59 protein-coding genes are annotated in these 54,869 nt (G+C 60.0%); 41 read left to right on the forward strand and 18 right to left on the reverse strand.

All coding sequences use genetic code 11. The features are described from left to right. Positions 1 to 466: 466 nt before the first annotated feature. On the reverse strand, positions 467 to 901 hold the full coding sequence (locus Q8K08_RS09045) for a DUF305 domain-containing protein (protein WP_305249843.1): 435 nt from the start codon (positions 899 to 901) through the stop codon (positions 467 to 469). Positions 902 to 921: 20 nt separating this feature from the next. Next, positions 922 to 1,110: a heavy-metal-associated domain-containing protein gene (locus Q8K08_RS09050; RefSeq protein WP_305249844.1), complete on the reverse strand. Its 189-nt coding sequence runs from the start codon at positions 1,108 to 1,110 to the stop codon at positions 922 to 924. Positions 1,111 to 1,270: 160 nt separating this feature from the next. Here Q8K08_RS09050 and Q8K08_RS09055 point away from each other — a divergent pair, with 160 nt between their 5' ends. The 3 genes from Q8K08_RS09055 (at position 1,271) to Q8K08_RS09065 (ending at position 4,747) form a co-directional block, all read left to right on the forward strand. Further along, positions 1,271 to 3,757, forward strand: a complete 2,487-nt coding sequence (locus Q8K08_RS09055; RefSeq protein WP_305249845.1) for a heavy metal translocating P-type ATPase — start codon at positions 1,271 to 1,273, stop codon at positions 3,755 to 3,757. Then, a complete protein-coding gene (gene cueR, locus Q8K08_RS09060; protein WP_305249846.1) occupies positions 3,754 to 4,191 on the forward strand; it encodes a Cu(I)-responsive transcriptional regulator in 438 nt (145 codons plus the stop codon). Before Q8K08_RS09055 ends, cueR begins: the two co-directional genes overlap by 4 nt. An 82-nt stretch (positions 4,192 to 4,273) precedes the next feature. After that, a complete protein-coding gene (locus tag Q8K08_RS09065) occupies positions 4,274 to 4,747 on the forward strand; it encodes a DUF411 domain-containing protein (RefSeq protein WP_305249847.1) in 474 nt (157 codons plus the stop codon). Between the two features lie 112 nt (positions 4,748 to 4,859). Here the strand turns inward: Q8K08_RS09065 and Q8K08_RS09070 are convergent, their stop codons facing one another. The 7 genes from Q8K08_RS09070 to Q8K08_RS09100 form a co-directional block, all read right to left on the reverse strand. Then, positions 4,860 to 4,982, reverse strand: a complete 123-nt coding sequence (locus Q8K08_RS09070) for a hypothetical protein (RefSeq protein WP_305249848.1) — start codon at positions 4,980 to 4,982, stop codon at positions 4,860 to 4,862. Between the two features lie 39 nt (positions 4,983 to 5,021). Continuing rightward, positions 5,022 to 5,342, reverse strand: coding sequence for a hypothetical protein (locus Q8K08_RS09075; RefSeq protein ID WP_305249849.1), 321 nt, complete (start codon positions 5,340 to 5,342; stop codon positions 5,022 to 5,024). A gap of 229 nt (positions 5,343 to 5,571) precedes the next feature. Continuing rightward, a complete protein-coding gene (locus Q8K08_RS09080; RefSeq protein WP_305249850.1) occupies positions 5,572 to 6,381 on the reverse strand; it encodes a nucleoside phosphorylase in 810 nt (269 codons plus the stop codon). Continuing rightward, a complete protein-coding gene (locus Q8K08_RS09085; protein WP_305249851.1) occupies positions 6,368 to 6,832 on the reverse strand; it encodes a MerC domain-containing protein in 465 nt (154 codons plus the stop codon). Before Q8K08_RS09085 ends, Q8K08_RS09080 begins: the two co-directional genes overlap by 14 nt. A 146-nt stretch (positions 6,833 to 6,978) precedes the next feature. Beyond that, positions 6,979 to 7,332 carry a DsrE/DsrF/TusD sulfur relay family protein gene (locus Q8K08_RS09090; protein ID WP_305249853.1) on the reverse strand — a complete coding sequence of 118 codons (354 nt, stop codon included), beginning with the start codon at positions 7,330 to 7,332 and terminating at the stop codon, positions 6,979 to 6,981. Beyond that, positions 7,329 to 8,657 (reverse strand): MFS transporter, encoded by a 1,329-nt coding sequence (locus Q8K08_RS09095; protein ID WP_305249854.1) that lies wholly within the window; start codon positions 8,655 to 8,657, stop codon positions 7,329 to 7,331. Before Q8K08_RS09095 ends, Q8K08_RS09090 begins: the two co-directional genes overlap by 4 nt. Continuing rightward, positions 8,654 to 9,394, reverse strand: a complete 741-nt coding sequence (locus Q8K08_RS09100; protein ID WP_305249855.1) for an MBL fold metallo-hydrolase — start codon at positions 9,392 to 9,394, stop codon at positions 8,654 to 8,656. The genes Q8K08_RS09095 and Q8K08_RS09100 overlap by 4 nt, the downstream gene beginning before the upstream one ends. 109 nt (positions 9,395 to 9,503) lie before the next feature. On the opposite strand from Q8K08_RS09100, the gene Q8K08_RS09105 reads away from it, so the two are divergent. Continuing rightward, positions 9,504 to 10,160, forward strand: a complete 657-nt coding sequence (locus tag Q8K08_RS09105; protein ID WP_305249856.1) for a metalloregulator ArsR/SmtB family transcription factor — start codon at positions 9,504 to 9,506, stop codon at positions 10,158 to 10,160. Positions 10,161 to 10,495: 335 nt separating this feature from the next. On the opposite strand, the gene Q8K08_RS09110 is transcribed toward Q8K08_RS09105, so the two are convergent. Next, on the reverse strand, positions 10,496 to 11,524 hold the full coding sequence (locus Q8K08_RS09110; RefSeq protein WP_305249857.1) for a LacI family DNA-binding transcriptional regulator: 1,029 nt from the start codon (positions 11,522 to 11,524) through the stop codon (positions 10,496 to 10,498). A 324-nt stretch (positions 11,525 to 11,848) separates the two neighbouring features. Between Q8K08_RS09110 and Q8K08_RS09115 the strand changes: the two genes are divergently transcribed. The 7 genes from Q8K08_RS09115 to iolG all read left to right on the forward strand — a co-directional run bounded on the left by Q8K08_RS09115 (position 11,849) and on the right by iolG (position 18,631). Further along, complete coding sequence (locus Q8K08_RS09115; protein WP_305249858.1) at positions 11,849 to 12,808, forward strand: substrate-binding domain-containing protein; 960 nt, start codon at positions 11,849 to 11,851, stop codon at positions 12,806 to 12,808. Between the two features lie 55 nt (positions 12,809 to 12,863). Next, complete coding sequence (locus tag Q8K08_RS09120; RefSeq protein WP_305249860.1) at positions 12,864 to 13,955, forward strand: ABC transporter permease; 1,092 nt, start codon at positions 12,864 to 12,866, stop codon at positions 13,953 to 13,955. A 10-nt stretch (positions 13,956 to 13,965) separates the two neighbouring features. Continuing rightward, a complete protein-coding gene (locus Q8K08_RS09125; RefSeq protein ID WP_305249861.1) occupies positions 13,966 to 14,790 on the forward strand; it encodes an ATP-binding cassette domain-containing protein in 825 nt (274 codons plus the stop codon). 69 nt (positions 14,791 to 14,859) lie between these two features. Next, positions 14,860 to 15,882 carry a Gfo/Idh/MocA family oxidoreductase gene (locus Q8K08_RS09130; protein ID WP_305249862.1) on the forward strand — a complete coding sequence of 341 codons (1,023 nt, stop codon included), beginning with the start codon at positions 14,860 to 14,862 and terminating at the stop codon, positions 15,880 to 15,882. After that, a complete protein-coding gene (locus Q8K08_RS09135; RefSeq protein WP_305249863.1) occupies positions 15,879 to 16,838 on the forward strand; it encodes a sugar phosphate isomerase/epimerase in 960 nt (319 codons plus the stop codon). Before Q8K08_RS09130 ends, Q8K08_RS09135 begins: the two co-directional genes overlap by 4 nt. A 1-nt stretch (position 16,839) precedes the next feature. Next, positions 16,840 to 17,613 carry a TIM barrel protein gene (locus tag Q8K08_RS09140; RefSeq protein ID WP_305249865.1) on the forward strand — a complete coding sequence of 258 codons (774 nt, stop codon included), beginning with the start codon at positions 16,840 to 16,842 and terminating at the stop codon, positions 17,611 to 17,613. Between the two features lie 16 nt (positions 17,614 to 17,629). Next, positions 17,630 to 18,631, forward strand: coding sequence for an inositol 2-dehydrogenase (gene iolG / locus Q8K08_RS09145; RefSeq protein ID WP_305249866.1), 1,002 nt, complete (start codon positions 17,630 to 17,632; stop codon positions 18,629 to 18,631). A gap of 90 nt (positions 18,632 to 18,721) precedes the next feature. Here iolG and Q8K08_RS09150 read toward each other — a convergent pair whose 3' ends face one another. The 3 genes from Q8K08_RS09150 to Q8K08_RS09160 form a co-directional block, all read right to left on the reverse strand. Further along, positions 18,722 to 19,330 (reverse strand): 3-methyl-2-oxobutanoate hydroxymethyltransferase, encoded by a 609-nt coding sequence (locus Q8K08_RS09150; RefSeq protein WP_305249867.1) that lies wholly within the window; start codon positions 19,328 to 19,330, stop codon positions 18,722 to 18,724. 220 nt (positions 19,331 to 19,550) lie between these two features. Continuing rightward, positions 19,551 to 19,859 (reverse strand): MocE family 2Fe-2S type ferredoxin, encoded by a 309-nt coding sequence (locus Q8K08_RS09155; protein WP_305249868.1) that lies wholly within the window; start codon positions 19,857 to 19,859, stop codon positions 19,551 to 19,553. Positions 19,860 to 19,944: 85 nt separating this feature from the next. Next, on the reverse strand, positions 19,945 to 20,964 hold the full coding sequence (locus Q8K08_RS09160; RefSeq protein WP_305249869.1) for a sterol desaturase family protein: 1,020 nt from the start codon (positions 20,962 to 20,964) through the stop codon (positions 19,945 to 19,947). A 174-nt stretch (positions 20,965 to 21,138) separates the two neighbouring features. Here Q8K08_RS09160 and Q8K08_RS09165 point away from each other — a divergent pair, with 174 nt between their 5' ends. Continuing rightward, positions 21,139 to 22,161: a LacI family DNA-binding transcriptional regulator gene (locus Q8K08_RS09165; protein WP_305249870.1), complete on the forward strand. Its 1,023-nt coding sequence runs from the start codon at positions 21,139 to 21,141 to the stop codon at positions 22,159 to 22,161. Between the two features lie 291 nt (positions 22,162 to 22,452). Here Q8K08_RS09165 and Q8K08_RS09170 read toward each other — a convergent pair whose 3' ends face one another. The 3 genes from Q8K08_RS09170 to Q8K08_RS09180 form a co-directional block, all read right to left on the reverse strand. Continuing rightward, complete coding sequence (locus tag Q8K08_RS09170) at positions 22,453 to 23,298, reverse strand: hypothetical protein (RefSeq protein WP_305249871.1); 846 nt, start codon at positions 23,296 to 23,298, stop codon at positions 22,453 to 22,455. A gap of 204 nt (positions 23,299 to 23,502) precedes the next feature. Further along, on the reverse strand, positions 23,503 to 24,144 hold the full coding sequence (locus tag Q8K08_RS09175; RefSeq protein ID WP_305249872.1) for a hypothetical protein: 642 nt from the start codon (positions 24,142 to 24,144) through the stop codon (positions 23,503 to 23,505). Beyond that, positions 24,141 to 24,401, reverse strand: a complete 261-nt coding sequence (locus tag Q8K08_RS09180) for a hypothetical protein (RefSeq protein ID WP_305249873.1) — start codon at positions 24,399 to 24,401, stop codon at positions 24,141 to 24,143. The genes Q8K08_RS09175 and Q8K08_RS09180 overlap by 4 nt, the downstream gene beginning before the upstream one ends. A 339-nt stretch (positions 24,402 to 24,740) precedes the next feature. Between Q8K08_RS09180 and Q8K08_RS09185 the strand changes: the two genes are divergently transcribed. The 28 genes from Q8K08_RS09185 (at position 24,741) to Q8K08_RS09320 (ending at position 51,796) form a co-directional block, all read left to right on the forward strand. Continuing rightward, on the forward strand, positions 24,741 to 25,079 hold the full coding sequence (locus Q8K08_RS09185; RefSeq protein ID WP_305249874.1) for a hypothetical protein: 339 nt from the start codon (positions 24,741 to 24,743) through the stop codon (positions 25,077 to 25,079). A 130-nt stretch (positions 25,080 to 25,209) separates the two neighbouring features. Beyond that, positions 25,210 to 25,686: a lytic transglycosylase domain-containing protein gene (locus Q8K08_RS09190; RefSeq protein WP_305249875.1), complete on the forward strand. Its 477-nt coding sequence runs from the start codon at positions 25,210 to 25,212 to the stop codon at positions 25,684 to 25,686. Between the two features lie 22 nt (positions 25,687 to 25,708). After that, on the forward strand, positions 25,709 to 26,008 hold the full coding sequence (locus Q8K08_RS09195) for a TrbC/VirB2 family protein (RefSeq protein WP_050521812.1): 300 nt from the start codon (positions 25,709 to 25,711) through the stop codon (positions 26,006 to 26,008). Between the two features lie 15 nt (positions 26,009 to 26,023). Next, the gene (locus Q8K08_RS09200) at positions 26,024 to 26,290 is read left to right on the forward strand and encodes a VirB3 family type IV secretion system protein (RefSeq protein WP_008030690.1); all 267 of its coding nucleotides are present in this window, start codon (positions 26,024 to 26,026) and stop codon (positions 26,288 to 26,290) included. After that, positions 26,280 to 28,622: a type IV secretion system DNA-binding domain-containing protein gene (locus Q8K08_RS09205; RefSeq protein WP_305249876.1), complete on the forward strand. Its 2,343-nt coding sequence runs from the start codon at positions 26,280 to 26,282 to the stop codon at positions 28,620 to 28,622. Before Q8K08_RS09200 ends, Q8K08_RS09205 begins: the two co-directional genes overlap by 11 nt. A 61-nt stretch (positions 28,623 to 28,683) precedes the next feature. Further along, entirely contained in the window at positions 28,684 to 28,857 is a 174-nt protein-coding gene (locus Q8K08_RS09210) for a hypothetical protein (protein WP_301460152.1), read from the forward strand. A 34-nt stretch (positions 28,858 to 28,891) separates the two neighbouring features. Further along, the gene (locus Q8K08_RS09215) at positions 28,892 to 29,980 is read left to right on the forward strand and encodes a lytic transglycosylase domain-containing protein (RefSeq protein ID WP_305249877.1); all 1,089 of its coding nucleotides are present in this window, start codon (positions 28,892 to 28,894) and stop codon (positions 29,978 to 29,980) included. After that, positions 29,977 to 30,774 (forward strand): type IV secretion system protein, encoded by a 798-nt coding sequence (locus Q8K08_RS09220; protein WP_305249878.1) that lies wholly within the window; start codon positions 29,977 to 29,979, stop codon positions 30,772 to 30,774. The genes Q8K08_RS09215 and Q8K08_RS09220 overlap by 4 nt, the downstream gene beginning before the upstream one ends. 26 nt (positions 30,775 to 30,800) lie before the next feature. Next, positions 30,801 to 31,259 carry a hypothetical protein gene (locus Q8K08_RS09225; protein WP_305249879.1) on the forward strand — a complete coding sequence of 153 codons (459 nt, stop codon included), beginning with the start codon at positions 30,801 to 30,803 and terminating at the stop codon, positions 31,257 to 31,259. Next, positions 31,259 to 32,257, forward strand: a complete 999-nt coding sequence (locus tag Q8K08_RS09230; RefSeq protein WP_305249880.1) for a type IV secretion system protein — start codon at positions 31,259 to 31,261, stop codon at positions 32,255 to 32,257. Before Q8K08_RS09225 ends, Q8K08_RS09230 begins: the two co-directional genes overlap by 1 nt. 66 nt (positions 32,258 to 32,323) lie before the next feature. Next, positions 32,324 to 33,004, forward strand: coding sequence for a virB8 family protein (locus Q8K08_RS09235; RefSeq protein WP_008030710.1), 681 nt, complete (start codon positions 32,324 to 32,326; stop codon positions 33,002 to 33,004). A 1-nt stretch (position 33,005) separates the two neighbouring features. Then, positions 33,006 to 33,722 (forward strand): TrbG/VirB9 family P-type conjugative transfer protein, encoded by a 717-nt coding sequence (locus Q8K08_RS09240; protein ID WP_305249883.1) that lies wholly within the window; start codon positions 33,006 to 33,008, stop codon positions 33,720 to 33,722. Next, complete coding sequence (locus Q8K08_RS09245) at positions 33,719 to 35,038, forward strand: TrbI/VirB10 family protein (protein ID WP_305249884.1); 1,320 nt, start codon at positions 33,719 to 33,721, stop codon at positions 35,036 to 35,038. Before Q8K08_RS09240 ends, Q8K08_RS09245 begins: the two co-directional genes overlap by 4 nt. Continuing rightward, entirely contained in the window at positions 35,038 to 36,024 is a 987-nt protein-coding gene (locus tag Q8K08_RS09250) for an ATPase, T2SS/T4P/T4SS family (protein ID WP_305249885.1), read from the forward strand. The genes Q8K08_RS09245 and Q8K08_RS09250 overlap by 1 nt, the downstream gene beginning before the upstream one ends. Positions 36,025 to 36,095: 71 nt before the next feature. Next, positions 36,096 to 38,273, forward strand: coding sequence for a hypothetical protein (locus tag Q8K08_RS09255; RefSeq protein ID WP_305249887.1), 2,178 nt, complete (start codon positions 36,096 to 36,098; stop codon positions 38,271 to 38,273). Positions 38,274 to 38,275: 2 nt separating this feature from the next. Continuing rightward, positions 38,276 to 40,267 carry a type IV secretory system conjugative DNA transfer family protein gene (locus Q8K08_RS09260; protein WP_305249888.1) on the forward strand — a complete coding sequence of 664 codons (1,992 nt, stop codon included), beginning with the start codon at positions 38,276 to 38,278 and terminating at the stop codon, positions 40,265 to 40,267. Positions 40,268 to 40,463: 196 nt separating this feature from the next. Then, positions 40,464 to 41,060, forward strand: a complete 597-nt coding sequence (locus Q8K08_RS09265) for a WYL domain-containing protein (RefSeq protein ID WP_305249889.1) — start codon at positions 40,464 to 40,466, stop codon at positions 41,058 to 41,060. 469 nt (positions 41,061 to 41,529) lie between these two features. After that, positions 41,530 to 43,536 (forward strand): ATP-binding protein, encoded by a 2,007-nt coding sequence (locus Q8K08_RS09270; RefSeq protein WP_305249890.1) that lies wholly within the window; start codon positions 41,530 to 41,532, stop codon positions 43,534 to 43,536. Between the two features lie 103 nt (positions 43,537 to 43,639). Next, on the forward strand, positions 43,640 to 44,521 hold the full coding sequence (locus tag Q8K08_RS09275; RefSeq protein ID WP_305249891.1) for an AbiJ-NTD4 domain-containing protein: 882 nt from the start codon (positions 43,640 to 43,642) through the stop codon (positions 44,519 to 44,521). Further along, positions 44,511 to 45,833 (forward strand): hypothetical protein, encoded by a 1,323-nt coding sequence (locus tag Q8K08_RS09280; RefSeq protein WP_305249892.1) that lies wholly within the window; start codon positions 44,511 to 44,513, stop codon positions 45,831 to 45,833. The genes Q8K08_RS09275 and Q8K08_RS09280 overlap by 11 nt, the downstream gene beginning before the upstream one ends. Next, positions 45,830 to 46,117: a hypothetical protein gene (locus tag Q8K08_RS09285; protein ID WP_305249893.1), complete on the forward strand. Its 288-nt coding sequence runs from the start codon at positions 45,830 to 45,832 to the stop codon at positions 46,115 to 46,117. The genes Q8K08_RS09280 and Q8K08_RS09285 overlap by 4 nt, the downstream gene beginning before the upstream one ends. 269 nt (positions 46,118 to 46,386) lie before the next feature. Further along, positions 46,387 to 46,986 (forward strand): hypothetical protein, encoded by a 600-nt coding sequence (locus Q8K08_RS09290; RefSeq protein WP_305249894.1) that lies wholly within the window; start codon positions 46,387 to 46,389, stop codon positions 46,984 to 46,986. Positions 46,987 to 47,035: 49 nt separating this feature from the next. Then, on the forward strand, positions 47,036 to 47,461 hold the full coding sequence (locus Q8K08_RS09295; protein ID WP_305249895.1) for a transposase: 426 nt from the start codon (positions 47,036 to 47,038) through the stop codon (positions 47,459 to 47,461). Then, positions 47,458 to 47,811 carry an IS66 family insertion sequence element accessory protein TnpB gene (tnpB, locus tag Q8K08_RS09300; protein WP_305249896.1) on the forward strand — a complete coding sequence of 118 codons (354 nt, stop codon included), beginning with the start codon at positions 47,458 to 47,460 and terminating at the stop codon, positions 47,809 to 47,811. The genes Q8K08_RS09295 and tnpB overlap by 4 nt, the downstream gene beginning before the upstream one ends. 54 nt (positions 47,812 to 47,865) lie before the next feature. Continuing rightward, positions 47,866 to 49,434 (forward strand): IS66 family transposase, encoded by a 1,569-nt coding sequence (locus Q8K08_RS09305; protein ID WP_305249897.1) that lies wholly within the window; start codon positions 47,866 to 47,868, stop codon positions 49,432 to 49,434. A 111-nt stretch (positions 49,435 to 49,545) separates the two neighbouring features. Then, entirely contained in the window at positions 49,546 to 50,322 is a 777-nt protein-coding gene (locus Q8K08_RS09310; RefSeq protein WP_305249898.1) for an AAA family ATPase, read from the forward strand. After that, on the forward strand, positions 50,319 to 51,200 hold the full coding sequence (locus Q8K08_RS09315; protein WP_305249899.1) for a hypothetical protein: 882 nt from the start codon (positions 50,319 to 50,321) through the stop codon (positions 51,198 to 51,200). The genes Q8K08_RS09310 and Q8K08_RS09315 overlap by 4 nt, the downstream gene beginning before the upstream one ends. A 104-nt stretch (positions 51,201 to 51,304) precedes the next feature. Beyond that, the gene (locus Q8K08_RS09320; protein WP_305249900.1) at positions 51,305 to 51,796 is read left to right on the forward strand and encodes a thermonuclease family protein; all 492 of its coding nucleotides are present in this window, start codon (positions 51,305 to 51,307) and stop codon (positions 51,794 to 51,796) included. Between the two features lie 37 nt (positions 51,797 to 51,833). Here Q8K08_RS09320 and Q8K08_RS09325 read toward each other — a convergent pair whose 3' ends face one another. Both Q8K08_RS09325 and mobC read right to left on the reverse strand, forming a co-directional pair. Further along, positions 51,834 to 53,657, reverse strand: coding sequence for a relaxase/mobilization nuclease domain-containing protein (locus tag Q8K08_RS09325; protein ID WP_305249901.1), 1,824 nt, complete (start codon positions 53,655 to 53,657; stop codon positions 51,834 to 51,836). Continuing rightward, a complete protein-coding gene (gene mobC / locus Q8K08_RS09330) occupies positions 53,650 to 54,036 on the reverse strand; it encodes a plasmid mobilization relaxosome protein MobC (protein WP_305249902.1) in 387 nt (128 codons plus the stop codon). The genes Q8K08_RS09325 and mobC overlap by 8 nt, the downstream gene beginning before the upstream one ends. 738 nt (positions 54,037 to 54,774) lie before the next feature. Between mobC and Q8K08_RS21975 the strand changes: the two genes are divergently transcribed. Next, positions 54,775 to 54,869 (forward strand): division plane positioning ATPase MipZ (locus Q8K08_RS21975; RefSeq protein WP_370870536.1); only part of this gene is annotated, 95 nt, incomplete at its 3' end.

A 54,869-nucleotide genomic window follows, 5' to 3' on the forward strand; every position in this document is an offset into this window, starting at 1 on the left:
TTTCCTGCGTTATGACCTGCCACCGCTGCCCTATGGACAGCGCTATGCGATCGTTGACGACCGGATCGTGGTGATCGAAGCTGAAAGCTACAAGATCCTGCAGTTGATCCAGATTTTCACTTCCCTCGACAACTGAGGCGTGCTGGAACTTTCGTCAATCGAAGGGCATCCCTTGGGTCCGTTCGGTCTTCGCCCGATCGGACGACGTCTGTGTTTCCGTCTTTTTCGGAAGCCTGATTGGAGCTTTAGCGTCTGGCCAGAGCCGGAAGTTGTTCAGGCGTCACTTAACAGCATCACGCGCTGCGTTCGATCAGGCGATACATGCAGAGACGGTTGAAGGAACTGCACGTCACCTTTTCAGACGATCAGTGATAACCGCGATGGCGAGGTGCACTCGCCTCAATAAAAGGCGAGCATCCGAGCAGAGGCAGGGGACCATCGAAGTGAGCCCCCTGCGCTCGATCCCTCACTGGCCGCGTTCAGCCAGCCAGGCTTTCATCTGTGCAATCTCGCGCTCCTGAGCCACGATGACCTCTTCGGCCAAAGCGCGCACTTCGGGATCGGTGCCATGTTCCAGAGCGATCCGCGCCATCGCAACGGCAGCTTCGTGGTGCGGGATCATCCCCACCATGAAATCCACATCCGGATCGCCGGTATAGGGCACCATCATGTCGGCCATCATCTTATCCATGGCGTCGGCATAGGCGTTCGTGGCCGGGTCATTTGCAAACTCGGGCGGGATAAGCGCGGAATGGTCCATCATGGCCATGCCGTCCATCGAACCGGCGGCCATGTTGCCGTGGTCCATGTTTGAATGATCCATGCCCTCCATCTGGGCAAAGGCAATGCCGCCTGCGACAACGAGGGTGGCAGCGGTCAGGGCAAGTACTGTCTTCTTCATTTTCTTCTCCTTTGGGTCGGTCACGCGGGCGCAAAGCCCGCTTCGGTCAGGGCGGCAACGATCCGGTCCCGCGGCGCCGTGGTGGTCACATCCACACGGCGGTTGGGCGGATCGGCCTGCACGGTTGCGGCGGCGTCGACGCCCTGGATCGCCTTGGTCACACCCCGGGCACAGCCGCCGCAGGTCATCGTTTCGATATGGAACTGCATTGCATCCTCAATCGGTTGAACTTCGATGCACAGGACATGGGGCTTCCAAGCGTTGGAAGGTCAAGTGCACGTTTTTGTGTAATTTGCTGCTTGACCTTCCAATGATGGGAAGGCCTATCTGTGAGTGCGACCCGACCCATATCTGATCAGGACAGTCGCCATGAACGCTCCGTTTACCCCAAAGTCCCCCGTCACCCTGAGCCTGCCAGTTGAGGGTATGACCTGCGCCTCCTGCGTGGTGCGGGTGGAACGTGCGCTGGCGGCGGTGCCGGGCGTCACGTCTGCGACGGTCAATCTGGCCACCGAACGGGCCGAGGTGTCGTCAGCAGCACCGATTGACCGAGCGGCACTGATCGCCGCAGTGGACAGAGTGGGCTATACCGTGCCTTCGCAGACGGTGGACATCGCCATCGAGGGCATGACCTGCGCCTCTTGCGTGGCGCGGGTGGAACGGGCCCTGACCGCCGTGCCGGGCGTTGCTTCGGCCAGCGTCAATCTGGCCACCGAACGGGCCACCGTGACCGGGACGGCAGATGCCACCCTGTTGCAACAGGCGATCGAGGGCGTCGGTTATGGTGCGCGGCTGGTTCAAGCCTCGGCCACGAGCGATGCAGAAGGGGTGGCGCGCAAAGAGGCTGAAGAAGCATTGCTCCGTCGCGACCTGATGATCGCTGCAGCGCTGACCCTGCCGGTGTTCGCGCTGGAGATGGGCTCGCATCTCTTCGCGCCACTGCACCATCTGATCATGACTACCATCGGTATGCAGACAAGCTGGGTGCTGCAGTTCGTGCTGACCTCGCTGGTCCTTCTTGGACCAGGGCGGCGGTTTTACCTCAAGGGCTATCCCGCGCTGTGGCGGCTGACGCCCGACATGAACAGTCTTGTCGCGGTGGGCACGACGGCGGCCTTTGCCTATTCGGTGGTGGCGACGTTCCTGCCAGGCCTGCTGCCGTCCGGAACCGTGAACGTTTATTTCGAGGCGGCGGCGGTGATCGTCACGCTGATCCTGCTGGGCCGGTTTCTGGAGGCGCGGGCCAAGGGCCGCACCTCACAAGCGATCAGCCGCTTGGTCGGCTTGCAGCCGCGCATGGCCCGTGTCCATCGCGGTGCTATGGTGGTCGAGGTGCCGATTGCCGAGGTGCGGACGGGCGATCTCCTTGACCTACGTCCCGGCGAGCGGGTGCCGGTCGATGGCGAAGTGACAGCGGGCGACAGCTGGATCGACGAGTCCATGATCACCGGCGAACCCGCCCCCGTTGCCAAGGGCGCCGGGACTGCTGTCACCGGGGGCACGGTCAACCAGACCGGCGCGCTGACCTTCCGCGCGACGGCGGTGGGCGAGGCGACGATGCTGGCGCAGATCATCCGCATGGTCGAGGCGGCGCAGGGCGGCAAGCTGCCAATCCAGGGCCTCGTGGACCGGATCACCCTGTGGTTCGTGCCGGTGGTGATGGGGCTGGCCGCGCTGATCTTTGCGGTCTGGCTGATCCTTGGCCCTGACCCGGCGCTGACCTTCGGTCTGGTAAACGCTGTGGCGGTCCTCATCATTGCTTGCCCCTGTGCGATGGGGCTGGCAACGCCCACCTCCATTATGGTGGGCACCGGGCGTGGGGCCGAACTTGGGGTGCTGTTCCGCAAGGGCGAGGCGTTGCAGGCGCTGCAATCCGTCCGTGTCGTGGCGCTGGACAAGACCGGAACGCTGACGGCGGGCAAGCCTGCGCTGACCGACCTGATCCTTGCCCCCGGGTTTGACCGGGCAAAAGTGCTGGCGTTGGTGGCATCAGTCGAGGCCAGATCGGAACACCCCATCGCCCGCGCCATCGTGTCAGCAGCCGAGGCCGAGGGGTTGCAGCTTCCCGCCGTGACTGGCTTTGCGTCGGAAACCGGGTTTGGCGTCAAGGCCATGGCCGGCGACGTTCAAGTGCAGATCGGCGCAGACCGCTATATGGCCCAACTGGGTCTGGACGTTGCCGGTTTTGCGCAGGACGCCGCCCGCTTGGGGGCCGAAGGCAAATCCCCGCTTTACGCGGCCATCGGGGGGCGGTTGGCCGCGATGATGGCCGTGGCCGATCCTATCAAGCCCACGACCCCGGCGGCGATCACGGCGTTGCATGATCTTGGCCTGAAGGTCGCGATGATCACTGGCGACAACGCCCGCACCGCACAGGCCATCGCCCGCCAACTGGGCATTGATGCCGTGGTGGCCGAGGTCCTGCCGGGCGGCAAGGTCGAAGCGATCAAGCGCCTGCGCGCAGACCATGGACCGCTGGCCTTTGTCGGGGACGGCATCAACGACGCCCCGGCCCTGGCCGAGGCGGATGTGGGCCTTGCCATCGGCACTGGCACCGACATTGCCATCGAGGCGGCGGATGTGGTGCTGATGTCGGGCCGATTGACCGGCGTGCCTGATGCCATCGCGCTCAGCCGGGCCACGATGGGCAATATCCGGCAGAACCTGTTCTGGGCGTTTGTCTACAATGCGGCCCTGATCCCGGTGGCGGCGGGGGTGCTCTATCCAGCCTTCGGCATTCTGCTGTCGCCCGTGTTTGCGGCGGGGGCCATGGCGCTGTCCAGCGTGTTCGTGCTGGGCAATGCCCTGCGCCTGCGCCGCTTCCAGCCAACGCAAACCAAAGGAGAACTGGCATGAACATCGGAGAAGCCGCAAAAAACTCAGGCGTATCGGCCAAGATGATCCGCTACTATGAGCAGACGGGCTTGATCCCCTCTGCCGGGCGCTCCGCATCGGGCTATCGCACCTACACCGGCACTGATGTCCAGATGCTGCGCTTCATCCGTCGCGCCCGAGATCTCGGGTTTCAGGTTGAGGCGATCGGCGAACTGCTTGCCCTTTGGCGGGACCGCAGCCGTCAGAGTGCGGATGTGAAGCGGCTGGCACAGGCGCAGATCGCCGGTCTGCGCCGCAAGATCATCGAGATGGAAAGCATGGTCGCCACGCTTGATCATCTGGCGCAAGGCTGTTCGGGCGATCATCGGCCCGATTGCCCGATCCTTGCTGATCTGGAGGGGGAGGCATCGCTCGTTGCTCCCGCCTGCCACAGCGGGCCGGGCTTCAATCGGTAACCGCGACGTCCCGACCACTTGCGTTTCAGTGATAGCGAGCCAAACGTTCGCTCAACCTCAATAAATCTGCTGGAGAAACCCAATGACCCTACATCGTCGCCATTTCCTGTCCGGTTCCACCAGTTTGATCAGCCTCGCTATTCTGCCTGGCCAGACATTCGCTCAAGACTTGGAGACTATAGAAGTCTTCAAGACAGCCACCTGTGGATGCTGTCAGGACTGGATCGCGCATCTGCAGAACTCAGGCTTTACCGTCGCGGCACAGGATCTCGAGTATGACGCGCTCGCCGACCTGAAGCAGACGTCGGGGGTGCCAAACGCCCTTGTGTCCTGCCACACCGGCCGGATTGCCGGCTATGTAATCGAGGGCCATGTGCCCGCCGCCGATATCCGCCGACTGCTGGCCGAAAGGCCCGATGCCATCGGTCTGTCGGTCCCAGGCATGCCCTTCGGCTCACCCGGAATGGGACCTGAAGACCAGCGCGAAGCCTATGACGTGATCCTGATCGGGCGCGATGGGGCGACCACGGTGTTCGCGTCCTATCCGGCTGCCTGAAGACGGTCAGGCCCGAAGCAGACAATAGGCCAGGTAAAACTTCTCAACGGCCTTTCCTGAATGAAAACGCCAGCCCGAAGGCTGGCGTTCCCCTTGTTGGGTCAAGTGCAGATCAGAAGCAGCACTCGAACATCGCAGCGCAACAAGCCATTAGATCACCGCAGCAATCCGAGGCCGCAAAGGCGGCGCCGCCAAAGGCAAACAATACTGCCGCAGCAGCAAGTGTGGTTTTCATCATAGGTCTCCTTGATGAGGTTGAATTAGAGGTGTCGTCTCAACCAAGGGAACGGGGGGGTGGCACATCAGGCTCTGTCAGGATGCCGGCGAACCTCGGAACCTTCGGGACGGGCAGAACAGATATCTCGCCTACAAAGGCGGGTGCGGTCTGAACGCCGTACTGGAATGGCACGCCACAGGCCAGAACGCAGACGCCATCATTGGTTTCCATGTCCATGCCTGCCATGGCGCAGTCGGTCTGACCCGTCGGGCAATATTCGGAGCTCACCATCACGAGTCCAAGGCCAACCATGATGGCGCAGACCCGCAGAGCCCGGAAGAAGGAGTTCAGAAGATGCGCAGTCAGGCCACTGTCCATCGCCGAACGGTCAACTACCGGGTTTTTTGATGCAAGTCACAAATCTGACAGCGCGCAGACCCTCGATCCCCGATTGCAGCGTTTCCACCAACCCTTTTCGCCTTCATGTTGGGGGGCTGTTCCTCGTTTCTCTTCTTTTGCCCCACAGACCGAACTCAGTCTGTAACGACCGCGAAGCTCATGACGTCTTCCTGATCGCCCGCGACGGGACGACCTTGGTGTTCACGTCTTATCCGGCGGCCTGAACGGCGCACAGGCGGCCAGCGACGGTGGCAATCAGCGCAAGGGCCTGCGTCGCACCATCGGCCTCGCCCTTTTCAAAGTCGCCCTCAATCTGGCCCATCTGGTTGGTGACATGGGCAAAGCACACCACATCCCGCCCCCGCGCGGCGGCAAAGGCATAGAGTGCTGCCGCCTCCATCTCGACAGCCAGCAGGCCACGCTGCGTCATTGCGTCAATCGCCGCTGCGGTTTCGCGGAACGGTGCATCGGTGGTCCAGTTCGCGCCCTGCAAAACCGGCTCTCCAAAAGCCCCAAAGACGCCGGACAACGCTTGCAGCAGATACGCGGGGGCTTCGCTGAAATCGGCGGGCGGCATGTAGTGATAACTGGTGCCCTCATCCCGCAAAGCCCGATCAATCAGGATAAAGCAGGGTAGCCGGTCCATCGGTGCCAGTTGCCCCGATGAGGTGATGCTGATCAAAAGCTCACAACCGCTCGCAAACATCTCCTCGGCCACAAGTACGGCAAAGGACGCACCCACGGCACACGCCACAACGCCGATTTCGTGGCCATCGAGCGTGAAGAGCCACAGATCGGTGTGATAGCAGACCCAGCCTTCATGCTTTCGGGCACGATCATTCGCACTAAGGTATCGGACGATGTCGCCGTCCGGATCGAGCAGGCAAGTTTTTGGGACGGCGACCTTGTCTGCACCTTTCTGACGCCGCGCCTCGCGCAGGAGGCTTTCGGGAGTGAAAGCAGAAGGCGCGTCGTAGTGCTTGTCTCGCAGGATGGGTGGGGTTTCATCTGTCGCCATGTACGAGCTCCCGTCGGCTGCGCCCGATGCGCCAGTCCATGACCGTTCCCGCACAAAGGAAGACAAACCCAGCAAATTCGATGAGCTGGTTGTACGAAACCAGCATGCTGAAGCCGATCAGCAGAAAGCCGACCCCGGCGAGTGCGGTCGGGAAAAGGCGGCCATGCCTGTGTCGACGGACGAGAAGCACTGCAAACGTCAACCCGGCAAAGAGAACGATTGCCCCGGCCCAAATCGCCTCGTTCAGTGCGATCGTGACGCCAAGCGCACCCAACAGCCCTATCGCCGCGAGTGTGCCGTAGCAGGCGACGAGCGAAAGGGCTGTGGCCAGAGGGGCGAGCCAATCGCCGGTTTTCTTGTCTGTCACACCTTGCTCCGTTTTGTGGCAAGACCGCGCGCGATTGTCGTGGCGGCAATCATGGCTTTCAGTTTCATCCTGGACCGCCTCCATTAGGATCATTTCGTCAGGTCAGTCTTTGCAGCCAGCCAGTCGTGCCACCTTCAATCCTGTGCGCGACCGGGTGGCCAAGCCTGCAAAGCAGTGCTGCCCCTTCAATCGAGCGGCTGCCAGTTCCGCCAAAGTCAGCATCCCGGCCATCAGAACACCAGAACCTTGTCTGCAACCAGTGTCGCCTCGGCAAGTTCATCCATGGTGGACCGGGTGGCTCCTTGCATCATGTCCGTGATCGTCAACCCCCGTGCATCCATGCAGGTGCCGCACATCAGCACCCGGCCCTTGGCCGACAGAACGCGGCCCAGCATCTTTTCGAGATTGTAGTAGCCTTCAGGCGTCTTCTGCCCCGCCTTGGCGCAAAGCACAGCATCGGCCATCAGGAAGACGGTGATATCACCTTCGGGATCGTGCTTGGCCAGCGCATGGGCCATGCGCAAGCCGTTGAAGCTGCGCTCGGTGCCATAGGGCGGGTCGTTCAGGATGAGGAGGTGTTTCATGTGGTGGCTCCTTGAGGCGCAGGGTTCAGACGGGGATGGGTTTCTTCGCCCCACCACAGCAGCAAGGCACCCGAAGCGAACATCGACAGCGCAACGAACCAGAACGCGGCCTCGGTCGAGCCATAAAAGTGCGCCGTCAGCCCCAGGCCAAGCGCGCCGATGCCATAGCCCAGATCCCGCCAGAACCGGTAAATCCCGATGGCTGATCCGCGCCAGGTGGGCGGCGTAATGTCGGCCACCGCAGCCGACAGGTTGGGATACAAGAGCGCCATGCCAAAGCCGGTGACGGCGGCAGAGACAGACCACCAGACCGCCCCTTGACCCAGCACGATCATCGCCACACCCGCGCCGCAGATCCACATGCCCAGCACGTTCGGCCACAGCCGCCCGACGTGATCCGACAGCCTCCCGGTGAACAGTTGCGAGCCGCCCCAGACCAGACCGTACCAGCCGACGATCCAGCCAATATCGGGCAGGCTGACGCCCCGGGCGATCAGGAATACCGGAAAGATCACCCAGACCAGCGCATCGACGAACTTTTCGACCAGCCCGGCCTGTGACACGGCTGCAAGCCGTCTGTCGCGCCATGACATCAGCGCGAACACCTCCCATGTCGTGGGATAGTCCGGCACGCCTAGCGGGTAACGCGGACGAAAGGCGCCCGTGACACCACCGGCTTTGTGCCGCGCAGCTTCGGATTTTGCCCAAGGCAAGGTATCCTTGACCCAGACCAGCGTCAGCACCAATGCAAGTGCAATCACCACACCGCCAAAGACCAGAAGCCCCAGCCGTGCGCCCCAGACAATGGCGGCATAAGCTGTGATGATCCCCGCCAGCGCTACGCCGACATAGCCTGCAAACTCGTTCAGCCCCAAGGTCAACCCGCGCTGATCGGCCCGCGTCACGTCCAGCTTGGATGTCTGAGTCATCGACCAGCACAGCCCCTGATTGACGCCAAGGAGCACGGTGGCCGCGACGATCCAACCCCAGCTTGGGGCGAGGTAGATCATCACCGGAATGGGAATCGCGGCGATCCAGCCCAAGAGCAGCACCCGCTTGCGCCCGATGCGTTCAGACAGCCGGCCAGCGACGAAGTTCAGCACGCCCTTGACCACGCCGAAGGCCACCACGAAGGCGGTCAGCAGCAGGAATGACCCCTTGGCCACGCCAAATTCGGTTTCGGCCAAGGCGGGAACCACGGTGCGCATCATGCCAAGCGCAAAGCCCACCAGCAGAACCTGAATCAGTTGATGCACGAACTGCGTCAGGTTTTCCTGAATACCCAGCGACAGCACTGCGTCGGAATCCGGGACCGCGACCGTCATTCTGCCGCTGCCAATTGACCCGCATTCACGGCACGGATCTGCGCAGCACCTGGGGGCGGCGGCGGAATGTCTGCGACCATCATCTGCACGAACGCGGCTTCATCCTCGACCCGGAACGCCCGGTTGTGGCGCTTTTCAAAGCCGATGGTCGATGTCGGCTTGCCACTTAAGGAGCGGCCACAGACCGACCCCGAATAGGCCCCCGGCAACACCTCCAGCCAGTCCGGAAGGGCTTTGAGAGCCTGCACGCTTTGGAACAGGTCGCGCGCGCCCGCCTCGGCGCTGGTGGCCAATTCCGTGCGGCCCAGATCGCCCACCATCAACGTGTGCCCGGTCAGAATGAACCAGGGGTCCTCGGACCGGGTCCGGTCGGTCACGAGCAACGAGATATGCTCCGGCGTATGGCCCGGCGTGTGCATGACCCGGATGGCCACGTTGCCGAGTTCCAGCACATCTCCGTGCTGAACGCCCTTGAAGGCATAGCTGGCGGCGGCACCCGCGTGCAGCACATATTGCGCACCCGCCGCATCGGCCAACGCGCGCCCGGTTGAGAGGTGATCGGCGTGCAGATGCGTGTCGATCACATAGAGGATCCGCATCCCGGTTGCCTCGGCAGCCGCCAGATACGGGGCAATGTCGCCCACCGGATCAACCACGGCACCGGCGGATTTGCCGCCGCACCCCAAAAGATAAGACGCCGCGACGGGATCGGTGTGCAGGAACTGACGCAGGATCATGATGGTCTCCCGGATGCAGACGGCCGGGATGAACTTGCATTGCGGACCGTCGCGTTTTACAATCAAGTAATCTATTGATGGAAGTATCGTGGAGAAGACGTGCATGTCAATGGGCCCGAAGCAGGCCATCCTTGCCGAGTTCGCCGGAGTAGCGCGCGCCCTGGGGCACGCGCATCGGCTGGAACTGCTGGAGCATCTCGGTCAGGGTGAACGCGGGGTCGATGCCCTGGCGGCCCGTGTCGGGCTGTCGCTCGCCAATGCGTCCCAGCATCTGCAACAGCTCCGCCGCGCCGGGCTTGTTGCAAACCGGCGCGATGGCAAGTTCATCTACTATCGGCTGGCCGATGACGGGGTGACAGACCTTCTGACCGCGCTGCGCCGTCAGTCCGAACGCAACCTGGCCGAGGTTGACCGTATCCGTCGCGGCTACTTTGCCGAGCGCGATAGCTTCGAGCCGGTGTCGCGCGAAGACCTTCTCGAACGAGTCGCAAGCGGTCTTGTGACCGTGCTGGATGTCAGGCCGTCGGACGAGTTTGGACAGGGGCACCTGCCCGGAGCCATCAACATCCCGTTGGTTGAATTGCAAAACAGGCTGGCCGAACTTGATCCCGACCGCGAGGTGATCGCCTATTGTCGCGGGGCCTATTGCGTTTTCGCCTTCGAGGCCGTGGCTGCCCTGCGCGCGCAAGGGCGCAAAGCGCGGCGTCTGGTCGACGGGTTTCCGGAATGGAAGGCGGCTGGTCTTCCGCTCGCAACCTCAATCTGAGGCAGGTATAGGCGCGGCTCGCTGACTGAAGCCAGCGCGATGCGCAAAGCCAAGAACGGCGTGTTTATCCAAAAAGGATCACTGCATGCCGGTGTCGCTTTTTAAGATAGCGGCGCTGATCTATGATCTTTGGATAATTTTTGCCCGTTATGATCTAATCGTGATATTTCTATATAACGATCCATTGATCATATTCTGACAAAAATTATCACCAGATGGACCAGATCGCTCGCACCACAAACTACCTCGGCCATGTACTGCGGCGAGGCAAGGAAGATTCCAAACCTGACGTAGGCCGATCTTGCTGAACGCGGGGGCGTCTAGCAGCGCAGAGGTCATACGCTTTCTGGCGTGTAAATGTCGAAATCTAGCGTCACACGATGCGCTCCGCCTTCGCTTCCGGATAATTTCGCCTTCAGGAGCGTTGCGATCGTCTCGCGTCCAAAGCGCTCGATAGGATGCGAGATAAGAAGCGAGATTGTTCCGTCAATCAGAGCGGACCGCGTCGCGTCAAACAGCTCATAGCCGACGGTTACAAAGTCGGGTCGTTTCGGCATTGCGCGCAGGGCTGCAATGGCCCCCGTCACCCCGCCACCTGAGATAAAGAGGCCGCAAAGGTCTGGGTGGTCGGTCAGTAGTTTTTCGACATGCTCACGGGCGACCACGGCCGACTCATAGGTTGGCAAGGGTTCAAGCAGCGTGAAATCCGTGTTGTGTTCGCGAAAATAGGACCGGAAGCCACTTTCGTTCATTTCCTGGTTCCTCAGGCGGTGACTTCCGACCAGAATCCCGATTTTACCGGGCACCCGAACCATACGGTTGAAAGCCCAAGCGGCTGTGCGGCCGACCTTCCAGTTATCGAGCCCCACGAAACTGAGGTTTCCCTTCGCGGATAAGGGTCCGATGAGCGAGGTCACAGGCACTCCAAGATCAAGCACTGTATCAATGGCATCCGCAACAAAGTGGTGTTGTGGCGCGACGATTGCCAGTGACTCGCACCGTCGTCCCAACGACAGGATATGTGCCGCCACCTTTTCGGGGGTTAGGTCCTCCAGATGCTCGACAATCAGCTCGATCTTGCCATGCGGATGGTTTTGCGCTGCCTCTGCGATCGCTTCTCCCAGCACACGATAGAAAGTCCGCTCCTTGCTCTGCAATAGCACACCTAGACGATGGCTCTCCTGGGTCATGCGGACAGCATGTTCGATGGTTCCAAGGCCGTAAAAACCGATCTGTTCGGCAGCAGAAAGTACGAGCGAAAGTGTGGGCGGGCGCACAGATTCGGGGTCGTTCAAAGCTCGGTTCACCGTTGAAACCGATACGCCTGCTGCCCTTGCAAGGTCAGGGATGGTCGGCCTTTTCATGTCAAAAAATCCCTTTAGTGCGGCGCTGAGAATTCATTTCGTCTCAGAGAAGCCATCGCATGAGTGGCTTTGAGACGAAATATAGATATGAGAAAGATCACCGTTGATTTCATACATGTCAACCTCGCATGAAGGCGCTGTTGCTAGAGCTCACAAAGAACCGAGCAAGCAACGCTTGGGGGAGGCCCACAGCACCAGCCATCGAGATGATCCACCGCACTGTGCGGGGGCTGTGTCGAACTGTCCTTGTGGGACCGAACCGGCCGAAAGGCCAAGTCTTTGTCGAGCCGCTGCAAGCGGACTAATCAACCGGGAGGAAACGAAATGACGTTCACCAAAACCATCGCTGCGGGGATGACGGCGGCCCTGATGGCATCGGGCGCCTACGCCCAGGACATTGCTGTGATTGTGGGCTCGGCCCAGGACGGCTTCTGGAACATGGTCAAGAAGGGCGTCGACGACGCAACGTTGATGGTTGAAGCCAACGGCGGCACCGTCAACTTCATGCAGACCCAGAACTACGACAACTTCGGCCCCGATCTGGCGGCGTTGATTGAGCAGGCCGTCGCGCAGGGTGCGGAGGGCATCGCAATCCCGAACTGGCTGCCGGAAGCGGAAACCCCGGCGCTGAAGGCTGCCCGCGATGCGGGTGTGGTGATCATGTCATTCAACGCTGGGCAGGAACACATGGGCGAGTATGACGCGCTGAACTACTTCGGTTCGGACGAATACATCGCGGGCGTCGAGGGCGGGAAGTATCTTGCCTCCAAGGGTGCCAAGAAGATTCTCTGCCACATCCAGAACCCGGGCGCCGTGAACCTGGAAACCCGCTGCAAGGGTGTCGAGGATGGCGCAAAGGAAGCTGGTGCCGCAACCTACATCCTGCGCGTTCCGGCAAACCTGGATCAGGACATGGTCGGCACTTCGGAAGCGATCAAGTCCGAGCTGATCGCCGATCCGTCGATCGACGCGGTGATCACGCTGGCGGCCTGGGCGTCGGACGCCGCGGCAAGCGCCATCGAGCAGCAGGGCGCGACCGGCAAGATCCAGCTTGGCACCTTCGACATGTCGGCCGCCGTGCTGGAGCGCATCGCCGCGGGCACTCAGACCTTCGCGATCGACCAGCAGCCCTACCTGCAGGGCTTCCTGTCGACTTCGATGCTGTTTGCCAACCTGAAGTTCGGCACCGCCATTGCGACCAAGCCGGTCCTCACCGGCCCGGCCATCGTGGACGCTTCGAACGTCGCGGCCGCTGTCGAAGGCGTGAAGCTCGGCGCGCGCTGAGTGCAGACATGAACACTGACCCGGCCAGCTCAGGCCGGGTCTACAGCAAGCCAGGTTGGAAACAGCCAAAGGTTGCCAAGGGGGGAGATCGTTAATGACCGAAACGACCACAAACAGCGGTAGCGCCTTGGAGACGAAATTGGAGCCTACAGCTGGCTTCTCGATCAAGGCTTTTTTCCGCAGCCCCGCTGCGGGGGCATTTATGGGCTTTGTCGCCGTCTTCGTGCTGTTTTCGATCTTCGGCTACGACCGCAACTTCCTGTCGGTTCCCGGGATGACCACCTGGATGAATTTCGCCTCGATTATCGGGATGATCGCCATCCCGGTCGGGTTCCTTATGATTGCAGGGGAACTGGACATTTCGACCGGGGCTGTCGTACCGGCTTCCACGATGACGGTCGCCATCGTGTCGCAGCACTACGAGATGCCCGTAATGGTCGGAATTGCAGCGGCACTGGCCGTCGGAGCGCTGATCGGCTTCATCAACGGCTTCATCGTGACACGCACGCGGGTGCCATCCTTCATCGTGACGCTTGCCACGCTTTTCGCCGTGGCCGGGATCACACTTTATCTGTCGATCTTCTTCATCAACAACACCAACTCCTTCTACCATGCCCCCGACTGGGCCAAGTCGCTGTTCGGCGGCAAGGTTTTCGGGTTCAACTCCTCGGTCTTCTGGTGGCTGGGGATGATCGCTGGCTTCATCTTCTTCCTTCACTATTCGCCCAAGGGCAGTTGGGTCTTCGCCCTTGGCGGAGATCAGGAAAGCGCGCGGAACGCCGGTATCCCGGTGCGTAAGATGAAGATCGGTCTGTTTATGCTCTGCTCGACTTCGGCGGCGTTTGCCGGTGTGCTTCAGGTCATCACCTTCAACTCGGCGACCTCTCAAGCCAACTTCGGGCTGATCTTCAACACCATCATCTCGGTCGTGGTGGGAGGCGTCCTTCTGACCGGCGGTTTCGGCACCGTGATGGGCATCGTCTTCGGCGTGCTGACCCTGTCCATCGTGACCCAGGCCATCGGCTTTACCCAGATCGACCGCAACCTTTCGTTCCTGATCATCGGGGTGATGCTGCTGATCGCGGTCCTGCTGAATGACACCTTCCGCCAGCTCGCGACCAGCTGGTCGACGGCAAAGAAGAAGTGAGGAGAACGACATGTCTGACGTGAAACCCGTTCTTGAATTGCGCAATGTCGACAAATCCTTCGGTCCAATCGACGTGCTGCACGACATCAGCCTGAAGGTCGGCGCTGGAGAAGTGTTGTGCTTGCTTGGCGACAACGGCGCTGGAAAATCGACGCTGATCAAGCTGATGTCCGGCGTTTACCAGCCGACTCGGGGCGATATCATGATGGATGGTGAAAAGATCACTTTTATCAGCCCGCGCGATGCGCAAGAGCGTGGCATTGCCACGGTCCATCAGTTCGGCGGTACCTATCCGCTGATGTCGATTGGCCGGAACTTCTTCATGGGGGCCGAGCCGACCAAGGGCGTCTGGCCGCTGAAGGTTTTCGATCGCAAGACAGCCAATCGTATCGCGGTCGAGGAAGTCCAGAAGATGGGCATCACGCGGATCACTGATGGTGACCGACTTGTCGGCGGCCTGTCTGGCGGCGAGCGGCAGTCGCTGGCTATCGCACGCGCCGTTTATTTTGGCGCGCGGGTCCTGATCCTGGATGAACCCACAGCCGCGCTTGGCGTCAAGCAAGCTGCCCACGTTCTGCGGATCGTCAACCAGGCCAAGCGTCGTGGCCTTGCCGTGATCTTCATCACCCACCAGGTGATGCACGCCATGGCCGTCGGAGATCACTTTGCCGTCCTGATCCGAGGCGCCGTTGCCGCAGACTTCCACAAGGGCGAGAAGACACGCGAACAGATTGCCGACCTGATGGCAGGTGGCGAGTCCATGGCCGAACTTGAAGCGAACATCGAGGGTTACATGGAAACCCATGGTGGCCAACCACCTCCGCCCGCTCACTGACGGACCCGGACGTTCTGGAATGAAATAGCTGGTTAGCCCCGCGCTGACCGCAAAGAGGAGTTTTGTCCAATGACGCGAGTTGCGATCATCGGGGCGGGTCTGATGGGAGAGGACCACGCAAGCATCATTGCCCGCGATCTTCCGGGTGCCACGCTGCAAGTTGTCTGCGATATGGACATGGGCCGCGCCAAAGCGGTGGCTTCCGCCTTCGGCGCGAAAGATGCTTCCACCGACCCCGAGGCGGTAATTGCCCGCAGCGATGTGGATGCGGTGATCGTGGCCTCGCCCGATTTCACCCATGCACCGCTCTCTCGGGTCTGCATCACTGCCGGAAAGCCGGTGCTGTGCGAAAAGCCCTTGTCGCAGTCATCGGCAGAATGCTTGGAGGTCATGCAGTCCGAACAGGCGACGGGACGCCAGTTCGTCATGCTAGGCTTCATGCGCCGCTACGACCAATCCTATGTCGAGATGCGGGCCGCGCTGACGGATGGTAGCCTTGGCCGGGCCCTGATGATGCACAACTTCCACCGCAACGTTGAAACGCCAGCCGCTGATTTCACCGGCGCTATGGCCATCACCAATTCTGCGCCACACGAGTTTGACATCGTACGGCATGTGCTGAAGACAGAGTTCACCAGCGTCACCGCACAGCAACCGCGCCGGTCGGACGACCGCGTGGCCCCAGTCGTCATGGTGCTTGAAACCCGCGACGGCCAGCTGGTGACTATCGAGGTCAACAACAACGCAGCCTATGGCTATGACGTGCGCGCCGAACTGGTGGGTGAGGCAGGTTCGGTCGCCATGAACACCGTTGCCTATACCCGGACCGAGCGGAAGCTTGCCTCCTCGACCCGCTATGACGCGGATTGGCGCGGGCGGTATCATGAGGCTTATGTCCGCCAGAACCGGGACTTCCTGCGCTTTGTGGAAACCGGCACTTTCCCTGCCATTGCCTCAAGCAGCTGGGACGGCTACGCCGCCGCTATGGTGGCAGAGGCTGGCGCAAGGGCTCTGGCATCAGGACAGCGGCAGACAATCAACATGATGGAACAACCCGCATTCTATGCGGGCGTGAGGGGAGTTGCGGCATGAAACTCGGGTTTGTTTCGGACAGCCTTGGCGGGCTACCATTTGACGAGGTCCTGACCCACGCCCAGCGGATGGGCGTTAGCGGGATCGAGGTCAACACCTGCGGATGGTCCACCGCGCCGCACTTCGACCTGAAAGGAATGTTAGGGAATGCGTCAGCGCAGAAGCGGTTCCTTTCGGCCTTTGCAGATCGCGGGCTTGAGGTCATCAGCCTGAACGCCAACGGCAATCCCTTGCACCCGAGTGACACTGCACAGGGTGAAGGCCTGCGAAACACGATCCGGGTAGCGGGCGAGATGGGGATCAAGACCGTCTGCACCATGTCCGGTCTGCCTGCCGGACGTGACGGAGACCTGATGCCGAACTGGGTCGTGTCCAGTTGGCCGCCAGAGACGCAAGCCATCCTGCGCTATCAGTGGGAAGAAAAGCTTCTTCCGTTCTGGACCGAAATAGTGGCGCTGGCCAAATCCTGCGGGGTCGAGCGCATCGCGCTGGAGCTGCACGGCAACCAGTGCGTCTACAACGTGCCGTCACTTTTGAAGCTTCGCCAGATGGTTGGCCCCACAGTGGGCGCGAACCTTGACCCGTCGCACCTGTTCTGGATGGGCGCCGATCCTTTGGTCGCCGCAGAAGCCCTGGGCGATGCGATCTATCACGTCCACGCCAAGGACACCTTCCTGAACGCGCCCAAGCAGGCCACCACCAGCCTGTTGGAAAACGGCAGCCTGATGGACATTCCTGCGCGGTCGTGGAGTTACATCACCCTTGGTTTTGGCCACGGCGAGGAATGGTGGCGGCAGTTCTGCTATCGCCTGAAGATGGCAGGCTATGACGGCTGGTTGTCAATCGAGCACGAAGATGTTCTGCTTAACTCTCTGGAAGGGTTGGAGAAATCCGTGGCGCTTCTGAAAGGCGTCATGCCCAGTGCCGCCGCAGATTTCAAGTTGCAGGAGATCTGACATGGCATTCCAGCTTGCAGCATGTGCCGAGATGCTTTGGCGTGACAAGCCGATCCACTGGCGCGCGGCCCGTCTGCATGAGATGGGCTTTGGTGTCGGCCTGTGGAACTGGCCCGAATGGGACGTGGGCGCGCTGGAAAAGACTGGCGCGACCTTCACCATCATGAACGGCTATCTGCAGGGCCGCCTGTCTGATGCTGAAGGGGCCGATATGCTGCTCGCCTCAGCGCGTGAGACGGCGCAGGTGGGCAAGCGGCTGGGCGTGCAGCGGCTGAACCTGCATGGCACGGGCCTTGGCGATCAGGGCCTGCCGATCCTGCAGTTGGCCCATGTTGCGCCGGGCATGTGGCTGCGGGCACGCGACACGCTGCACCGCATCTGCGATCTGGCGGAAGAAGAAGACGTGACCTTCACGCTGGAAAACCTGAACCTTCGCGAACACCCGAGCTGCCCGTTCAACTCGACCTCCGATGTGTTGTCGCTTGTTGCCGCCGTGGACCGCCCGCAACTGCGCATCAACCTTGACCTTTACCACACCCAGATTGGAGAGGGCGATGTGATCCGCCACGCCCAGGCCTGCCTGCCCTGGATCGGCGAGGTCCAGGTCGCCGACAACCCCGGCCGGTTCGAGCCGGGCACGGGTGAGATGAATTGGCCGATGATCGCCCGCGCCCTGCACGACATGGGCTATGCCGGCCCTGTCGGGATGGAAGCCTATGCCAAGGGCACGGCGGAAGACGCACTTGCCGCCTTCCGCGCGGCCTTCACTCTTTGAAGAACAGGAAAGATTCATGCTGAACGTCGGACTTCTTGGCGCAGGCCGCATTGCGGGCGTCCACGCCACCGCCATCTCTACCAACCCAGGCAGTCGCCTTGCCGCCGTTTCGGATTTCATCCCCGAAAACGCGCAGAGGCTGGCCGAGAAATATCAGACCACCGCCCGCACCACGGACGAGATCATCGCCGATCCGTCTATTGATGCCGTTCTGATCGCAACCTCGACTGACACCCATTCAGACCTGATCGAACGCGCCACCGCGGCGGGCAAGGCCGTGCTGTGCGAAAAGCCGGTGGACCTTAGCCTGGCGCGCGCGAAGGCCTGTCAGGTTGCAGTCGCTTCGTCGGGCAAGCCGGTGATGATCGGCTTCAACCGCCGTTTCGATCCGAACTTTGCGGGCCTGAAGGCGGCGGCCGACCGGGGCGAGATCGGCAAGACCGAGATTTTGTCCATCACCTCCTTCGATCCGGCTCCGCCGCCGGTGGCCTACATCAAGATTTCCGGCGGCATCTTCCGGGACATGATGATCCATGATTTCGACATGGCAAACTTTCTGATGAGTTCCGTCCCGGTCACTGTCTCGGCAGCCGCGTCCTCCATCGTGGATCCCGCGATTGGTGCGGCGGGAGATTTTGACACAGCTGTCGTAACGCTGACCTATGCCGACGGTCGGATCGCGGTCATCAAGAACTCGCGTCGGGCCGTCTATGGCTATGATCAGCGGGTTGAAATGCTAGGGTCCGAGGGCCTGTTGCAAGCGCAGAACATGCTTGAATCGACCGTGGTCAAATCCACAACTGCGGGCGTGACCTCCGCCAAGCCGACCTACTTCTTCCTTGAACGCTACATGCCCTCTTACGCTGCGGAATGGGCGGCCTTCGTTCAGGCTGTTACCCTTGGCAAACCGCTGCCCGTGACCCTTGCCGATGGCGTCGCCGCCCTTGCCATGGCCGAGGCGGCAACACTTTCGGCGAAAAGTGGCAAGCCCGTAGCCCTGGCTGGCGTGGCGGGCTGACTCTATTTCCTGCCGGACACCCTCCCTGTCTGGCCTTGCGGCGGCCCATATACACATGGGTCGCCGCACTTTTTTGAGAGTGTTCTGCCGCTAGTCCAGCCTGAGATCGGTCCGGAAGGCGTCGAAATCCTCGTCTTTCATCGTCACATTGTGCTGCGGCTGCGGGTAGCCCCCTGATTGCACATCGGCAATGAACTCGCGGAAGGCGGCAACACGCTCGGTCTGCAATCGGGCATAGTCTGCCGCGAAGTTGCGGTAGGTCTTGGCGTGGCGCGGCTTGTGGCCATCGGTGCAGCCCAGAACGTCCTCAGCGAACAGATACTGCGCATCCGCCCCTGGGCCCGCGCCCATTCCCAGCATAATCATCGGGGTGTTCTTTGAAAGGAACGCGCCCAGCCTGTCCGGCACGACCTCAAGCTCGGCCCCGAAACAGCCTATGGCTTCAAGCTGTTTGACATGATCCCAGACCGCCCGCGCCTCGGTTGCGGTCTTGCCGACAGCGCGCCAGCCGGTCCAGGTGATATAGGACGGGATCAGACCGACATGGGCCACGACGGGCACATGGTTGTCGCAAAGCACCTTCTGGATATCCAAGCTGGCGGCACAATAGAAGCAGTCGCCCCCCATGGCGGTAAAGTGGAATGCGGCGCGCAGATAGTCCTCGGCGGTGGACAGGGGACCCCCTCGAAGGCGCCCCACCCACCGAACGGCAGACCCACCTGCACAAAGCAACGCCCTGCAGCCTTGCGCATGTCAGGGGTGAAGAAGCGGCCCTCGATCGACAGCATATCAATCCCCGCCGCATCTGCAGCCGCCGCCTCATCCAGCGTCGTCACGTAAAGCATGGAGATCTTCTGCCCCCGCGCCTTCATGGCGCGGATATCGTGTACCGTCGGGCGGTTTGCTTTGTGAACCATGACTATATCTCGATCAGCACGCGGCCCGCTTCGACGCGAGCGGGGTAGGTGCGTAGGTTGTTGCAGGCGGGCGGGCTCTCGACTTCGCCTGTAGTGAAGTCGAAGATCGAAGAATGCTTGGGGCATTCGACGGTGTTTTCCATCACCAGCCCGTCGCACAGATGCACATCCTCATGCGTACAAAGGCCGTCGGTGCAGAAATAGCCGTTCTCATGGTTGCGGTAGATCGCATAGGTCCGCCCGCGATGGTCAAAGCGGATCGCGGATTCGGATTCAAGCGCATCGGCGGCACAGGCATCAATCCAGGGCATATCGTTCCTCATTTGCTGAGCCCGGCCTGGCGATCAGGCGGGGGAAATTTTTGGGGCAGGGAGCTTGAGACAAGGAAACATCTTCTTAGCCGGTCGGAGTCGCCCGCGCCTTGGCGTTGGCGCGCTCCTTCTTTTTCCTGAAACGATCCTTCATCCGCTCATCGGAAGCTTTCGTCCCGTCGTGCCAAGTGCCCAACCACTTGTCCAACGGGATGACCCCATCGCCGCCGTAGTTCACCTCGAAATACTTGTGGTGCAGGTAGTGGGTATAAGCATGGCTATCCATCGTCTGCCCCTCTGTGATTTCCAGCTTGTCAAACCCAATATGGCCAACGATCGCGCCATAGGCCGTGCTGGTCAGCTGGAACAGCGCAACAAAGGGATTGGAGGGGATCAGCAGGTGCCATGCCATTTCGGCAAAAAACAGCGCGGCCTCGACCGGGTGCATCGACATTGACGACCACGGAGACGGGTTCATCGAGTTGTGGTGGACAGAATGGACATGGCGGTAAAGCGCGCCCTGATGAATGAGCCAGTGGATGCAGAAGAAGTGTACCTCATGGATCGCAGGAACCAGGAAGATAAGCAGCGCAAGCCAGGCCCAATGTGTATCTGGCGACAACCAGATGCCGTAGCCATTGGCAAAGGCCCAGAGGACGACCGATTCGACCAGAGTCCAGAGTGGGACGGAAATCAGGAACGTTCTCAGGAAGTTGTCAATGTTTTGGCTCTTGAACCAGAAGACGTCGGACGGGCTCTCGGATGGAAACTTGTGGTTGTACTTAAACCGCGTGCCCTGCTTCCGCTTTACATAATAGAAAAGCTCGACCGAGCCATAGAGGACAAAGATCCCCGCAGAGTTGACGGCATGCAGCCACAGGATCCAGCCCCAAGAGAAGGTCCGCATTACATCCCAGTCGGGCAAGACGAGGTACCAATAGGCCAGGGTTACAGCCATGAAAACCGTGTTATGCGGCCAAATGTACCCTAGGAGCCAGCGGCCGATCTTGTTGAACTGCCCGGTCCAGAACGGTGCAACCTCCAGTGGGGTATTGGGCGCCCAATTGCCCCGCTTGTCCCTTGTCCCGTACCTAAGATCGTCCATAGCAAACGCCCCCTTTTGCTAGAACCCTGCCTTCGGGCTGGATTCGTCCTGCGCGTGGAACGCTCATACCGTTGATTAATCGAACAGCACAAAGATTTCGCAGAAAAGACGTTTTTTCATTCATTTCCTTCATTATTTCTGCCAAACAATGAGGGAATCCATCAGGAGCTGGACATGGCGCGCAGACCCACGATCCAGGACCTCGCCGAGAAGGCCGGGGTCAGCGTGTCGACGATCGACCGCATCCTTAACGGGCGCGACAAGGTGCGCTCCAAGACGGCCGAACGGGTGCTCGCCGCAGCCGAAGACCTTGGGTTCTACGCCCTGCCTGCCCTGCGGCAACGATTGAAGCTAGATCGCCCGATAGTAAGGCTTGGCTTTCTGCTGCAGCAGTCGCACCGCACCTTCTACCGCAGCATCGCTGAAGCATTGCACCAGGCTGCTGCGGCAACGCCTGAACCCGTGGAAGTCATTGTCCAGCATATGGACGATCTTTCACCAAGTGCTGTGTTTGACCACATTCTGCGGATGGGGGAGCGGGCAAACGCTGTTGCTGTCGTCTCGGCAGAACATCCCCGGGTCTCGGGTGCCATCGAAGCACTTGCGGGACGGGGTGTCCCAACCTATGGCCTGATTTCTGAGCTTACGGCATCCTGTGGGACCGGGTATGTCGGCCTGGACAACTGGCGGGTGGGCCGCACGGCAGGATGGGCCATCGCTGGAAGATGCAGGCGGCCGGGTCTTGTGGGAATCGTCGTCGGAAATCACCGCTACCGCTGCCAGGAACTGAACGAATCCGGCTTCCGCTCATACTGTCGCGAGCATGCACCTGATCTGACCTTGCTGGAGCCGATCCAGACATTCGAGGACAGGTCGGTGGCGCGCGAGGTTGTAGAACAGTTGTTGCGGAGTGAGCCTGATCTTGTGGCGCTTTACTTCGCTGGCGGTGGCATGCCGGGCGCACTTGAAGCACTCCGTGCCTCGGGGCGCTCAGCGTCGATTGTCACGGTAGGCAACGACTTGACCGAACACACCCGAATGGGCCTGATCGACGGTGTTCTGGGCATGATCTTGGCTCACCCGGTTCAACGATTGGCAGCAGAGGCTATTTCCCAAATGCAGGGCGATTTCACGTCAAACGCTGCACCGGGAAAGCGATTGATGAGCTTCGATATTTTTGGGCCGGAAAACATCTGACCGAATTCTCGCCACACCGATGGGCATGCCAATATCTCTTCGCCGTTCTAGTACTTTGAATAAAGCCCGACAGTAAAACGTTTCGGAAGAGGTCCGGCCCTTGGCCTCTGCAGGCCTGGAACATTCTGGCGTGCACTCCATCAAGATGGTGGCCGGGGTGCTATCGACACGACTCCCTGTTCGCGTCACAGGCCCAACCATGGCGCACGCCATGATCCAGATGTCACTGCCGACAGTCCAGTTATACGCAGGACTGATCAGCCGCATGTATGCCGGTCTGCAACATTTACGTCATCTTGGAATCTCCCCCGCCAATACGGCCCTGCCATGCACCGCGAGGATTGCTGCGAACCTTGGGCATCCAAACCGTCGGACGACATCCAGAACACGAGCATCATAGGCGGCCTGACCGATCAGTCTGCATAGATCCGATGCATGAAACTGCCGATTGAAACTTGGTGCCGCGCGGATCTGGTCATGAAGCTCCTGCATCGAGGGATCTTCTTTGGCCAACGGTTCTGGCTCAGATGCAGATATTGGAGCCGTGCTTGACGAACTGGTCCGCCAGCGGCGCATGAAGCCGAGCAAGTATCCAGCCGGGACACGGGCATTGCCGCGCGCCCGGTTAAAGGCAATAAACCGCTCCCAGATCGCCTGCGTGTCGACGTTCCAGCAGGGCAATGCCGTTTTCGCTTTCTTGATCAGCTCGGCCCAGCACGTTCGGAACACGTTGGCCGACTCATCCATATCGATCTGCCCAACGAAGATAGTTTTGTTCTTAGACTCTCTAGATAGTGATGTGTCGCCTGTGGCTGACACGACATCTTGCAAACCTGCAACTTCTTCACCCGCGCCGAAGCGAAACAGCCATGGTGCGAACTTGCCGTTCGGCTTCCAGCGAACGAGTTCAAGAGTGGACGCTGCCAGTTCGGCGAGAAGCGCGGTGAGATGCTGCCGCGACATGCCCATCTTCTCGGCCAGATGCGCCAGCGTGAACGCGGCTGTGCCACGCTCAAGCCCATTGTAGCCGTCTTTCCAAGCCATGCCGTCGAGGATGATGGTCGCGAGCTTGTGGCTTGCGGCCGAAAGGTCCGCTTCAGTGATGCGGCGCAGAATTGCGCCGGTGGTCAGGTTCATGGGCGTGTCGTCCTGATTGCAGGACACCAGACGATGGGACGCAAAAATTCGTTGGGGCAAAATGCTTTGCCGGTTGAACGGGTGCTTCACTCGCGATAGATTTCTCGTGCAACGGAGAAATCAGCGCGGCGTCGGACCTATGGTCTGGCGTCGTGTCTGTTTCTAGGGGGGTTCCGGTCTGGTTAAGGGCGGAGATCGCTGCGGTTAGTAGTGCACCTCCTCATGGCCATAAGTGCCCTCATAGTCCCGCCATTCGACAAAGACCGAACGGTGCCAGTAGTTGCCGCAACTGGCTGGAATGCCGAAGTCTGAGGCTTCCGGCACGGCGGATATGTTGCTGCGCCTACGGCTGTAGTCCCCCTGTTCGCCGTAGGTGCCCATGTAAATCGATCCCCAACTATTGCAGTCGCCATCTGAATTGCGGCGCTGCTGGTAGGTGATCTCGAACACGCGGATCGAACGGACAAAGTCAAAAGCCGGGTTGGAAATGTCGACATCAGCCTGAGCGTCGACAAGGATCGGCGCGGCTGAGACTTCTGGGAGCGACGAAGCTGCCGGAGGTAGATCGGTTCTGAATGCGATATCGTAGAGGCGCTCAATTGGCTGCCGCTCGCCCCGGAAACTCGCCCGCATCGGGCAGTTCCAGATCTGCAGCGGCGGCTCAATCGGCCACGGCGTGATGCGGCGGATGAAAACAGCGCGGGCATGGGCACATTCGGCAGATGCGGGCCATCCCCCGGCGAGACACAACAGGATCGCACAGTCGACCGGGTAGGCGGCTGCGGGTGTGATGGTTGCGGTTGAAAGGCCAAGACCAAGGAGTAGGGCAGGGAGGAGAGGTTTCACGGGAGGACCTTCTGGGCTGGGGGGATGTTGAGGAAAGTTGAATAGGCCTCGGTGGCCACGCGGGCTTCGGACAATGCGCGACTGCGCTCTGTGTCGAGACAGGCGATGTGGTCGCTAAGGTCCGCGAAGTAGACCTCGAACTCGGCTGCGATTTCTGCGCGGTATTCGGCGAGAACCGCCTCGGGCAGGTCTGTGATCGGCACTTCTGGGGCCAGACAGCGAATCACCTCTGGTTGTGCAAAGGCGGTGGAACTCACCGAAACCACCACGCAGATCGCGGGAAGAAGCAGGGCCCACCTGATCCTCTTGTGCGCCTTGCTGCACCAAAAATAAGAGCCTGAAGGCGAAGAATTTCTCAATATTTCTTGGATTTTTTTCAACTTTGTGCGCTCACATTCCGGCTCCATTTTCCTGACCGGGGAAGGTTAAGACTGCTGGCCTTGGCAGAGCGGCCAATCCCTTATTCGCCGACGCTCACGGCCTTCTTTTATCGTGTTTGTCATTTTTATGTTGAATGCGCCATACTTTCTGTTAGGCATCGCCTCACCAAGAAATCTGCGATACAACGTTCCCAACAGATGATCCGAGGGGACCCCATGAATACCAAACGGCGCGCATTGCCTGTCTTGCTGGAACGCGATTTCCGCAAGCTTGCCGCATCCGAAGGAGCGACTGTTGAGATCGAGTGTGTCAGTGCGCCCAACCCCGACGAGCGCTTCTCGGGGGAATGGCTGTTCTACGTTGTCAGCCCTGCGGGCGAGCGCTTCCTGCTGGTTACCGCTCTGGCGCGGGAACGCATTGTCAACTCGCCGATCGGCATGTTCGGGCTCGCCTTCGGCAAGCTTAACCTCGACCATCTCGACGTGCCTGCTGTCGCTGGCGCTGTCTGCACTGGTATGCGGAGCAGCCCAGGCGGAAGTGATCCGCTGGACTGAGCCGGAAGGCCAGGGCGGGGAGGTCCAACTCGCATCTCTGGACACATCCGTCCTGCGCTATGACGCGCAAGGGCAGTTGATCGTTCCTGTTAGCCCTGAACCAGTTGAAGAAGAGACCCGGGAAGGGGAGGTGGCTGAGTCTGCCGCAGATGTGACTTACAGCACCAAGGGCGTTGCAGCCCCCAGGGACGTCCTGCCGTCGATCCGGCTGATTGCTACCCGCTATCAGGACCATCCGGCCCTAGCGCGACTGCACCTTACGCCCGCCGAATGGTCCGCCTTCTTTCAGGCGATGATCAAGGTTGAAAGCAATTACACCCAAGGCGCTGTCAGCCATGCCGGTGCCCTTGGGCTTGCGCAGTTGATGCCGGGAACCGCCACCTATCTCGGAGTCGATCCCGCTGATCCGATCGAAAACCTCGACGGCGGTGCGCGCTATCTTCTGGAACAGATGGCGACCTTCGGCAGCTTGGAGCTCGCCCTTGCCGCCTACAACGCTGGCCCCGAGGCTGTGCGCAAATACGACGGCGTGCCACCCTACGCCGAGACCCAATCCCACATTGTAAAGGTGATGGCGGTTTATGACCGCATCCTCACCGAGCTCTGAACCAAGAAGGAAACCTCCCCTCATGCGTAACGAACACGTGGCTCTTCTGGGCCTGACCCTTTGCACCCTTTTTCTGGCGCAGTCTGAGCCCGCTTTGGCGCAGGTGGTCTTTACGAAGGCCGAAACCGTCGCAACCGGTGTTCTGGCCTCATTCCGGGGCACACTTGCGACAGCCTTCTTTGGCATTGCCTTTGTGGTGACCGGCTTCCTTGCGGCCTTCAACCGGATCAGCTGGGCCTGGGTGGCTCTGGTCGTGGTCGGCGCCTTCCTTGTCTTCGCCGGCCCCGCCATCGTCGCAAACCTGCGCTCGTCCTTCAGCTGAGGCGGGATCACACCCATGGAGAAAAGCGCGGTCATCCTCGGGCTCTCGCGACAAGCCAAGTTTCTTGGTCTGCCGATGCCCTATGCCATGGCAGTGGGAGCGATGACCGTGCTGCCCTTCATTCTGTTCAAGCCAGTCTGGTGGTTCCTGACCGCCCCGATCTGGTACGGACTGGCGCGCTTCGCAACCAAGTTGAACCCGAACGGGCACCACGTCTTTGCCGTCATGATGCAGGTGACACCGATGGCCATCCTGCGGAAAGGACGGCGTCATGTTTCTTGAGAAGGAGGGGCTGCGGGGCAGGGCGAAGGCGCTGATCCCGGCGGATCCGAAGATCTATGCGCATCTGCCTTACGTCATCGAACTTGATGACGAGGTGGTGCGCACCCGAGACAACGGGTTGATGGTCTCTCTGGAGGTGACCGGCATTGACGGGATCACATCCGGGTCTTCGGCGGTCACCTCCTTGAGGGCCGGGTTCGCGCATCTTCTCGATACGTTAGATGAGCGTTTCAGCTTCTACCTGCACCGGATGATGCGCCCGGCCCAAACCCAACTGAAGCCGATCCACGGCCAAAGCTTTGCCGCCGATATCGACCGGGCCTGGAACGCCGAACTTCAGCGCCGCAATTTGCAGGAATCCGTGCTGATCCTGACGGTCGTGCGCCGACAAGTTGCCCCGCTGGCGGTGCCGCTATTTGGCAAGGCAGCCGCTAAGGTCTGGGGCGAGGATACTGACCGGCGCTTGGAAGAACTGCGCGAAGTGGTCTCGATCCTTGAGACCGGCCTTGGCGTGAAATCCCATCGCCTCAAGATCAGCGATGGCAGCCTGATCGGCTTTTATGCCTCGCTCCTGACCGGCGAGTTGCGCAGTAAATCGCGCAGCCCGTTTGGTATCATCGCCGAGGACGCCAGCGATGCCGCCATCCGTTTTGGCAAAGGCCAATTCATGGTAGAAGAGGGCGCAGACACGCCCCGCGTCGGCGCCGTCCTTTATGTCAAATCCTACGCCACCTCGACCTGGCCCGGCATGCTGGATGCGCTTGGGGCGAGCCGCGACACCATCATTACCCACAGCTACACGCCCATTGAGCGCGGCAGCATCACCGAGCGGGTCAAACGTCGGGTCGCGCAGATGCGGGCTTCTGAGGACATCGCCGCCACGATCGAGGCCCAACTCTTTGAGGCTGCCGACAAGTCTGAAAGCGGCGAACTTGGCTTTGGCATCCACCAGATGACCATCACCGTCTTTGCCGGAGACCAGGCAGCGCTCGACACCGAAGTCGCCCGCATCCGTGGAATCGCGCATCAAAACGGCATGCGCCTCGTCCGCGAGGTCACTGCCCTTGAAGCAGCGTTCTTCGCAATGCACCCCGGCAATATGGACTACCGGGCGCGGGACATGACCGTTTCGTCCTTGAACTTCGCCGATATGGCTGCCTTGCATGCCGCTGACACCGGGACCGAAGCTGCACGCCTACCGTGGCAAACCCCGCTCACGCTGTTTCAGACGCTGCAAGGTTCACTGCACCGGTTCAGTTTCCACGAACCGGGTGATCCGCAGGCGGAACCGACCAACGGCCATACCCTCGTCTTGGGCAAATCTGGCGGCGGCAAGACCACTACCGTCGCCTTTCTCGCTGCCCAAGCCCAAAGGGCAGGGGGTCGGACCATCATCTTCGACAAGGAAGCTGGCCTCAAAATGGCAGTGCGCGCCCTTGGCGGCCGCTACGCGGAAATCCGGGCTGGACGTTCAACAGGGCTGAACCCGCTTGCCACGGAATCCGGTGAGCGCGGCGAGGCATGGTTCTTGGACTGGCTGGTGGCGCTTCTGGAAAGCCGCAGCGGGCCAATGACACCTCTACAATCCGAGGCGCTCAAATCCGCCATTACCCAGAACGGCAACGCCCGCGAAGGGTTGCGGAATTTCCGCGCATTTCAGGAGCTCTTCGGGGATGTAGGCGACGGCCTCGATCTGGCACAGCGGATCAGCGAATGGGGGCCTGAAGGCCGCTATGGCTGGGTCTTTGGTGAGGCCGACGAGCCGGTGGTGGATTTCACCAGCCATGACGTGACGGCCGTAGATTTGACCGAAATCCTCGACCTCGGCACCGAGCGCACCGCGATCCTCGGCTATCTCTTCCGTCGCATTGAGATGCTGATCGAAGAAAAGCGCCCGACGCTGATCCTGATCGACGAGGCCTGGAAAGTGCTCGACGACGAATACTTCGCCAAGAAGCTCGCCGAATGGCTGGTGACCGCGAGGAAGAAGAACGTCGTCGTGGTGATGATGACGCAGTTCCCAAGCCAGATCCGGGGGTCCAAAGCCCGCTCGATCCTAGAGGCGCTGCCGAACCAACTCCTGTTCCCGAATGGTGAAGCGGCAACTGCGGATTATGACGGGTTTCGGCTGACCGATGGCGAGTTGGACTTCGTCCTGAGCCCAATCCCGGGTCAGCGGATGGTGCTGTCGCGCACGCCGCGCAGTTCAACCGTGCTGAATGTCGATCTCAAGGCCCTGGGGCCACTTTTGACGGCCCTCGGCGGTGGTCAGGCTGGTCTCAACGCCTTTGGTGCCAACTATGCTGCACGCCCCAAATTCTGGAAGGAGTGATTATCAAATGAAATCAATATATTACATAACCTTGATTATGCGAGTCCGATTTTGGGCTGTCATGATGGGTGCATCCCTCGGTCTCGCCGCCTGCACCGGCGTACCGATTGCCAAGACCAATTGCTGGGCCACCGCTGGCTCCACTGTGACCACTTCCACCAAGGGCGCAAGCCCGGATGCGGGGCTTGTCTCTCGCGGCAACACGTCGAGCCTTGATGTCATTCCCTGCGAATAAACCTCTTGACCTGATCGGGGCCTTGGCTTTGGGCGTGGCCGTCCTGCCTTGGCCTGCGTCGGCGCAAGGCGTGCCGATTGTCGACCCGAAGTCGATCATCCAGCACGGGCTCGAGATCGCGCAGATGTCCTATCTGACGGGCGGTCGCGAGCTTGAGGCCGACAAGAAGCGCCGCATCGACGAGTTGCACCAAGACCAACTCGACGCACTGGATGCCACGCTGGCGATGATGACCGGCCAGACGCCGTGGATCGGTGATCTCGAAGTGATCCCGGGAGCCGAGGCCGAAGTCCTCTATGCCGTTGAGGACAACAACCCCTACGCCGATCGGCTTTTCGGCGATGCCAAGACCAGCATCGAAGAGATGATCGTGGTCACCGCGCAGAAATACGCAGGCCACCCTGGTCTTGCCCGCGCCGGATTGAACCCGGTCGAGTTTCGCATCTGGTTCCAAAGCCTCGTGAAACAGGAATCCGGGTTTTCCATCGGGGCGCGCAGCCCGGTTGGCGCTTTTGGCCTGACGCAGGTGATGCCGGACACCGCCAAGGGTCTCGGGATCTACCCCGCCTATTATGATGACCCGATGCTGCAGCTGGATGGTGGCGCGCGGTATTTCCTGACCCAGCTCAACACCTTCGGTTCTGTGCCGCTTGCCCTGGCGGCCTACAACGCCGGCCCGGGCAATGTCACCAAATACGGTGGCATCCCGCCGTTTGAAGAGACGCAGAATTACGTCGTCCGCATCACCGGGTTCTTCAACGCCTATGCCGGAAAGATCACTGGCGTGGATCAGGTTGGCACTTTTGATCCGCGCGACATGGCGATTGCCGAGGCCAGCAACACGGCTGACGCGGGTTTGCATTACGGGATGGCCGCCTCGCTCGAAATTGAGGCTTCGCTTAAACGGCTGCGCTCCATCATCGAGCGCATCCCCATGACCAAATCGACCAAAGAGGCGCTGGACCTCAACAGCTATGCCCGGGCGGAAGCCGTCCGCATCGGGCTGATGGTCGAACGGGTCAAGGCAGCCCGCGTGAAGGTCGATCAGGCCCGCTACGCCCTCTGGCTGCAGGCCTATGCCATCGACGCAACATTCATCAAAGTAAAGGCAGGTTCCGAATGATAGCCCCACATCTCCGGGGCCTGCGCCCCCTTCTTCTTTCTGCGGCGCTTTTGCTTCCGGTCCCTGCCCTCGCGCAGGGCGTGCCAACAGTTGACCTCACCAGTATCGCCAAGATTGGCGAGGTGCTGACCGAGGCCAAGCTGCAGGTAAAGGAGATGATCGCGTCGAACCTCAAACTCGATGAGCAGATCCTTAAGCAGATCGAACAGATCGCAACGCTGAAGGCGCAGCTTGACGCCTTGCGGAACGGGCTCACGCTGGAGGCCTTGGGCATCCCGGACCCGGATACCTTCTTTGACGACATCCTTCCCGATGTCGCCGACCTGACTGGCGGGCTGATGTCGGCCAAAGATGGCAAGTATTCTCTGATGACGACTTCAGGTAAAGTTGGCGACAAGCCTGCCGCCCAGTATGTCTCGGAGTTCTTCGCCTCTGCCGGGCTTGATGTGGCCACCGTCGATACCCTTGCCAACAGTGAAGACGAAGGCGCCGCGCGGATCGGCACGCAAGCCAACACCGCCGCTTTCCTCTCAGCCGCCGCAGAAACCTCCTCGGTCAAGGCCTCTGAAAGCCTCGAGCGGGTCCATGAGCTTGTACAGGAAATCCCGGACACCGAGGGGCTGAAAGAGGCCATCGACCTTAACACCCGCGTGACGGCGGAATTGTCGATCGCACTCGCCAATATCTGGAACATGGAATCCGCCCAGCTGATGGGCATGGGCGAAGCGGGCGTCATGGATGCCGCGACCGCAGCCGAAGAGCAGAAGTTCATCAAAGTCCTTGGGGGAGAATGAACATGACCAAAGCTTTCAAAGCGCGAATGATGGGCGGTGCCTTTGCGCTGATCGCGATCATCTCAACCGCAGCTTGGGCCGAGACCACTGCCCCGGCAGACATTGTCCAAGAGGACGCTTATCTCGACGTTTTGCCGAAGATTGAAATCCCTGAAAATGTGCAGCCGATCCCGGGAGCAGTGAACGAAGAATTCCGGAACTGTGAGGCCGCCTGGCCCGCAGGCTACGCGTTGGCGCGGTCTGGTCCCGAAGCGCGGGCTCTACGCGACATCTACGGCCTAGTCCGCGTGCGAAATGTGATTGAAACGCAGAATTGCGGCTGCACAGGCAAAGTGGCGACCTGGGAAGAGGTCGAGGCCGTCGCGGCTGCATTGCGCGATCATCACGACGTCCAGCGCCTCAGCTGGCAGCAGACGAAGGCGATTGCGGAGGAGGCCGCAGCCCTGACGGCTGTCGCAGAAACCATGTGTGGCGGCAGCTTCTGATGGACAGCGTCTCGGCCATCCTGACAACGCTGGATGCGGCAATCACCTCAGCCGGGCGGCAATACTTCGAGGCGACAGCCGGTGCTGTCGGGCCGATCTACACGACCCTGCTTGCCCTCCTGCTCGTCATGGTCGGGATCAACGCGGCCCTGAATGTTTACCGGATTTCCATGCGCGATGCGGTTCAACTGTCGTTCCGGATCGTCATGGTCCTGATGTTCGGTCTGACCTGGTCCAACTTCACCCAGATCTATGACGCCGCCAGCAACGGGCTCAGTGCTCTTGCGCTGGAATACTTCCGGCTCGGGGGTGGCGGTGTCGGTGCATCCGCCACTGCAGCGATGGATGATATGGCGAACATGATGGCCGGCAACGTCGACTCTGTTTCCTCCGCCATGTCCTCGATCATGCGCGGCTTTGTGGCCGCCGTCCTTTACGTTGTCCTCGGCGTGTTGATGGCAGTCTACGTGTTCATCGTCGGCTTCTCGAAGCTGATGATCGCATTCCTTCTCGGGGTCGCTCCGATCGCCATCGGCGCCACGATCTTTGAGAAGACCAAGGGCATGTTCGAGGCCTGGCTCTCGGCAATGATCGGTTATCTGATGTATCCGGTCGCCTCCGCCGGGGTCATCGTGGCGGTCGTCACCGTTGCCCACGACGTTTTCCGCGAGACAAAGGATGTGACCGACCTCGGCTCCATCCTCGGCTTCTTTGTCATCGTCTTTGTCGGCATCTTCGCCTTGATGGCGATCCCGAATGCCGTGACCCACATCACCGGCCAGATCAGCCTCGCGAGCATTGCGCCACAAGCACTGCGGGTTGCGGGTAAGCCGCTGGAAAAGGCTTCCGACTATTCGGCGCGCCGGATGAGCGAAGTGCGCTCGGGTTTCATGCACGGCAAGACCGAACACCACCATTTGCGCGATCAGGCGCGGTCCGATGCCGAGCGCGGCCAAGCCGCAAGGGCGCGTTTGGGTCAGTTCATACGCGACAGTTGACGCTGACGAACTGGCCCACGCCGCACAACTGCCGACCGCGCAAATCCCCATTTCCGGAGCAAGACAATGACAGGTTCACCCCCTGAATTGAGAAGTTTTCTCGAAGCCGAGATGTTCTACGGCGTCAAAAAGCGCGAACGCATCGCCTATGCCGTGGCGGGCGGCGGGCTGGCCATCGGTCTCATGGGCATGATTGCCGTCGTCACACTGCTCCCCTTGAAACAGACCGAGGCCTTCCTTGCCATCGTCGACAAAGACACAGGCGTCGCCGAACGCGTTGTCGCAGTCGAAAAGGCCGGGATCGAACAGGCCGAGGCCATCCGGCAAAGCCTGCTCTTTGCCTATGTCACCGACCGCGAAACCTATGACCAGCACGATAACGAGTCCCGCATTCTGCGCGCCTACACCTGGTCAGAGGGCAATGCCCGCCAGGGGCTGGTGAGCCTCTGGACAGAAGGCAACGCCAACTATCCGCCCAAGCTCTATGGCCAGAATTCCAAAGTGGTCATCGACATCCTGTCGATCACGCCGGTGACGGACACCACCGCGCAGGTGCGTTTCACAAAAACCTGGGTGTCCGATGGTGAGGGCGTGCCTGACCGGATCGGCAAGTTCACCGCCACGGTCACCTATCGCTTTGAACCTTCAAAGCAGACCGCACTCGATCTCGTCTGGCAGAACCCAACCGGGTTTCTGGTGACGGACTACCGCATCACCGCAGAAACCTTGGCCCCCACGGAGGAATGACATGACCCATCCCCTGACTCTTCCTGCGCTCGGGCTTCTGATCTCGATGACCGCCCTGCCCGCCTTGGCCGAGACATCGCCCAAGCCCGGCAGCCATGATGCCCGTGTAACCTATGCCACTTACCAGGAGGGGCAGGTTTACCGGATCAACACGCGCCTCAGGAACGTCACGCTGGTCGAACTTGGTGAGGGCGAGAAGATTCAGTCCATCGCCATCGGCGATCTGGAAAGCTTCAAAATCGACAAGTTGGAGCGCGCTAACCTCTTCATCATCAAGCCCGTCGTCGCCGGGGCCACGACCAACCTGACCGTCGAGACGCAGCGCAACATCTACTTTCTGCAGGTAACTGAAGGCGGAAAGGGCAATCCGAACTATTCGGTCAAGTTTACTGTGCCCGGCAGCACGCGTGCCGCCACCGCCGGCAGCGAGATCCCCGCCTCCCTGCCCATGACCTACAAGATCATGAAAAAGGGCCGCGCCCTGCCCGGCTTTGCGCCGGTGTCGATCTCAGATGACGGACGGAAGACCACCTTCGTCATCCCGCCCGGCGCACCGATGCCGACGATCTTCCGCGCAGATGCCAAGGGTCAGGAATACTCGGTCAATTCTTCCATGCGCGGCACCACCATCACTGTCAGCACCCGCTCTGAGCGTTGGGTCCTGCGTTACGGCGAAGAATACGTCTGCGTCACAGCCGAGCCGGGGGTCAGCCAATGACCGACGAGACCCAAGCCGAAAAGCTCACCGCCCGCATGGAGCGTATGAAACCTTCTGAGGCCCCGAAGCGCGGTCGGGGCATAAACCCTTACGCCCTTTCCGCCGTCACGGCCGTGGCCGGCGTTGGTGTTGGGGCCTGGCTGGTGCTGGCTGCACCCGATGCTCCTGCCCCAGCACCCGCCATCGAGACGGCCTCGGTCAGCGATTTTCAGGGCGATGGCACGGGAACGGATGGGTTCAGCGTCTCACGGCCAAAGCCGCAGATCGTCCCGGCGGCACCAGACACCTCGGAGGCAGAACGGCTGCAGGCCGAGATCGAGGCGCTCAATTCCCAGATCGCCGATCTCAAGGCCAATCCCGTGACCGTCACCGACGAGGCAGCACTGGCAGACCTCAAAGCGCAGGTTGCGGCCCTCGATGCCGATGCAAAGGCCCGCGCGGCAGCCCTCTCCGAACTTGAGCGCGAAAACATTCGGCTGCAGACCGAGCTCGAGACTAAGGCGCTGATCGACGGCGACAGTGAGGCCGAAGCCGCTCGTGCCCGGGAAGAAGAACTGGCCCGGCGCAGGCAGGAAGCCGAAATGCTAAACGAGGCGCAAATCCATTCCGACATGGTGGCCCTGCGCTCCAGCATGGATATGGGCTTTGAGCCTGGCGCCGCGGCCCCTGCCCCGGGTGCGCCGGGACAAGCCGCCACCGGCGATGATGCATTCCGCAGGGCGGGCGCAAAGGCGGCTGAAGTCCGACAAGCCGAGGTCATCGCCGATCCAGCCCATACCGTCATGCAGGGCACGTTGATTGAGGCGGCCCTAGAGACCGCGATCAGCACGGATCTGGCAGGAAATGTCTCTGCCATCGTCAGCCACGATGTCTGGTCGTTTGATATGTCCCGCGTGCTGATCCCGCGCGGCTCGCGTCTCTTCGGGCGCTACGATTCCGAAGTTGATGCCGGACAGCGGCGTGTGCTGATCGCCTGGGACCGGCTGGTTACAACTGACGGTCAATCCGTCACGCTTGCGGCATATGGCACCGACCGCATTGGGCGCTCGGGTCTTCCCGGCGCCGTCCGAAACCACTTCCTCCAGCGCTTTGGCACGGCCGCTCTGATTTCCCTGATTGGTGCCGTGCCAACACTGGCAGCCGACAAATACGCGGCCAATGAGGTGGCCTCTGACACCGCCGAAAACGTCGGCACCGATCTCGGCGAGGCGGTCAACACGGTGATGGCCGACTACCTCAGCATCCCGCCAACGATCAGCGTCGACCAGGGCGCAGTCGTGATGATCCGTGTCGATGCAGATCTGGCGTTTTACTGATGAGTTATCTCGACACCTATCTCGGGCAGCTCGATGCCGCCCTGTCGGACCAAGCCGTCATGGAACTGGCGATCAATGCCGATGGGTCGATCTGGCTGGAGCGCGCGGGGCAAATCCATATGACCCCAAGCGGCCTTGCCGCGCTGCCCGCGCGGTCCGTGCGCGATTTGGCCTCCCAGATTGCCAATTCGACCTCGAACACCTTCACGGAAACTTCGCCTCTGGTTTCCGCAGCCGTGCGCTATCGCGATCTGATGCTGCGCTGTCAGGTGGTGGGCAGCCCTGCTGTCTCGGGCGGCACAGTGATCGGTATCCGGGTGTTTCGCTCCCGGCAGGGTGATGTGAAGCGGACGGCAAAATCCTTCAGCTTTCTGCGCGGCCAAGAAAACTCCCTGGAAGAGGAACGCCGCGCGATGGTGGCTGAGATCCGTGCCAGATCGGAAGGGGCGGATGTCGAGGCGTTCTTGGGCAAACTGGTGTCTGAGCGGCTGAATGTCATCGTCTCGGGCGGCACCTCAACCGGCAAAACCGAGCTGGGCCGTAAGCTTCTGGAAATGGTCGCCTCCGATGAGCGCATCGTCACGATCGAGGATTCCCTCGAACTTCTGCCCGGCCAGCCCAATACCGTGAGCCTGATCGCGCAGCGCGATGAAGGTTCGCCCCGCTCTGCCGACAAGCTCTTGCAGGCCACACTGCGCTTGCGACCGGACCGGATCATTCTGGGCGAATTGCGCGGGGCTGAGGCCGCGACGTTTCTGGACGCGATCAACACCGGGCATTCGGGTTCCTTCACCACGTTGCACGCCCATTCCGCTCGCAAGGCAATGGACCGGTTGGCGCTTTTGGTGATGGCCCAGGGCACCAAGCTCAGTTTTGGCGAGGTCATCCGATACCTTCAGACTTCGATCGACGTGATCCTGCAGATGGGCCGCATTGGCGATCAGCGCGGGATCATGGAGATGTATTTCCCCGGCCTCGACGACTGACGCCGCCGCAGCGCCCGACCGCGCCCTCCCCTTCTCTTCCCCATTTCCGGCTCTTTGCCCGCAGGTACCCCATGGAAAACGACATAAATACAAGCGCGGCGCGCCCGGAAACAGAGCGTAGCGATGCGGAGCACTCTGCCACCGACCGACCCAAAGAATACTTCTCGGTCAGGCTAACCCTATCGGGAGCCGCGCAAGAATTCGAAGATCCCCGCCAGGCGGGCGAAGCGTTCTTTCGCGCCGATCCAGCCGAGCGGCCATCAGTGGCGCATATTGATGGCAACACGGCCCGCACCATGGCCCGGACAGAGATTCACGGGGTCCATGAAAGCGGCGAGACGCGGTATTTCAAAAGTCTGCCGGACTCGCATGCAGCCGACGCCGAGTTCCGCGCCGGGTTCCTCAATGCGATGGAGGCCTCGCTGACGGAGCGGTTGGGCAAAGTCGAGTGGGGCAAGGATGGCCCCGCTGTGACCGAGCGGCTTGATACAGGCCTGAGAGATGATCTCGAGGCCTTCGCCCGCCGCGCACCAGAAAAGGCAGCGACGCTTTGGGCGGACCACAGTGACGCGGTTCCGCCCGGGCCGGAATTGCGCGCGGCGGTGCAAGCCCGGGAGGACGTGGCGGATCGAGAGGTAACCGCCTACCAAAACGCCCTTGCCGAAAAGCCACCCATCATCGCCACAGGCGATTGGGTCACCACCGATGCAAATGTCGAGCTACGGCCCGTGGCGGTGGCTACCGATCGGGGCATTCATACGGGCTACGAGGCAAATCTGCCGGGAGGGGAGAATGAGCTTACCGTTTCTGAGCGCACTTTCCCGAATTCCCGCGAGGCCCTGCGCCATGCCTATGACTTCTATGAAGGGGGCGAAGAAGGGCTTGAGCTGGCGGTAAAGCGCGCGTCAGAAATGGCCCGCGATCTGGTGGAAGAACCCGATCGCGGGCCGGAAGGGCTTGTCCTTGAGCATCGGCCTCAGCCCGCGTTCGCCCGTCCCGAGACTGCGATCTATGCGGGAGATGATGCGCAACTAGTCCTGACCCTTGGCCGGGACACTGAAGACACCCGCGATCTGGCCGAGCGGCTGGTTGCCGACCCAGAATTTCGGAAGATGGTGGCCGATCATATCCCCGATGCTGAGGCCACGATTGGCACCGGTCGTTTTGTCGACGGCGAAGGCTCCGCAGGATTTCTGCCCGATGAACTTCTGGCCGTCACCTCCTATGGTCGCGATGGCGGCGCCGAGGTTCTGGCCAAGTTTCCCGATGAAGGGCCGCTCAGTGAAGCCTTGGCCAAGCATTTGGCGCAAAGCCCAGTGATGGCGGCCCATGTCGAAGAAGAACGGCAGCGGAGCGACTTTGCGGCTGACCCGCCGCGGGCCTTATCGGCCTGGGTGGCGCAATCGACAGCCCAGATCGACCGATTGCCGTCGGACCGACAAGACGACCTGCGATCCGAAATGCAGGGGATCGCCAAAGAGGCGGCGGCAGCCTTTGGGCTGGATCGGGAGCCGGCCGAAATAGCAGCCCCGCCCCGTTCGACGCTTTACAGCACCTCCATTGGCGCAAACACGTTGGCGATTGCCGGGGCCGAGAAAGACCTCGACGAAAGCAGTGCCAAGATGTTGAGCGCTACTTTGAGTTTATATGCGAACATCGCTGGGATCGATTTCAAGAAGCTTGAGGCGCGACTTGAAGCGGGGGCTGCCAACGCCCGCGAAGAAGAATCGTGGGTGAAGTCCGATATTGCCGATGTCGCCAAGCGGCATGGCTTTGATCTCAGCAGCGCCCAAGGTCGCAGTTCGGCGGCCGAGCGGGTGGATCGTTTTTACGAGCGTGCAGCCGAATTGATCCAGTCCGCCCGCAGCATTGAAGTTACCCGTGGACCTGACCCGCTGGTTGAGGCCTTAGGTTCACTGGCGCGCGTCCATGCCAGCCAGGGATCCGTCGCCTTCCGCAGCGAAAATCAAGCGCGGGATTTCGCAGAAGAAATGAAGGAGCGCTATGGGGCCTCCGTTCTAAAGGACATCGCTGCGGGCCGTACCGAGGCACTGGCCAAGGATGTGGCGGACCCGGCCGCACGGGCCGCGATGGCCATTGCCGTCGTCTCCGCTGCCAAAGAGCATCCCTCGCTTGGTATCAGCGCGCATGAAGCAGAGGCGGCGGAACGCAGAATGGTGGCGCAAGCGGCGTCGCGACCGCCGGAACACGCGCGGGCACATGCTCACGATCAAGATCGGGAGTTTTGATCATGCAACGCATTGCTTTGCTGCTTCCCCTTGGTCTCACATCCGGCCTGATGGTTGGTCTTATTGCTGGTGGCCTTGTCCTCAACCTGATCTTGGGCCGCGATCCGAATGCGACCGGCATCTTTGTCCTGATCGCAGAGTTTCCCGGTTTTGCCCGGTTGACCTCCGTGCCCTGGGTCCTGCCTTGGCAAATTGTCGGCGCATCAACTGTGCTCTTCACGATTGCCGCCGTCGCCCTAACCTTCCGCCAACAGCTCACAGAATACGGTCAGGCCAAGTTCCAGGCGCGCGCGGAGATGAAGACGAATGGCCTCCTGCAGCCCTTGGGCGCGGGGATGGTCTTCGGCAAGCTGGGCGCCCCTTCAAAGACCGCGCCTTATGTCAGCGCCACCTTCCAGAAATTCCCGCATTGCCTCGTTGTGGCACCCACCCGGGCCGGTAAAGGCGTGGGCTATGTTATCCCGAACACGATTCTGTTCAACGGCAGCATCGTCGTCCTCGATGTGAAGGGCGAGATATTCGAGGCCACTTCGCGGCACCGGCAGGCCGAAGGCGACGCAGTCTATCGCTTTTCGCCCTTCGATTTTGAGCATCCGACCCATCGCTACAATCCGCTTGAGCGCGTCGCCCGCATAGAAAATCTTGAGCAGCGCTATACTGAACTGGCAAAGATCTCGGACTACTTTTTGACGGTTTCGGACAAGGGAACCGCTGGCGACTTTTTGACTGAAGGGCGTGAGCTTTTCGTAGCCGCTGGCCTTCTGGCCATTGAGCGCGGCAAGCCAACGATCGGTGAGATAAGCCGCATTCTCTTTGGCCGGGGGGCGACCCAAGAGGTTTACGGCGAGCATGCCGAGGAGGTGAAACACCCCAATGCCGCCCAGACTTTCCGGAAGTTCGCAGGGTATTCCGACCGGACGTTGTCTTCGCATGCCTCGGTTCTTGGCGGCGCGGGCATGACGCTTTGGAACAACCCGGCTGTAGATCGCGCGACATCTGGCAATGACTTTTCCTTTGCCGATCTGCGTAAGCGCCCGATGTCGATCTATGTCGTGGTCAATGCCGACGACATTCGCACCCTGTCGCCTCTGGTGCGCTTGTTCTTCGGCGAGCTCATCGCCACCATGCGCTCCACCCTCCCCGACCCGAAATCAGAGCCCTGGCCTGTCATGGTCATGCTGGATGAGTTCGACCAGCTCGGGCCGATGCCGATTGTTGAACAGGCCCTGAAGCAGCTCGCTGGTCATGGCGCTCGGGTTTCGATCATCACCCAGTCGATCCCCGGTCTCGATAACATCTATGGCGAGAATGTCCGCCTGTCGCTCGAATCCGCCGCCGGAATGAAGCTCTACCTCGCGGCAAACGACAAAAAGACGGCGGGGGAGATTTCGGACGCCTTGGGCAAGACGACGAAGCTTTCCGTGTCGGATAGTGTTTCTCGGGACAGGGATTTCATGCAGCGGCGATCGGTCAGTCGGCGGATGGAGGAGCGGCCACTTCTGACCCCCGACGAGGTGCGGCGGCTGAGCCCGGATCAGGCAATTCTCATCCCGGAACGGCAGAACCCGCTCTTGGTTCACCGGATCGTCTACTTCCAGGACCCTACCTTCAAGAAGTTGTTCGATGCCCAAAAGGGTGCCCTGCCCTATCCGCCCAAGGAAGCTGCGGACGTGCAGGTGTTGACCCAACGGATGGAGGCGTTGGAACGGCGAATGGCCGAAAGGATGCTGGTGGATTTTGTGCGGCCGGAGAAGACAAAGGCTGAAGCCGCGGTTGAACCTGAGCCGAAACTGGCGGCCGAGATTGTGGCGCGGGATGAGATAGCGCCAGAGGCCGAGCTGGCTGCAGTCAATGCTGACGTGCTCGCCACGGTGGAACAGGCCGAAGCCATCGCAGAGCCCGAGGTTGATCTCGCAGCCTTGAGACCACCCATCACAATCGCGGTCTCAAAGATGAGCAAGTTCTCCCACAGCCTCGCAGGCTTTGAGCTTTGACGCCATGCGGTGATTAGCTCCGGCCTAGTTCGTGTAACTGAGCAGGCCATGGGCCTTGCGGATTCAGGCATTCTCCCGCTTCGGGGACGATGGTCTTCAATGAAAATACTAGACCAAACGGCCTTACCCGTGCGAAGGAGAGCACCTTTTCCAATGCCCACGAGGATTTGCCATGCGACCCGGTCGCCCCACGCCCTTGACCCTGACGCGCCGCGCGCTCGGCACCCGGCTTGCTGGGTTTGCCGCCGCTATCGGCTTTGGGCAAAGTGCAGCGACCAGCGTGGCCGCCCAACCAGCGTCTGCTTTGGATCACGAACTGCGTGATGCAGCCCTCAGGGGTCTCGCCTTGGCAAGCCATCGCGGCGATCCGGTGGCCGCAGCCGCTGCAGAGGCAACGCTTGCCCGGCTAGCGGAAACCGATCCTGAAGCCGCCATTCTCGGCCGCATCTACCAGTTGCTGGACGTCCGCCCGGCCGCCTATTGGCACGGAGATCTGCCCGCGGCCGCGGCAGCAGATCTTTCCGCGCTCCACCGGGCGATCCGTGCCAGCCAGCCGGTCGCCTTCGGATACACCGACCTTTCCGGACAAGAGACGACGCGCACGGTCCTGCCCCTAGCCTTGGTGCATCCGCCCCAAGGGGTGAAAGTGCTTGCCTGGTGCGAGGAACGCAGGGATTTTCGCCAATTCTTCGTGCGCGCCATGCAGGGGCTAACGCTCAGGGAGGGTGAATTCAGCAGGGATCGGTTGGCACTTCTGCGAGGACTGTTGGACAAAGAGGCCGCTCGCGCCTGACTGCTCGGCAAGTTGTTGACGCAAGAGGCTGGGGTTTTGTGACTTGTGCTACGCAAATTAGCAACCAGCCGCGCTATAGCAAAACGGAGGTTGGGTTACCTGGCACATGCTGACAAATGGGCAGGCGGAAGGCTGAAGACCATTGAAGCCTGATTGCTCTTCATCTCGCGGATCCCTCTAGGCAAATGTGTATCCATTGGCTACACTCCCGGTATGCCAAAAAAAGATGTCGGCTTGCGCATCAGGTTGAACCGGGAGCTTCGAGACGAGTTCGTCGAAGCGTGCAAATCCCATGATCTTCCGGCGGCGCAGGTACTAAGAGGATTCATGCGCGAGTATGTCGTCAAAAACGTAGTGTCCTCCGCCAGCCGAATTCGACAGCGAGAATCAAGAGGGAACGAAGAATGACGTCGGGGAGCGGGTCCAATGACAGAGCCAACGATGGCCCGACCGATGTAAGCGAGATGGCATGAGCAATGTAAACGTCAGGCGGCTAGTCGAGAATATTCGATCTGGCACTAACATCTATACGCCCTTAGTGGAGCTAGTAGTGAATGCCATTCAAGCCATCGACCAAAAAGGCGGCAAGAACGGACTGATCCAAATCGAAATACTACGAAGTGGACAAGCGGACATCATCGACCGCCTTGAAGATATCGATGGCTTTGTCGTTAAGGATAATGGTGTTGGCTTCACGAAGACTAACCGCGATTCCTTTGATACACTTTATACCGAACAGAAGATCGCCGATGGCGGGAAGGGCTTTGGCCGTTTCACTTGCCTCAAATATTTCAACCATGTGAAAGTGGCGAGCACCTTCACCGTCGGTGATGAGTTTCATGATCGATCCTTTAGGATGGGCCTAGGCAAAGACATCATCGTTGACGAGAAAACGTCCACTTCGGAAAAGCGGGAGACAGGTACGGCATTCGAGATTTCCGGTATCAAGTCGGTCAAGTTCCCGGACAAGCGGCTTGATACTGTCTGCCGCGTAATCGTCGAACGGCTATTACCATATTTCGTTGACAAGGATCGGGCGTGTCCGCGTATCGTGATCCGTGAAGCGAACGAGCCTTCCGGTGGTGTCTCTCTCAACGACTATCTGGGCAAGGAAAACAGCCAGATTGTTGAGATGCCGGTTGAACAGAGCACGTTCACACTCACAGCCAACGAAGAGGTCAAGGATTTTGACGTACGCGTCTTCAAATTCTATACACCAAGGTCGGCCAAGAGCAAAGTCAGTCTCGTCGCACATCGGCGCGAAGTGACCGATAACCCGCTTCAGGTCTATATACCTGAGTTTGCCGAAGAGTTCTATGAGGTCGGCCCCGAACAGGATCTATCCAAAGGGCGCAATTTCGTCGTCAAGTCCTATGTTTTCGGCGACTACCTCAATGACAATGTGTCGCTCGAAAGAGGCGAATTCCGCTTTCAGAATGACAATGACCTGTTGACTGGCATCTCTCAAAGCGAGATCGAGCAGAAGGCTGCCGAGATCGCCCAGTCGACTGTAGGCTCGGAAATTACTGAACGGAAGATGCGCAAGCAAGCGCGAATAGCCGACTATGTGTCGGTCGACGCGCCCTGGCACCGGACACTCGCGAATGAGGTTGATTTCGACGCCCTGCCGATGCGACCGACGAACCAAGATATCGAGCTTCATCTTCAAAAGAAGAAATACGAAAAGGAAATTCAGACGCGATCGCAGGTGGCCGCGCTGCTGAAATCAGAAAACCCCGATGAATTGACTACAAGAATCGTTCAGATTATGGACAGCATTTCCGAAACCAGCAAGAACGATCTCATCCACTATGTTTCCATGAGAAAGTGCGTTCTGGATCTTTTTTCCAAATCTCTTGAAATCGGTTCCGATGGAAAGTACAAATCGGAAGGCGATGTGCATGATATCATTATGCGACGTAAAAAAGATTCGGAAGACTTGGATTATGAATCGCACAGCCTCTGGATGCTCGACGAGCGGCTTAATTTTTCTTCCTATGTCTCATCCGATAAGCCGCTGAACAAACCAGCTGGAGATCGGACGGATATTACAATCTACAATCGCCGCGTTGCATTTCGCGGTGAGAACGAGGCGAGCAATCCCATCACCATCTTCGAGTTCAAGAAGCCTCAACGAGACAATTTCGCAGATCCTTCATCGAAGGAAGATCCGGTTCAGCAGATCGTCCGATATGTCAATCAAATCAGAGAAGGTAAGTTCAAGACACCCACTGGCCGCGATATCATCGTCAACAGCACGACGCCATTTTACGGTTACGTAGTTTGCGATCTGACGCCAAAAGTAAGAAAGTGGCTTGAGTTTGAGAAGGACTTTACTCCCATGCCAGATGGACTTGGCTGGTTCCGATGGTTTGGTAACAACAGCCTCTACATGGAAGTCTTGAGTTGGACCAAACTTCTCCGGGACGCTGAAATGCGGAATAAAATATTCTTCAATAAACTCGGAATAGATTAGCATCTATTGCGGCGCAAAATTGGCCTGGACGCCGATCGAGCGATGCGGAGAAATCGCCGGGATGGCGTGTCGCGCGGCAAAGGGATGATATTGGAGGAAACTCGTGGCCACCTATTTTACTGATCGTGAATACGGAAGTCGACCCCACGCAATCGATATCATAGACGAGCGCTTGTGGGCCGGCATCTGCAGCTTGATCCAGACGAGAATTGGCAATGGCTCATTTGGGCACCGCTTTCCAGAACAGTGCGCCGACGGAAACGGACCATGCGGATGTGACGAGCGGGCCTTCTGCCAAGTGCTAGGCGCCGAGGTACCGTGGATCGAATGGCCGCTTTCTCCGAACGTAGTGCCCGACACGCCGGTGATCCTCGATTTGCTTGAGTTCTGCGCCAGCGCCGTGGGTGAGGCCCTGCAGGGCGCCTATCATTCTTACTACCGCCACCATCACCTGAGTTGGGATCGCGACGCCGGCCTTGCGCGATTTGTGGCGGACGTGAACCTCCTGTTCCGCCGGAACGCTGTCGCCTACGAGCTCACAGCGACCGGACAGGCCCGCCGCCTTCTTCCGCAGGCGATCGCCAATACGATCGGCTGGGCCTTGTTTCAAACTGGCGATGCGGAGACAGACCGGCTGCTCGAAGCCGCGCGCCAGCGGTTTGTCTCGCCAAAGCCCGAAGATCGGCAGGACGCTCTGGAGAAGCTGTGGGATGCTTTTGAACGCCTGAAGACGCTGGAGCCCGGCGCCAATAAGCGCGCACAGGCCGATGCGCTGCTGGACCGCGTCGCACCGCCGGGCTCTGGATTTCGGGAAGCCCTTGGGCGGGAGGCCGCTGAGCTGACCTCCATAGGGAACAGTTTCCGCATTCGTCATTCCGAGACAACGCAGGAACCGTTGACCTCTCTGGATCAGGTCGACTATTTGTTTACGCGGATGTTTGCATTCGTGCGCGTGATCCTGAAAGGGACCGGGCGTGGCGGATGACCTTTACGGGCTTCTCTCCGGGATTCTGCACGGGATGAGCCACGCCCAAATGAGCCAGGAGCCAGAGCGGGTCGCCGGGCTGGTCGTGCCTGCCCCGGAGGGTTACTCGAAACGGCAGCGTATCGAAGCTGTGCTCGAGAACCTCACGCAGGAGGACCTCGCTCGGCTGGCGCTCAAATTCGCTGCTGTCCGCCGCGACATCTCGCTCGATGAGGCGGGTCGCAAGGTGCTCGAGACTAGCGATCCGCCGTTGACACAGATCACACGACGAGACGTTGCGCGGATCCTCGGAGACGATCTTGCCGGTGAGCGCAGCACCATCGAGGTGGTCGAGGGCTACTTTCCGCTTTCCTCGCCACTTGATGACTTCCTCGGAAGCGGTGGCAAAAGCCTGCGCGACCAGATCACCCAGCATATGGACCGCAATCCTGGCGATTGGTCGGTGGAGCACTTGTTCGGAGAAATCGGGGCATTCGATTGCTCCAGGGCGAGGTTCGGCGCCTTACTCGAACAAGCTGTTCACCCCCTTTCTCGATCGGGTGATGATCAGACGAAGGCGGTCGCCGCCCTGAACGCGGTCCTTGCACGGGATGGGTATGAGCTGGCGCAGGAAGGCGAAATTTCCGGTCATCCGCTCTTCCGCTTCCGATCCCTGGCGCGCGGGGTCAGTGGCCGGCCCAAGAATTTGATCTTCGCTTCGCGAGGACCGAAGCCGGAGATCGGCTTCGCAGATGCGATCAATAACGACATCGTCATTCTGTCCGGCGAAGAGAGTTGCCTGGTCTATGACCGGCCGATCGGCGCGAGCGGCCTTCTTTGGTCCGAACTCGTTTCCTGGTGGGGCGAGGTTACACCGGGGGCGGATGCCGCAAAACTCGGAGCTCGCCTCCAGGAATCCCTAGCCTCGGACGCAGAACGCAAGCTTTTCGCGACCTACTTCAAGGCCTATCGGTCCACCCTCGGCGAGGTGCTGCCCGCGCTCCTGCCGCAGGTCTACCTTCACTATGATCCTGCCGTCGCGAAGTCCCTGCGCCGTCGGCTTCCGCTACCGCGTCAGCGCATGGACTTCCTTATGTTGCTACCCGGCCGTCAACGCATTGTTATCGAGGTAGATGGCAAACATCACTTCTCGAAAGACGATCTTCCGTCATTGAAGGTCTATGCAGAAATGGTATCAGCCGACCGCGAGCTGCGCCTTGCTGGATACGAAGTCTATCGGTTCGGCGCAAATGAATTGGTTGGTGACGGCGCCGAGGCGAGGATCACCGATTTTTTTGACAAACTCTTTGGTCAACATCGCATTCGGAAATGAAATTGCTTGCTAAACGTCCGCTATCAGCCCGTTGCACTGGTGACGATCGCTTTGATGGGGTCGCTTCATTGCGGACGATCACCTACTTGATGCGCTACGTTTCAGATTTCTATGAAGCTGACCGTAATGCTCGGCGCAGCACTCTAGGGTCGATATGCGACACTTTTGACAAGTTAACCTTGCGGGAGCCTTCGCAGGCGCGAATTTGTCAACGCTGCTGCCCAACTGTTTACAGTGTGAACGTCGGCTGGTGGGCGTACAACTCTTCGGGCAAATTCGCCTAGCGATTGATCGGCACAATGGGGAGTAATTCGGTGGGAGAAAACGCTGCTAGCTATCAGGTCCTGTTTCTCAATGAGCAAAACCTGCAAACCTCTATCGAGCCAGGAACGATAGTGATCATGCCCAGCTCGGACGGCTGGAATGACTTTGGTGAGCGCATTCTTATCGAAATTGTGATCCAACCCAAGAATAGTCCGGATTTTTCTAGCGAGCGCTTGGAGTTGCGCGGCTCTTTGGCTTCCTTGAGAAGCATGATAACAAGTTTGACACAATGCACTTACGCGAGCTTGTCAATCGTGAACAGAGGGCAATCCCGGCCGAAAAGGTTCCGGACTATTTCACGATGCTGCCAGATATGGAGAGCTATCGGCGGATCATTAGACAGCTCGGACCGGATGAAACACGCATCGTGTTGCGCGCGATGAACGACATGGTTGAAGCAGAGGATCGGCCTATTGGCAGACCTTGGCTAAGAGCGGCGCGAGAGAGCCAAATCTTTCTCAGTGCCTTTTTGCGTCAAAGCGAGTCCTATTTTACTTGGAAGAATGCTGCACCGATCCTGCGCGGGGTCGGATTTGAGGAGCTTGACCGGATATCCGAAGGCGTGCGCGTCCAGTTTCATCTTGCGGGGCGACCAAACGCACACGATCTCAAGTTCCGTTTTTCGCATGTTGGCGATGTGCTACCCAGTCGCTTCGCAATCGTTATCGGCAAGAACGGCGTCGGCAAAAGTCAGACATTAGCGCAGATCGTCGATGCGGCATTGCTAGGAAAGCCCAATCTGACTGCACTCGATGGCGATCGCCCGGTGTTCAATCGGATACTCGGTTTCTATCGTAAGCGGTGCGCCAGCCCCGTGGTTTCGGCTTGATGTGACTTCGGGCATGCCGTCCTGCAACTGAGTTTGCGGGAGGCTTGCCATGGAGCACCAAAACGAGCACCGGATGGAGGTGCGTGGATCGAAGAGAGTATCCCGGATCGAGATCCTTGATGGCCCGACCGGCCGTCGGCGTTGGCCGGATGACCTCAAGGCGCGGATCGTGGCCGAGAGTTTTCAGCCCGGCGCGCGGGTCTGCGATGTTGCAGCGAAGTATGGGCTGATTGCCCGGCACCTTTCTGGATGGCGCGCTCAAGCGCGTAAAGGTAAGCTGGTGGTGCCGATCGATGCAGCCCCGGCATTCGTGCCGCTGGTGATCGAACCACCGATTTCTGATACTGCCGCTGCCGCGGTGGGCGGCACTGGCGTGATCAGGGTCGAGATTTGCGGCGCAGTTTTGCATGTGGTGCCGGACTGCAGCCCGGAGCGTGTGGCGGCTTTGGCGGCGGCGTTGAGGAAGGCGCTGTGATCTTCCCCGATCAGGCCGTCCGGATCGTGATTGCGACCAAGCCAGTAGACTTTCGCAAGGGGCATGACGGGCTGGCCGCCATGGCCCATGGCGAGTTGGGCTTTGCGCCCAAGGCGGGGGTGATGGTGGTGTTCAGGTCAAAGCGTGGCGACAGGATCAAGGTTTTGTTCTGGGACGGCAGTGGGATCGTGATGATCTACAAGCGCCTGGAACAGGGCGGCTTTGCCTGGCCAAAGGTTGGCGACGGGGTCATGCGGCTGTCGCGGGTGCAGTTCGAGGCGCTGTTTGCCGGCCTTGACTGGCGCCGCATCCATGCGCCCAGACCGATGCTTCCCACCGCGACAGAATGACTCGGATTGCCTTGTAAATATGGGCAAACGCGGGGGTATGCGGTATAAATCGCCATGTCTGCGCCCGCCGATCTCCCCTTTGATCTGGACAGCCTTCCGCCCGCCGTGCGTGAGGCATTTGCGGCCATGCAGGCCAAGGTCGCCGGGCTGGAAGCCCATACCGAACGTCAGGATTATCTCATAGCCGAGCTGCGCCATGCGCTTTATGGCAAACGGTCCGAGCAACTGCCCCCCGATGAGCGTCAGCTGGCTTTCGAGGATCTGGAAACGGCCGTCGCGGAAGCCGAGGCTGCACGGGCAGCGCTGACGGAGCGCAATGCCGATGGCAGGCCCAGGCGTCCGCCAGCCAAACGCAACCTTGGCCATCTGCCCGACCATCTACCGCGCATCGAACAGGTGATCGAACCCACGCAGAAGATCTGTCCCTGCGGCTGCACCGATATGGTGAAGATCGGCGAAGACCGCGCAGAACGGCTCGACATCGTTCCTGCCCGTTTCCAGGTCGTCGTCACCGTTCGCCCTCGCTATGCCTGCCGTCGTTGCGACGCTGGCATCATTCAGGCTGACACGCCAAACTGGCTGATCGAAGGCGGTTTGCCGACCGAGGGCACGCTCGCACATGTCGCGGTCTCCAAATATGCCGACCACTTGCCACTTTATCGCCAATGCCAGATCTATGGCCGGGGCGGCGTGGACCTGGACCGGTCAACCCTGGCAAACTGGTGCGGTGTGGCGGCCTATCATCTGGCCCCAGTCGTCGACCGGATGCTGATCCACATCAAACGATCCAGCCGCCTGTTCATGGACGAGACCCGAGCGCCGGTCCTCGATCCCAAGGCGGGCAAGACTAAGACCGGCTACCTCTGGGCGGTGACCCGCGATGATCGCGGGTGGGGCGGTGGCGATCCGCCCGCCGTCGTCTTCACCTATGCGCCCGGGCGCCATGGTCGTCATGCGATGGACATCCTGACGGGCTTCGAGGGCATTCTGCAGGTCGATGGATATACCGGCTATGACGCCTTGGCTGAACCAAAGCGCGTGGGCGGCATGCCCCTGACGCTGGCCTATTGCTGGGCACATTCCCGGCGCAAACTGCATGACATCTATCAAAAGGACGGCTCGGAGATCGCCGCCGAAGGCCTTCGCCGCATCGCCCAGATCTACAAGGTCGAAGCCAGCGTCCGGGGGCGGCCCCCCGAAGAGCGTCTTGCCGCCCGCCAAGTGCAATCGGCGCCGCTGATTACCGACTTCCGCCTTTGGTTGACCCAACAGCGCAGCCGGATCTCCGCCAAATCCCGCTTGGGTGAAAAGCTCGGCTACATCCACCGCCACTGGGATGGCCTGCAAATCTTCCTGACCGATGGCCGCGTCGAGATGGATACCAACCCGGTCGAAAACACCATCAGACCCATCGCCCTCAATCGAAAAAACGCGCTGTTCGCCGGTCATGACGAGGGCGGCCGAACCTGGGCGCGCATGGCCTCGCTAATCGAAACCTGCAAACTGAACGCCATCGATCCCTACGCCTACTTGCGCGAAACCCTGACCGCCATCGCCAACGGCCACCCCGCGTCGCGCATCGACGACCTCATGCCTTGGGCCTTCCAAAAACCGTCAATCTAAAAGCCCGACGGGGTTCACGCACCGCTTACTTTCTATCCGTCGGCATCAACATCCTCTGTGTTTCCGAGTGAGCGGCGCAAGCACGCACGTGTCTGGTATCGGCGTTTTTCCATGGTGAGCGGACGGACGCGGCATTCAACTAGCGACCTCATCATTCAACTCGCGCGCAGTACAGAGGGTATAGCTGGGAAGAGTCGATATGAGATTTTTCAGAAGTCGATCAGCGTGATTGAGGGTTGTGAAGAGTTGGTTCTACGCAAAAGGGCCAGCGAGCACGGCTCCGTATCGGTATTTGGCCTGAACCGTGGCGGGGAACAGGAGACGCTCGAGCGTTATTCTTCGATCAATAGCCGCGCCGAACCTGTCCGCATGATCGAGGGCAAGACTTATCCCCTCAGTAGTGGGGAACTGAGCTTTCTACGCTTCGCGGCGCTGACAGGTCTCTATGTCGAGAATGGTACGCTGTTACTCTTCGACGAGCCCGAGACCCACCTTCATCCGAACTTCATTAGTCAGTTTGTCGCTTTGCTTGACAGCTTGCTCAAACAGACAGGATCCGCGGCGATATTGGCAACGCATTCGGTTTATTTCGTGCGCGAGGCGATGGAGGACCAGGTCACTGTGCTTCGATCCAACTCGGATCGAGTGATCTCCGCAGAGACCCCGATACTCAAGACGTTCGGCGCAGATGTTGGCGCGATTTCTTATTTCGTGTTCGGGGAGGACCGGCCTTCACGCCTCGCACAAGAGGTTGAAACAAAAATTGTTGCCCAGGGCGCGTCTTGGGATGAAATATTTGTGACCTACAAGGATCGGGTGTCGCTTGATTTGCTTAGCGAAATTCGTGCACAGGTCGAAGGAACTGACCGCGAGGGTGGCGGCCAATGAACCGACTTGATCCGCCTGACTATTTCGATGATGCGGCCGCTCTGGACGCGCTTGCGTTGAACACCCGACTAAAATGCTATCCAAGTCTTGCCGCACAAGTCCCTGCGATCAAGGCGGGTTACGTTCAGTATGTCGCGGCCATGGGTAACTCGCATGGCGTAGTCAACATAGCGCTCCCAGTTCCGATCCAAGCCCAACTGAAGGCGCTGTACGCTTCGCCATCAAAGGAGCTCCCGCATATTAATCGCATCCGAGAGGAAAGCGAAGCTAACTGCTGCCCGATGTGCGGGTCGTTTCACAGCGGCACGCTAGACCATCTGCTCCCAAAAGCAGATTATCCAGTCTTCGCGATCTTCGGCCATAACCTGGTCCCGGCCTGCAAGTGTAACAGCACGCGGACGAATCTACTGACCGGCGCGAATCCTCACGAGCGAATTCTTCACCCCTATTTCGATGACATCTTGCGGGAACGACTGTTCGTGGCACAAATCGAGGACTTTGGCCTTGTGCCCAGGATCACTCTGCGACCTGCGCTTGACCCTTTTGACCCGCTCGTCGCAGCAGTGAGTTTTCACATGGCAAACGTAGTCGATCGCACCTCGATCCTACGCTACTTGCGCACCAGTTGGACCAATCTGCTTCGCCGGCCTAGCCTCGCAGCAGCCGAATTGCGAGCTGCACCGGCCACTCGGCAAGCGCTGAGAGATATCCTTACTGCAGAGTTAGACCGTCAGGATGACACCCATGGAAGTCGAAACAACTGGCGCTCAGTATTTCTTGCAGGCTTGCTTGACGATCCTTTGCTTGACTGGCTATTCGCTGCATTCCTGCGACCGGGATGGGCAGCAGACGGACCGCTCATTGAGGGCGCGGTCTAAGCTTGTGCCCGCAGTACCAACATGATCGCATACGGCGTCTGGACGCCATCGTGTTTACCGGCCCCCGGCCTCTGCCGACAGTCATTTCCAAAGAACCGAAAGTGATGGCAGGGATGATCTTGCGTTGGCGCGAAAGTTCGAGCAATTTTAGAAGCATGGACGTGTTGCCTCACACTCTTCAACGGCTTCGTCATCGTCGACTGGCGCGGGCACTGCTCGCAACGATCATTACCGCTATGGCACTTCTTGCAGGTCCCGATGCCCAGGCGGAGGAAGTACCCATCCTTGAGGCACGTGTCAGCAAAGTTCTGGACGGAGACACCTTCACGCTTAGCGGCGAGTCGCGTCGAATTCGTGTCTGGGGCCTCGATGCGCCGGAATGGAACCACCAAGGCGGTTCAACCGCCACGTCGACCTTGCACAGTCTGATATCCGGCAAGCAACTGCGTTGCGCAGTTCTGGACGTTGATCGATATGGACGCTTAGTCGCCCAATGTGTTCTGCCCAGCGGCCGTGACATCGCGGCAGAGATGATCCGTTCCGGCGCGGCCACCGAATACTGCCGATATTCCGGCGGCTACTACGGCAATTGTTGAAAATCTGAGCCAGCCAGCCCGAGCCATTTACGCGCAATCACCGCTCCCAATCATTCTCGCCCCGAGCAGAAGTTAGCGCGAGCAGCCGTTCAGCGTGCCGTGCCTCTTTCAGTGTCAGCCCGAACGCCACATGCGACTTAGCCGAAGAAACGATGGCCCGCGCGATCCACCTCCGCTGATCCGCATCCTCGAAATCCCCTGCCAGCGCATCCGTCCGCCCGCTGGCGAGTTCCGCCACAACCTCTTTGCCATACCGCAGACCCAGCTCATCAGCGAACCGCTCAGCATGGGCATCCCCCCGGAATTCCACCTTTCCGTCTGTCTGCATGATGCGACCCATTGCCCCGAGGGCACGCAGCAAACGATCATTGTCCGATGCCACCTCATGCGCCCGGGTATGCTCAGTCAGTTTGGCCGCCGTTTCATAGAAACGTTCAAGATCATCGACGACCGTCCTACTCTGATCCGAATTCCGAAGATCGACACGCCGTCGCCCGGACAGGGCCAACAAGTCACTGCGCACCCAATCGCGCTCTTCCCACGCATTGGCAGCACCCGTCTCCAGTCGCTCGGCCAAGCGGTCGCCGCTGAGACCTAAGGCCACAGCTTTGCTGACGATGGCCGTTTTCAGCCGGTCGACGGCGCCTGGCTGCAGATCAACGGCCTCCCTACCCTGTGTCAGGCGGTCACCCTCAAGTCCCGTTGCATAGAGATTTGTTTGCGGCAGCATCTGCAAAAGTTGCGCCCCTCTCGCATCGCCCAAGCCTTTGGCGATATCGATAGCATAGCCATAAAGCTCGTCCCGCATTTCCTTGCGCTCGGCGACGGGCATCTTTCGGATCTTGCCCTCCGCCTCGGCCATCCATCCGCTGAAATGCCGATCCAGATCGGCCCGCTCCGCCGTCGCGATATCGCCCGGAAAAGGTTGCAGTACCCCGCCACGACGCAAAGCTTCTTCCGCCTTGGCGATCTTCTCGCCAATCTCCGGCAGACCTGTCAGTGCCGCCACATGCTGCAGACTGCGCATGGCATCCGCCGTGCGGGCCATTGTCGCCAAGGCATCATCCAGCGCCTTACCCTCACGCGGCCTTTCTTCAGGTGCCCGGCCCTCAACCCGCGCCCGCTCAATCTCTGCCCGTGATGGCCCATAGGTCAGCAAGCCGCGCTCGGCGCGCGAAGTGGCATCCAGAAACACGCCTTCTTCGGCCGCGATTGCCACCATGCGCTCTTTCATGATCTCCAGATTGAAGACATGCTCCTTGGCCATGAAGAACCAGCTGTCATTCACCGTGCCCCGGTTGTTGACGACCATGTGGACATGCGGGTGGGCCTTGTCGGTGTGCAGGGCTGCGACATAGGACCAGACATCATCCTTATGCTCGCCCGACTGAAACATCTCGAAAGCCCAGGCTTCGGCAATCAGCTTCGCCTTCTCTGGCCGAACATGGGACGGGAAGCTCATCAAGAGATGGGTCGTGTGGCCGTTTTTCGGCGAGCCGCGCCAATCTTCGACCCAGTCGCCGACGATTTCGTTGCGCTCGTCCTTGGTCAGACCCTTGGCGTCGGCATCCAGCACGACCCCGTTGCCGAAGATCGAAGCCGACTTCGAGAACAGGTAGTCCATCTGGGCGGCCAACTCCTTGGCGTTCGCCGTCCCGCCCTTGCCAATTTTCTTTAGAACTGCCGCGTTCGAACCCAGCGAGAACCGCCACAGCTGGCTGGCCCGGGTCGAGAAACTGAACCCGCGCTTGGGCGAAGACGAACCGCCCGCCTTCACTCTACCCTGCTGCGGCCGCAGGAAGTTGATCTCTCCAAGAACGGCCTCGGCAACCCCGATGGGACGCGGCCCAAACTTAACCATGGCGCGCGCCCTCCTGAGCTTCGACAAACTTGCGGAACAGCGCCACGCCCTGCCGCCGGCGCTCGGCTATGACTTGGCTCAGCGCTTTGGCCACCATCGGCAGCGACCGCCGCAACTCATCCACCGACGCCCACTGCGCCTTGACCATCGGCGCCCTGCCCCGGTTCGCAGCTAGGGCGATCTGGTTCACGTTGGTGCCGATCTTGCCCAACTCGTAGCGGATTTCCTCCAGCTTGACGCTGTCCTCCCGGCTGAACTCGAGGAAACCTGAGGCCATCCGCACCACCGAGCGCACCCCGTCCGAGCGGGATTTCGCGCCAAGCTGGGTGCAAAGCGCGTCGAAGGCATGGAGTTCTTCGGCAGGCAGGCGACAGCTCACGACCTGGCCCTTGTCCTCCGACCGAGGCCGTCCGCGTCCACCGACTTGCTGCACTGCAGAATCAGCAACTTCATTGCCAACACCCGCCAAAACCTTGGACCGCGACTTAAGTCTTGTTTCGCGAGGTTCTGATTTTACCACCAACTTCTGCCACCGATTATTTGTAGACACATCGCATTTCCTGCCACTCTTCCTACCCCTTCCTTCACCTCCCATTCAAGTGCAATCTAAGCGCGATTTATGCTCTTGCAGATTGTGCTGACCTTGGGTAACTCCCCCGCCACCGAATGCGTTTCGCTGATCGCGCAACACACAAGGTGAGATAGGGATAGTGCACCCTCAGCCATGTGGTCAGAGGCGCGTTTTCCTTGTGAATATGGGCCTAAAGCCTTGTTTTGTTTACCGTGCGGATCCTGTCGTTCAGTGTTCAGGTTCCGGGGAAAGGAAGTGTGGGATGCGTCTTGTGGCATCAGGGATGTGTGTTCGGGGTCACGCCTTGTGATACACGCATTGCGCGATCAGATAAAAGACACACGCATCCAGTAATCAGGCAAACGATTAAAGAAACGCGCTTCACGCAATAAGATTTGCGCGAGCTGGTTTCTGATATCCGCAGTCGGCGTTCAGATTAAAGCGATGTGAGTTAAGATAAAAGATTTAAGCGATCCACATTGTGAGAAACGCAATCGGCGAAGTGAGGAAGGTGGTATGGGTTACGGGATACGTGTTGTGCTGGTGATGAACCGCAAGGGGGGATCGGGCAAGAGCACCCTCTGTCGCGCCTTGGCTTCTGCTGCGGCTGCTCGAGGCGAAACGGTGACGATCTTCGATAC

It is taken from the genome of Pseudotabrizicola sp. (genome assembly GCF_030684215.1).
Classification (GTDB): Bacteria; Pseudomonadota; Alphaproteobacteria; order Rhodobacterales; family Rhodobacteraceae; genus Pseudotabrizicola.

Excerpts from the sequence above, each read along its gene's own strand:
- Q8K08_RS09320 (WP_305249900.1), top strand. The coding sequence starts at position 51,305 with ATGGCAGGGATGATCTTGCGTTGGCGCGAAAGTTCGAGCAATTTTAGA.
- Q8K08_RS09325 (WP_305249901.1), bottom strand. The coding sequence starts at position 53,657 with ATGGTTAAGTTTGGGCCGCGTCCCATCGGGGTTGCCGAGGCCGTTCTT.
- Q8K08_RS09245 (WP_305249884.1), top strand. The coding sequence starts at position 33,719 with ATGACCGACGAGACCCAAGCCGAAAAGCTCACCGCCCGCATGGAGCGT.
- Q8K08_RS09260 (WP_305249888.1), top strand. The coding sequence starts at position 38,276 with ATGCAACGCATTGCTTTGCTGCTTCCCCTTGGTCTCACATCCGGCCTG.
- Q8K08_RS09155 (WP_305249868.1), bottom strand. The coding sequence starts at position 19,859 with ATGCCCTGGATTGATGCCTGTGCCGCCGATGCGCTTGAATCCGAATCC.
- Q8K08_RS09075 (WP_305249849.1), bottom strand. The coding sequence starts at position 5,342 with ATGGACAGTGGCCTGACTGCGCATCTTCTGAACTCCTTCTTCCGGGCT.
- Q8K08_RS09100 (WP_305249855.1), bottom strand. The coding sequence starts at position 9,394 with ATGATCCTGCGTCAGTTCCTGCACACCGATCCCGTCGCGGCGTCTTAT.
- Q8K08_RS09140 (WP_305249865.1), top strand. The coding sequence starts at position 16,840 with ATGGCATTCCAGCTTGCAGCATGTGCCGAGATGCTTTGGCGTGACAAG.
- Q8K08_RS09080 (WP_305249850.1), bottom strand. The coding sequence starts at position 6,381 with ATGGCGACAGATGAAACCCCACCCATCCTGCGAGACAAGCACTACGAC.
- Q8K08_RS09240 (WP_305249883.1), top strand. The coding sequence starts at position 33,006 with ATGACCCATCCCCTGACTCTTCCTGCGCTCGGGCTTCTGATCTCGATG.
- Q8K08_RS09110 (WP_305249857.1), bottom strand. The coding sequence starts at position 11,524 with ATGAAAAGGCCGACCATCCCTGACCTTGCAAGGGCAGCAGGCGTATCG.
- Q8K08_RS09255 (WP_305249887.1), top strand. The coding sequence starts at position 36,096 with ATGGAAAACGACATAAATACAAGCGCGGCGCGCCCGGAAACAGAGCGT.
- Q8K08_RS09070 (WP_305249848.1), bottom strand. The coding sequence starts at position 4,982 with ATGAAAACCACACTTGCTGCTGCGGCAGTATTGTTTGCCTTTGGCGGC.
- Q8K08_RS09270 (WP_305249890.1), top strand. The coding sequence starts at position 41,530 with ATGAGCAATGTAAACGTCAGGCGGCTAGTCGAGAATATTCGATCTGGC.
- Q8K08_RS09290 (WP_305249894.1), top strand. The coding sequence starts at position 46,387 with ATGCACTTACGCGAGCTTGTCAATCGTGAACAGAGGGCAATCCCGGCC.
- Q8K08_RS09055 (WP_305249845.1), top strand. The coding sequence starts at position 1,271 with ATGAACGCTCCGTTTACCCCAAAGTCCCCCGTCACCCTGAGCCTGCCA.
- Q8K08_RS09230 (WP_305249880.1), top strand. The coding sequence starts at position 31,259 with ATGGACAGCGTCTCGGCCATCCTGACAACGCTGGATGCGGCAATCACC.
- Q8K08_RS09295 (WP_305249895.1), top strand. The coding sequence starts at position 47,036 with ATGGAGCACCAAAACGAGCACCGGATGGAGGTGCGTGGATCGAAGAGA.
- Q8K08_RS09235 (WP_008030710.1), top strand. The coding sequence starts at position 32,324 with ATGACAGGTTCACCCCCTGAATTGAGAAGTTTTCTCGAAGCCGAGATG.
- Q8K08_RS09250 (WP_305249885.1), top strand. The coding sequence starts at position 35,038 with ATGAGTTATCTCGACACCTATCTCGGGCAGCTCGATGCCGCCCTGTCG.
- Q8K08_RS09285 (WP_305249893.1), top strand. The coding sequence starts at position 45,830 with ATGAAATTGCTTGCTAAACGTCCGCTATCAGCCCGTTGCACTGGTGAC.
- Q8K08_RS09225 (WP_305249879.1), top strand. The coding sequence starts at position 30,801 with ATGATGGGCGGTGCCTTTGCGCTGATCGCGATCATCTCAACCGCAGCT.
- Q8K08_RS09130 (WP_305249862.1), top strand. The coding sequence starts at position 14,860 with ATGACGCGAGTTGCGATCATCGGGGCGGGTCTGATGGGAGAGGACCAC.
- Q8K08_RS09310 (WP_305249898.1), top strand. The coding sequence starts at position 49,546 with ATGGTGAGCGGACGGACGCGGCATTCAACTAGCGACCTCATCATTCAA.
- cueR (WP_305249846.1), top strand. The coding sequence starts at position 3,754 with ATGAACATCGGAGAAGCCGCAAAAAACTCAGGCGTATCGGCCAAGATG.
- Q8K08_RS09220 (WP_305249878.1), top strand. The coding sequence starts at position 29,977 with ATGATAGCCCCACATCTCCGGGGCCTGCGCCCCCTTCTTCTTTCTGCG.
- Q8K08_RS09125 (WP_305249861.1), top strand. The coding sequence starts at position 13,966 with ATGTCTGACGTGAAACCCGTTCTTGAATTGCGCAATGTCGACAAATCC.
- Q8K08_RS09045 (WP_305249843.1), bottom strand. The coding sequence starts at position 901 with ATGAAGAAGACAGTACTTGCCCTGACCGCTGCCACCCTCGTTGTCGCA.
- Q8K08_RS09205 (WP_305249876.1), top strand. The coding sequence starts at position 26,280 with ATGTTTCTTGAGAAGGAGGGGCTGCGGGGCAGGGCGAAGGCGCTGATC.
- Q8K08_RS09315 (WP_305249899.1), top strand. The coding sequence starts at position 50,319 with ATGAACCGACTTGATCCGCCTGACTATTTCGATGATGCGGCCGCTCTG.
- iolG (WP_305249866.1), top strand. The coding sequence starts at position 17,630 with ATGCTGAACGTCGGACTTCTTGGCGCAGGCCGCATTGCGGGCGTCCAC.
- Q8K08_RS09065 (WP_305249847.1), top strand. The coding sequence starts at position 4,274 with ATGACCCTACATCGTCGCCATTTCCTGTCCGGTTCCACCAGTTTGATC.
- Q8K08_RS09085 (WP_305249851.1), bottom strand. The coding sequence starts at position 6,832 with ATGGAGGCGGTCCAGGATGAAACTGAAAGCCATGATTGCCGCCACGAC.
- Q8K08_RS09170 (WP_305249871.1), bottom strand. The coding sequence starts at position 23,298 with ATGAACCTGACCACCGGCGCAATTCTGCGCCGCATCACTGAAGCGGAC.
- Q8K08_RS09105 (WP_305249856.1), top strand. The coding sequence starts at position 9,504 with ATGGGCCCGAAGCAGGCCATCCTTGCCGAGTTCGCCGGAGTAGCGCGC.
- Q8K08_RS09115 (WP_305249858.1), top strand. The coding sequence starts at position 11,849 with ATGACGTTCACCAAAACCATCGCTGCGGGGATGACGGCGGCCCTGATG.
- Q8K08_RS09165 (WP_305249870.1), top strand. The coding sequence starts at position 21,139 with ATGGCGCGCAGACCCACGATCCAGGACCTCGCCGAGAAGGCCGGGGTC.
- Q8K08_RS09095 (WP_305249854.1), bottom strand. The coding sequence starts at position 8,657 with ATGACGGTCGCGGTCCCGGATTCCGACGCAGTGCTGTCGCTGGGTATT.
- Q8K08_RS09210 (WP_301460152.1), top strand. The coding sequence starts at position 28,684 with ATGATGGGTGCATCCCTCGGTCTCGCCGCCTGCACCGGCGTACCGATT.
- Q8K08_RS09200 (WP_008030690.1), top strand. The coding sequence starts at position 26,024 with ATGGAGAAAAGCGCGGTCATCCTCGGGCTCTCGCGACAAGCCAAGTTT.
- Q8K08_RS09160 (WP_305249869.1), bottom strand. The coding sequence starts at position 20,964 with ATGGACGATCTTAGGTACGGGACAAGGGACAAGCGGGGCAATTGGGCG.
- Q8K08_RS09090 (WP_305249853.1), bottom strand. The coding sequence starts at position 7,332 with ATGAAACACCTCCTCATCCTGAACGACCCGCCCTATGGCACCGAGCGC.
- Q8K08_RS09050 (WP_305249844.1), bottom strand. The coding sequence starts at position 1,110 with ATGCAGTTCCATATCGAAACGATGACCTGCGGCGGCTGTGCCCGGGGT.
- Q8K08_RS09195 (WP_050521812.1), top strand. The coding sequence starts at position 25,709 with ATGCGTAACGAACACGTGGCTCTTCTGGGCCTGACCCTTTGCACCCTT.
- Q8K08_RS09135 (WP_305249863.1), top strand. The coding sequence starts at position 15,879 with ATGAAACTCGGGTTTGTTTCGGACAGCCTTGGCGGGCTACCATTTGAC.
- Q8K08_RS09185 (WP_305249874.1), top strand. The coding sequence starts at position 24,741 with ATGAATACCAAACGGCGCGCATTGCCTGTCTTGCTGGAACGCGATTTC.
- Q8K08_RS09305 (WP_305249897.1), top strand. The coding sequence starts at position 47,866 with ATGTCTGCGCCCGCCGATCTCCCCTTTGATCTGGACAGCCTTCCGCCC.